We start from the raw sequence: 57,671 nt of genomic DNA on the forward strand, positions 1-57,671 counted from the left end.
GCGGCTAAGAACATCGAAGAGCAGGTCAACCTGACGGTCAGCCAGGGCGCGAAAGTGGCATTCGGTGGCAAGCGTAACGGAGCATTCTTCGAACCCACCGTGTTGACTGGCGTCACACCAGAAATGGATATCGCCCGCGACATGGAAGTGTTCGGTCCGGTCTGGCCGGTGATTGGCTTCGACAGTATTGAGGAAGCCATCGCCATTGGTAACAACACCTGTTATGGCCTGGGCGGCGGTGTGATTACCCGTGACATGAAAAAAGCCTTCAAAGTCGCCAATGAGCTGAAGACCGGGCATGTCGCTATTAATGCTTCAGGTGGTTTCCGCGCGGCTGAACTGCCATTCGGTGGCGGTAAAAAAGCGTCCGGTAACAGCCGTGAGAGCCTGTCTGCAGTGATGTCTGAAGTGACTCAGACTAAGTCAATCATCCTGCGCTATATCCTCGACTGATAAAGCAGTTGCACCTCCCGAATGGCCACCTTATGTGGCCATTTTTTTTGACGAAATGCCTGTCTCCTACCCTACATAATAAGGACAGCATCATGCTTCACACCCCTACACTCTCCATCCCTGAAGTGATACAGGAAGCTAAACGCCGCCTTGATCACCAAGAGGCGCCTGGAAGCACCAAAGCGGGCTGGTTGATGATTACCGCGTTACTGATCGAATCCTGGGACATCTATTCGATGGCCTACATCATGTTTGCCTTAAAAGACGTTTATCATCCCAGCAGTTGGCTATTGGGGTTCACCGCGGCGGGCACGCAGATCGGCGCAGTTATCGGTGCACTCCTGGGTGGCTGGCTCACTGACCGTCTTGGCCGTCGCACCATATTTTTATCCTCTATGATCCTGTTTGCTATTTTTGCTGTCTTGCAGGGATTCGCGCCGGATATGTACTGGCTAGCCATCATTCGCTGTCTCGCGGGGATTCCAGTTGGTGCCGATGTCGCGAATGGATTTACTTATCTGATGGAGGTCATGCCGAAAGCCAAACGCGAAGTGATGGCCAATCGCTGGCAGTTCATGTTTGCACTCGGCATCATTGCCGCCATTTTATTTGTTACCGGACTGATTGCCCTCGGCGTACATAACGATCTCATCTGGCGCATTGTTCTGGCCGCGCCGGCGCTCCCCGCCCTCATCTTGCTGTTCTTGCGCCGCGAATTACCGGAGACACCCGCCTGGTTTGTGGAGCGTGGCCGTTTCAGGGAGGCGCGAGCCACCGCACGGGCGTACTACGGCGATAAACAGGGAGCGTTGCTGGATGATGTCTTGCCTGAAGAGGATGTGGTGATCGAGCAACCAAAAGTGAGCGAGGCGCTACGCGATATCTTCAGCCGCCGCCGGGCCCGGCGTGCCACCGTGTTCGGATGGTTCTCCTGCGCGGTGCAGTCGTTTGAGAACTGGTCATTCTCTTTTTATCTTCCTCTGATTTTGGCTACTCTGGGGCTGACCGGACAAATTGAGAATAACCTGGCGCTGTTGGGGATCAGTTGTGTTGCTGCGGTGTCGGCCTTCACCGGACCCTTGCTGTTGCCCACCTTAGGACATCGAGGCCTCAGTCAATACGGATTTATTCTTGTGACAATTGGCATTCTGATTGCCGCCTGGGGCGTTCACATCATGAGCTATGAGATGATCGCCTGCGGTGCAGCACTGATGCTGTGGGGGCATTACTGGGATGCCGAAAGCGGCATGACCATCGTTTCGCTTGTCGCCAAACCACAATATCGCGGAGTGGCTTCTGGCATCGGTTACACCATCGTTAAAGTCACGGCCTCCATCACCACCATCATCTTTCCGCCGCTATTTGAGACCTTGGGCGTCCCGATCGCCTCTGCACTGGTTGCTATCGCGCCCTTCTGCGCCTTCCTGGCAGCTACCTTCATTTTGCCTGAAGTTTATGGGCATGCGGTGGGAGATGAGGAGTATTAGACATTAGGAAGCCGCAGTGAATACTGCGGCTCTTCGTGCACTCAGCGCCCGTTGACATCCGCGGTGATGACGTTAGGACGTTCAGTTTCACCATCCTGATCGATGTCACTGAACTGCGTATTGGTACAGCGAGAAAGTGTCTTGACTGAAATTGCCGTTATCACCAGCGCACACAATCCCATCAGGATATAGGTATGACCAAATCCAATATGATCGTAGAGATAGCCTGCAGGGGTAGCCAGTACCAGTGATACTAAATAGATGGTCCCCTGATAGCCCAACAGGTACATCATTGAGTTGACCCTGCTATCAAAATGCTCAGCGTTGTACTTGAACACCGAAACCAACAACAGTGCCATCTCAAGACCATACAAAGGTTTAAGCGCGGCTATAATGGCAATATTGCCCACCGTCCCCGTAATAATGAGTCGTGCCGCCACCACCAATCCTGCCAAAAGCATGCCGTTCTTGGCACCAATCTTATTGATGAGAAAGGGGACACAGAACATCATCAGAAACTCCAGTGCCCCCTGTGCCGTGACAACGTAGCCAAACATCTCATTGCCGCGACGATGGTCGGCAAAGAAGCTGACAAAAAAGCGTGCATACTGCTGTTCAGCAACATAAATCATGCCGGTCACGCCAGACACATAGAGGCAAAACAACCAGAATTTTGGGTTATGCCGCAGCATGCCTGTAATTTGACGCACCGAAAGTGCCACGGGATTTGTCACCTGGTTAAGCTGTTCGTTGTTGTAGCGTGACTTCAGGAAACACAGTATGCAGAACATCACGGCGGAACTGACGCTCCCCACAATAAAGATCATGTTGGGGTCGAGGTTAAACAGGAACCCTGACAGCGCGGCCGATGATGCCCACCCCAACGAACCCCACATGCGAATCTGGCCGAACTCCAGATGGTTGATACGGCTGAAGCGGTCTGCATAGGATTCACAGGCGGCGACGCCGTCATACCATGCAAGGCTGGTGAACAAGCCGCCCAAAATGATGCCCGCCATCAGGAAGTGTTGAAGCAAAGGTTTATAGACAAAAATAAAGAACGGCGCCATGCAGACTGAGGCAAGCACAATGAAATAAAGCAGATTTTTGCGCATCCCCAGTCGGTCTAAAATAAAGCCATAAACCGGTTTTAATAATACGGTAAAAAGTCCATTGGCTGTATAAACCAGTCCTATCATGGTGCTATCCAGCCCAGCTTCCTGCGCCAGCCAGATAGAAAGTAATATCATTGATGCTGACCACGAAAAGAAAAATAAAAAGACAATAGCGCTGATCTGTAAATAATGTTTTCGATGAGAGTTGACTATCGCGTTCATCATAACCTCTTTAGCCAGGCGTGCGAACGCCTGGCTGTGCAGATAATTATTGCTGACAGACAATAGTTTAGAACCTCAGCCATTATTCAATGGCTATCTAAAATAATGCATGAAGGGAGTTGGAAATTATCTCAGTCGATAATTTCCCGGGGTGAGTGAATAACCACCATCAACGACAATTGCCTGCCCCGTGGTGTAGCTCGATGCATCAGAGGCCAGATACACTGCAGCACCCGCCAGTTCATCCGGCGTACCGACACGGTTTTGTACTGATGGTGCCACCATATAGCCGTGAGCTTTTTCCGGGAAGGCTGCCAGATAAGGGTCCAGCATTTCGGAGTAGATAAAGCCAGGAGAGATGGCATTGACCCGGATATTGAAGCGTGCCCACTCATAGGCGAGGCACTTCATCAGCATATTCACACCCGCTTTACTGGTGTTGTAGCAGGCCTGAGGGTCGCCGTTAACCACATGTGCAGAGAGCGAACTGGTAATGATGATGTTGCCTTTGTTCTGCGGGATCATCACCTTAGCCGCTGCCTGACAGGCAAAGAACACCCCTTTGAGGTTAACATCCATTAAACGGTCCCACTGTTCCTCCGTCATATCTTCAGCATTGACGTCAATACCGATACCGGCATTGGGCACCATGATATCCAGTTTGCCCCAGCGGTTGACCGTTTCACTCACCGCAGCGTCTAGCGCGCTCCGATTAGTCACATCCGCGAGGATAGCAAACGCGTCTACACCATACTGTTTCAGCTCTGTGGCCAGCGCCTGCCCTTCCTGAAGCGTGGTACGCGAGGCAATAGTCACGTTTGCACCGGCTTGCGCCAATCCGATTGCCAGTGCCTTGCCGATGCCTCGCGAACCACCGGTAACAAAGGCGCTTTTTCCCTTAAGACTCATTCTGTCCAATACGGCGCCTTCGGGACCGCCGCCTGCCCATGCTGGTGCTGCCATATAAACCTCCTCATAGTGATTTAACAATTTGCTAACTCGACTTAGCAATTAAATGCAATTGGCGTTATTTTTTCAAACTGCTTGTGAGGGAAATGTGACCAATACCCAGGTTTAATTTATGGTTAAACTGAATTCAAATAGCATTTTCGAACAATGTTGCAAATAAAAAAGCCACCAGAAAGGTGGCTTTTCTGGTCATAAAAATTTAATGATGAGGTGAATATTGCGTACTGACTGGCAATTTCACACGCTGTCCCTTTGCACGCTTAAATATAATAAACAGCAGTGCGGAAATTAACGGACCTAATGCAATGCAAATCAGCGCAGAATTAAAACTGTGCGTGGAATCTTTTAATAATCCCATCACATAGGGACTAAGGAAACCGCTTAGATTACCTACAGAATTAACGGCAGCAATCGCCACAGCTGCGTAGGCTCCACTGAAAAATCCTGAGCTGTAAGCCCAAAATGGCAGTGCAAACGCATAAATGCCGATAGCCGCAATACTGATAAAGGCCAGCATGACAACCGGATTGGATGTGGTGGTCGCCAGAGTTAATCCAGCGAATACCATCAGTGCTGCAATAATGCAGTGCACATGGCGATTGTGGCTGTAGCGGTCAGACAGGCGACCGATGAACGGCAACAGACAAGCCACCACTGCATAGGGTACAGCAGCAATCACCCCGCTGAATTTGTGTGAAGGATCAAAACCACTGACAATAAGAGGCAGGAACATGACCAGGCCCACCCCGCAAAGTTCATACAGAAATAGATGGCACTGAGATAAACCACACGCCTGTCTTTAAACATCACGGCCAGTCCATTACGCTTCTCTGCAGTGACCGTCCGTCGCGCTTCCTCACTGAGCGTCGTGCTGATGAACGCCTTCTCTTCTGGTGTCAACCACGTGGCATTGGCGGGCTTGTCAGCCATACGGAAAAAGATATAGGCACCGACCAGCACAGCTGGCGCCGCTTCAACAATGAACAGCCACTGCCAGCCTTTGAGCCCAGACACACCATCAAGCAACAGTAGCGGCGCAGAAATCACCGAGCCGAACACTATCGCCAGGGGGATCGCCAGATAAAAGATGCCAAGAACTTTGGCCCGATGGCGCGTCGGCAGCCAGGTGGAAAGGTAGTAGATAATGCCGGGGAAGAAGCCCGCTTCAGCCACACCGAGCAGAAAACGAATGAGAAAGAAGCTTTTCTCCCCTTGGATCAACGCAGAACAGGCGGAAATGATGCCCCAGGTAATCATGATGCGAGCGATCCAGACACGTGCGCCGAATTTATGTAACGCAGCGTTGCTGGGGATCTCAAACAGAAAATAGCCTATAAAAAATACGCCTGCACCCAGACCGTAAATAGCCGTTGAAAGACCCAAGTCTGCGTTCATTTCAGCGGCAGCAAAACCAATGTTCACCCTGTCGATAAAAGCGATAAAATAAGCCACCATCAATACAGGGACAATCTTGAAAATTATTTTTCTGACCGTTTTATCTTCCAGACTATTTTCTGCAGCACTCATGACGAGTTCCTCATTATGTTATCTTGTCAACCCTTCATACTCATTTTTTAATTCAACAGCTATCTCATCTAATTTAGGAATGAAAGCACTTTCAATCTTACCAAAGGGAGCACGGCATTCTGGCGTGCTGATAACACCCATCTTATAAAGGATGTGTTTAATCCCCTTGAATACGCCAGCCGCGACCAGCACATCGATAATGCTGTTGCAGGCATGCTGCACAGCCAGCGCTTCCTGCATCTTGCCTGCGCTAAACAGCTGATTCAGCTTGTGATAACGCTTCCCCATGATGTTGAACGTGCTACCAATGCTGCCATCCACACCCACAGATAATGCCGGCAGCAAAATTTCATCAAAGCCGTTAAGAATCGTTTTTTCAGGATGTAGACGTCGGATTTGTTCCGTCTGGTAAGTATTGTTGGAGGTTTGTTTAATACCCGCAACACCGTCAAGGCTTAATAACTTATCCAGATCGTCCGTGGTGAAATTAACACCACTCATTGCCGGGATATTATAAAGCACTACCGGTGTACCATCAGATGCATCAATCACAGATTTATAAAAATCAGTTATTTCTTGTTTGGTGTAGGGATAATATATAGGTGGAATCGCAGAGATGCCGTTATATCCCAGGGCCGCACAATGGCGTGCCAGTTTGAGCGTTTCGCGAGTATCCACGGCACCCACATGCGCAATCAGTTTTGACGTTGCCCGATTCTCTTCTGCAATGACGCTGAAAATCTCTTTTCTCTCATCCGTAGACTGCAGGAGTGACTCACCGGTTGAACCGCCTACGTAGAAGCCACCAATCTGATTATCACGAACAAATTTAGACAGTGAAATCAGGTCGTCAGCACTGACGTTACCCTGTTTGTCATAAGGGGTCGCCAGTGCCACATACAGTCCGTTCAGGTTACTCATCATGTTCTCCTTATGAGAAGAGGTACGAAATTAAGACGAGGCAGTTTCCTGCCTCTCAATGGGATTTCAGAGTGCGTGCCACGCGTCTCCGGCAACAGATACCCGGATATTCTGAGTGATGGCCTGGGCGATAAAGGCTCTCAGTACTGCCTGCAGCTGTTCCTCTGGGATATAAGCAATAGACAGGTGGTTACTTTGATGTCCCGCCATCAGATCGTCACGCGTCACACCATCCAGAACGGCATTCATCAACGGCCACTCAAAACTGGTGGCGTGCCGACGGCGGATAAATTCTGCGTCCGGCAGTTCAACAGCGGTTCCCGTCCCGATATGCATGTAAACATCGGTACCCACATAATGCGCGCGCGCCCAGATAAACCGCCCTGCTTTGCCTTGTCCGGCAATTGTTGAGCCACCATAAGGGAAGAACATTGGCGTCTGGCGATGCCCTTCAGCTCCCGCAATACCCCCTTTAAGATGGGCAAAAGGTACCGCGCCTGAGATCTCCATATCCCAGTAGTAAGTCCCCTGATAATCACTGCCCCAGCGAATATCATGTAACGTGGTTTCAGAAGGTAGGCCGAGCGACTCCAGCAACTGCCACATCATAACCTGAGGGATGGCGCTGCCCATGTCGACTTCATTAATACAAGGAATTGACTTGCCTTCATGAATGATATCACCGTGCTCATCAGGGATCGGGAAGCGCTCGGCGTTACCAATCGCGCCTTCCGCAAAATCTGACGCCGCACAGCACTCCTTCAGCCCCTGCTGATACTGCACGCCAACCCCCGTCAGGCCAAAACGCTTCATAAAGCGCGCCATGGCAATCATCATTGCGCACTGCTCAAGTACCTGTTCTCTAACCAGTTCCTGGCTGCCATCGGTGCCATAGTTGAATTTCATGCCACGATCTTCATACCAGCGCAGGCAGGCTTCACGCAGTTCAGCCGGGACTTTGGCCATTTCCACCAGCAGTGCACTTTGAGACAGCGATTCCACCGGGATCCCTACATCAATCATCGATTTTTGCGGGAATACACCGTTAATCATGCCCATGCAATAACTGTCAAACAGGCCGACGATGGCTTTGTTTTTCAGGATATATTCCCCTACCTGACGGCCCGCCTGCCCCTCCGGGGTTGCCATGACTGGATGCGAGGCTTTGACGTCATGCAGGTAATCAATGCGCTGGTGGACATAACCGTCACGCAGCCAGGTACTCAAATCAGTGTGGAATTTCTCATCGTCAAACGTTTCAGACCAGATGCGTGAGTAATTCACCCCTAAGCTGGTGAGCGTACCTGCCATGCACAACATGCCGACCAGGCCAGGGTAAGTCCCTTCGAAATTCGCCAGCAACAGCACGGGACCTTTATGATGCACAAGCGATGAGGCCACATGGTGCGAGTATTGCCAGGCGGTGATCAGGACAATGACGGGTGCTTCAGGATCAATGGAGGCAAACACATCAGCACCTTCACGTTGGCTACTGATAAACCCATGACCTCGTTCTGCGTTCACCTGGTGCGCACGCTTCACCCGATAACCCGACTTCTCCAGTACCGACTGAAGCTTGGTCTCAAATTTCTGGCCAGTTGGCCAGCAGGTCAGGTTAGCCGACTCACGCAGGTCTGCGTTCGCCACCAGTAAAATCTCTTTGTCAGCCACAGCGAGCTGTGGTTTTTGCGCGGGTAAATTGACGGTAAGCATCCTGTTCTCCTCAGTTCTGCACAAATGCGCTCATGGTTTTCTGTGCCATCTTTTGCTGGTCATACATGTCCAGATAGACAGCATATTTCGCGGCGTGGAAGTCGCTGTGTGTCGCCTCAGGCTTAATGATTTCGCCTCTTCTCACCAGGTCCTGGCATGCGCTGGCAAAATCATCAAAGAGGCCGGCGGCCACTGCGCCAGAAATAGCGGCACCCAGCGTTACCGGGTCGTCATCTTGAATAAGACGCACAGGGCGCCCTGTGGCATTGGCGTACTCCCGTAGCCATAACGGATTGCGGGTTGCCCCACCACAGAGAAAGATGTCATCAATCACATGACCGGCTTGGGTCATGGCATCAATGATGTGGCGTGTGCCATAGGCGATAGACTGCAGCGTGGCAAGATAAAGGCGCGCAAGGGCCGTTTTTCCCCGCTCGAGAGTCAAACCAAACACCGCCCCACGGGCATTGTGATCAGCTCTGGGCGAACGGTTGCCGTGATGATCGCCTAAAACGTGAAGCGCGCGGGTTGGGTAAGTTTCCTGACGTTCCAGTTCCAGCACCCAACGATTCAGAAGCTGATAAGGACTAATGCGCGCGTCTTCAGCCTGCTGAACCAGATCGGGGTAATAACCATGTTGTGAAAGCGTCCAGTCGACCAATGCACCTGCCGCACTTTGCCCGCCTTCACCCAGCCAGAGTTGAGGCAGCATCGCACTCCAGTAAGGCCCCCAGACGCCTTCAACAAAGATTTCTTGCGGATGAGTGATCATGTGACAATTGGAGGTACCGCTAATAATCGCCAGCGCGGCCTTGGGGCTCGCCCCCAGCATAGCGACTCCACCCGCATGCGCATCAATCAGTCCGCTGGCGACCGCGACTCCGGTATGCAAACCACAGTCACGTGCAGCGGTCTCACTCAGGAAGCCAATTCGCTCCCCAATCTGCGCAATATGTGATGGGACCTTTTCACACAAATCAGAGAGCCCAACGGCATTCAGTAACTTGTCGCTGAAGCGTTTTTCGTGAGCAAGGTAATTCCATTTACAGGTGAGCGTGCAGACACTTGCCGCGTCGACATCCGTGGCTTTCCACACCAGAAAATCTGCCAGGTCAAATAAGCGCCATGCCTGCTGATACTGTGCGGGAAGGTGCTTTTTCAGCCAGAGAACCTTCGGCAGTTCCATTTCAATGCTGACTTCTCCGCCGACATAACGCAGCGCTTCATCATCGGTTGCATTGATTTCCTGTGCTTCGGTTCCTGCCCGGTGATCCATCCACATGATGATGTCACGAGCCGGTTCTGCCGTTTCTGAAACGGAAACACCCTGCCCATCACGACCAATGGCCACGAGGGAACAGGTGGCATCAAACCCAAGCGACATGACCTGCTCGGCGTCGATACCCGCCGTCGCAATGGCTTCACGAATAGCCTCGCAAGCATGTCGCCAGATTTCGGCCGAAGACTGTTCAACATGGTCACCTTTGCCATGAAACTGCGAAATTGGGCGGGTAGCAAAGCCGAGTCTTTCACCGCTGAGGTTATAAAGACCTGCTCTGACGCTCGCCGAACCGACATCGACTCCTATGAAACACTTCCCGCCCATCGTCACCATCCTTTTGCTAACTCGAATTAGCATTTTTCACGTTTTCCTTTCGCCTCACAAACGACTTATTAAAAAATTGTGATCCCGATCGGGTGAGTTCATTCCGAATCCGTCATAAACAAGCAATTGTGCTTTCACCAATCTGTTTGTGCCGAGTGGCGATCCCCGTCACATTTCTGCGTTGTACAAATGTTCTGCTTTAGAGCTTTACTTTATAGTGCTATTTCGAGTTAGCAAAACAAGGTGAGACAATGAAAGGTTTAGTGCGCGATGGCTATCCACTCGGTGCGTTCAAGCTTGAGGAGGTCACGCCTCCTGTCATTGAAGGTCCCGGGGATGTTCTTCTTGAAGTTAAATCAGCGGGGTTATGCGGTTCTGATTTAAAGAACTGGAATGTCGAAAATGATGCAAAAACCCGCGTTTCGGTTTTTGGTCATGAGTTTGCTGGTGAAGTCGTGGCAGTTGGAAAGGACGTCACGGACTGGAAAATTGGCGATCGCGTGGTTTCAGATAACACCGGCTATGCCTGCGGGAAATGTCACGCCTGTATGGTAGGCAACTTTCTGGTATGCCCTGAACGTCGTGCACTGGGATGGGGTATGGACGGCGGTTTTGGCAAGTTTGTCCGTGTCCCAGGCCAGATTTTGGTGTTACATAAACATGCTCTGATGAAAATCCCCGACAATGTCAGCTATGAAGAAGCCTCCATACTCGATCCGTTGTGTAATGCCTATATGGCACTGGTGCAACGTTCACAATTGCGTCCAGGTGAAGATGTCCTGATTTACGGCATGGGACCGCTCTCACTCAACTGTATTCAGATTGCGCGCGTTATAGGCGCGGTGAACATCATCGTGGTGGGTAATGCAGGCGATGAAGCCATACGTAAGCCTGTCGCCAAAATGCTGGGGGCAACCCATTTTATTGATACCGATAAAGAAGATGTCGTGCAGCGATGCGAGGAGATTTCTGGCAAGTACGGCATTCCGGTGGTGGTAGACGGACGCGGTTCTCCGAAAATCATAGAAGAATCAATCCGCATTCTGCGCACCAACGGTCAGTTTATTCGTATTGGTCTGAACCTGAAGCCGGTGGAATTCTCCATCAACGATATCTCTGAAAAAGCCATTTCTCTCATCGGCCATATGGCTACGACGCCGTATCATGCTGAACGTGTTAAACCTGCTAAAACACCGAAAACTGGATGTTGAGTGTCTGATCACGCATCGCCTACCGCTTTCCCGTTGGAAAGAGGGTTTTGAATTGATGAGTGCAAGAAAGGCCATCAAGGTTGTCTTTCATTACGATCTGGATTAAATCTAACGCCCTGGCGGGGAGACTGCAGCATCAGTCTCCTGCACCGACATCACGTATAAGGGCGCGGAAACTTGTTAAGGCCGACAGAGCTATAATAATTCTGCGTAGCACACGCTTTAAGGAGCCTAACGGACTTGCATATGGCTAAAACAATTGAAGAAATTGCTACCGACTTGAGCATTTCGATTACCACCGTTCGCCTGGTTTTGAACGGAAACGCTGACAAATATCGAATTAGTCAGAAAACGCAGCAACGCATTAATGATTACACCGCGCTTCACGGATACGTGCTCAATCACGCTGCGCGCAGTCTCAAGCTGAATAAAACCGAATTATTGGGGCTCATCATTCCTCGCCTCTCCAACCCCTACTTCTCCCATCTTGCTGAGCGTATGGAGTTGAAATGCCTGGAAGCCGGTTATCAGTTGACGATCTGTTGTACTTACAGTGATGCCAAACGCGAGATGAAACTGGTTGAATCGCTTTTGTCCAGAAACGTCGATGGGCTGTTCATTGCGCCTGCATCATTAAAAGCGCAGGAGCACCACCTTAAGCTCGCGACCCGTCCCATCGTCATTGTCGACAGGGACTTTGGTAGTAATGATGTTTCGGTCGTGATCAGTGATAACGCCGCCGCTGCCGAGAAACTCGCAACTGCCATGATCAAACAGGATGCTGTGCCACACCTGTTCCTTGCCGGGGATGATAAGCAGCCTTCAATCAAAGAGCGTATTCGGGGTTACCGCAACGCCATGTCCGCTGCGGGAATCAAAATCGGCAAAGAGGCCATTCTGGATGAAGCGCACAACAGCATTGAGGATGGCCGGAAGATGATGAAGCGCTATCTGGATAAACATGGCGCGTTACCCCAATCTTTTATCACCTCTTCCCTGCCCTTACTGGAGGGTGCGCTGAATGTGATCAGCGAAACCTATGGTCATATTCCTCCAGAACTGAACATCGGCACATTCGATAGCCATCCGATGTTGAAGTTTTTGCCTAATCGGATTTGGGTTGCGCGTCAGAATGAAGAGATCATTGTTCAGCACGCGTTTGATGCCATGATGGAAGCGATAAAAGGTAATAAGGAGGTTTGCCATCATGTTGTGCCGATGGAGCTAACACAGCATTTAAATGTGAAAGAAAAACCTTTGGCATCATAAATTATGTAAAACTATTTCTGTATGGGTTGTTGGTTATTATTAATAATCAACAGCCTCTCGGGATCACGCTCTTTTAATATTAGAAAATTCAAAAACTAAGGAAATAATCACAGTGAATAATTTAACGAAAAAAGTTCGTTGGGGAATCCTTGCGCCTGGAAGAATTGCACAGAAGTTTGCACATGACCTTAAACTGTCAGACGAAAGTGAAATAATATCCGTTGTGTCTCGTGATAAACAGCGCGCCGAAGATTTTGCTGAAAAACATAATATTCCAGAAGTATTTTCAAACTATGATGACTTTTATTACCGAAGTACCTGTGATGTTGTATACATTGCCTCGCCTCATGTTTTTCACAAAGAACAGGTAATAGCCTGCCTGAATGCAGGAAAGTCGGTAATTTGTGAAAAACCTGTCGGTATTTCATCGGCAGAAGCCAAAGAGATGATCGACCTGGCAGTAAGCAAAAAGCTGTTCTTTATGGAGGCGATGTGGACGAGATTTTTCCCTGTTATAGAGCGCGTTATAGATGCAGTTACTAATGGAAAAATTGGGCAAGTCAGTATGATTAAAGCTGATTTTTGTTTCCGGGCACCACTGGATTTTGAAGACAGGTTATATAATCCCAAATTAGGGGGTGGCAGTCTGTTGGATGCAGGCATTTATCCTATTACATTCGCACAATTTTTCTATCATTCAGAACCAACCATAATTAACACTGAGAGAGTAACGACGCCTACTGGTGTGGATGGCACCGGTGTGTATGTACTGCGTTACCCTGGTGACAAACTGGCTATTCTTTCATCATCAATACTGACTAAAACGCCCTACAATGCCATGATTTGTGGTGAAGAGGGTTACATTGTGATTGAAGACTTTTTATGCCCACCAAAAGCGACATTCCATTACAGTGACGGTACGGTAGAAACATTCGAGAATGAAACTATTGGCAAGGGCTATTTCTATGAAATTAAAGAAGTGGAAAGATGTTTGTCACTTGGCTTGATTGAAAGTCCTAAAAGGACTCACGCTTCGACTATTGAAGTACTTGCAACAATGGATAAGATACAAAACACTTGGGGTTAACCCTCGCACTACAGATTTTAAATTGAGCCAACAACACGATGCTTTATAAAAAATCAGCCATCTCGATGGATGGCTGTTTAATAAACTTGGCTTAATCTCTAATCGTTCAATTAAAATATTATTTAGCGATAACCACCAACTTCTGATTAGCGAATTCCTTCATCCCTAAGTCTGCCAGTTCATGACCATAACCTGATCGTTTGACGCCACCAAAAGGCAACTCTGGTGCAGTTCCGCTTTGTGCGTTGATAAAGACCATGCCAGTTTCAATAGCAGATGCCATTTTACGGGCCCGATCCATGTTACTGGTCCATACCGAACCGCCTAGGCCATAAAGTGAATCATTTGCTAGGGTGATGGCAGCCTGATCATCACTGACCACGTAAATTTGAGCAACGGGTCCAAACAATTCCTCATGATAAGCAGGATTGTCAGCAGTGATATTCGTCAGAATAGTGGGCTGGTAATAACACCCCTCTCCACTAATGGCTTCACCTCCAAGCAGCACTTTTGCCCCTTTTTCTATTGCTTCATTGACTTGGGTGACCAATCTATCGCGCGCTGCGGTCGAACACAAAGGCCCCAGGGTCGTCTGCTCATCAAAGGGATCACCAATACGAGCTGCCTGGAATGTTGCCTTAAGTTTCTCTACAAATGTCGCAGCAATTTTTTCATGCAAAATAAATCGCTTAGCTGCAATGCAGACTTGGCCACAATTGTTCAATCGCGCTTCAGCACCATTTTTTACAGCGCTGTCGATATCAGCATCTTCGAGCACCACAAAAACATCATTGCCACCCAGCTCAAGCGTAGACTTCTTAAGGTGTTTACCTGCTTGCTCAGCAACAGCGCTGCCAGCACGTCCAGAACCAGTTAATGCCACGCCTTGTACTCGATTATCAGCAATCAGACCAGCTACCTGATCGTTTTCGATAAACAGGTTGGTCCAGGCACCTTTGGGTGCGCCTGCCTCATTCACCAGCTTTTCAAAAGCATCGGCGCAGTGCGGGACATTAGGCGCATGCTTGGCCAGAACCGGATTACCTAATGCAAGATTGGGTGCTAACGCCCGGATTAACTGGTAATACGGGTAGTTCCAGGGTTCGACAGCAACGATAATTCCCACCGGATGAAACTCTTGCCACGCTTCACCCAGCTCGCTCGGATAGGGTTTAGGCTGCAAGATCTCCTGTGCATGTTCTGCATAGTAGCGTGCGACCTGAGAACATAATCTAACTTCACCACGGCTTTGATTGATTGGCTTACCCATCTCCCTGCTGGCGATCGCAGCAAGTTCATCGACACGGGCATCAATTAGGTCAGCAAGACGTTTCAATACCTGCAAACGTGGTTGAATATCTCCCTGGCTCCAAGAAGAGTGAAACAACCGATCAGCCACTTCCAGTGCATTTTTGACAGCCGAGTCGTCATGCATGGGCCAGCTTTTCAGCAACTGGTTAGTCGCAGGATTGATACTTTGATAGGAAGACATTGGTACTCCTTCATTAACGTAGGTCGAGGAAGAAAGATGTAATGTCCGGCTTTCGAGCGCATCCCAATAAGTCTCTTGTTAGCTTTTTGCATTCATTTAGTCAAAGCGTCGGCATTCAGCTAATTTAATGAGAGTTATTTGTGACCTTGGGTACGTCAATGACCAGACAATATTTAAATGGGGCGTGAGTGTTTTATACCACTCTGAATTTATGAGGGGAACCTCTGGCGGTGACGTTGAGCAATGAACAAAAGTAGTGTTCAAACCTGGTGACGATAAAAAACTACATATATCTTAGCCAAAGAGAAGTCCTTATAAAGGTATTGTATCTTATATGAGCAAAAGGCCGGAGTTATCCGGCCTTTTAAATCAGAAGCTGATCCTTTCTACTTTTCCCACGACAAAAATATAAGAAAGTGCACCTACCAGAGCAACAGCTGAAACGAAGATCAGTGCTGGCGCAAAATTACCCCCACTGACGAGATAGCCGATCACAATTGGAATGACGATAGATGAAAGGTTGCCAATAAAGTTGAACGTCCCGCCCGTTACGCCAATTGCTTTAACTGGAGCTATAGCAGAGATGAGCGTCCAGGTTATGGAAGAGAATCCGTTTCCAAAGAACGCCAGTGTCATGAAGCAAACGATTAAGGTTGTATCATCGGTGAAATTCGCACCAATGATCGATGTGGATAACAGCAGACCCAAAATAATAGGCAACTTGCGCGCAAGTGTGATGCTATGACCGCGTTTGATCAGCCAGTCAGAGAAGGTTCCTCCTAGCAATACCCCCACAAATGCGGCCAGGAATGGGATTGAGGTAAGGAAACCTACCTTGATAAAGTCGAGGTGGCGATATTGCACCAGATAGGTCGGGAACCAGGTCAGGAAGAACCAGAGCATTGAGGTTGACGCGAACTGGCCAATATAAACACCCCAAAGTTTGCGACGAGAAAAGGCCATTTTCACCTGTGACCAATCCATCTTTTGCTTGGCATCGGTCTTATCACTCACGGTCGCGGAAATGACACCGCCCCCCTCCCGGATATAATCAATTTCAGCCTGATTTACTTTTGCATGTTCGTTCGGCTGACGGTAGAGCGTATACCATACGATGCCCCAGACAATCCCCACCATGCCCATCAGGATGAACATGCCTTGCCACCCGATCCATGTCTGAATCGCCACTAATACCGGCGTCAAAAAAGCCACACCGACAAACTGTCCAGAAGTATAGCAAGCGATTGCTTTACCCTTCTCATGCTCAGGGAACCAGGCCGTTACAACCTTATTGTTCGTAGGGAAGGCTGGGACTTCGAAAACACCGATAGCCAGTCGCAACCCAAACAGTGCCGCAAAGCCCTGGGCGAAGCCCATTAATACTGTCATGGATGACCAACCAACAAGCATCAGGGTATACAACACGCGCGGAATAAGTTTATCAACAATAAACCCGCCCGGTATTTGCAGCAACGCGTAGGTCCAGCCAAATGCCGAGTAGATGTAACCCATTTCAATGGTGGACAGCCCAAAGTCGGCTGCGATGTGAGGCCCTGCAATGGAAAGATTACTTCTGTCCATGTAGTTAATAACAACTGCTATAAATACCATAAACAGAATGAAAAACCTGACTTTCGTTGGTTTTTGATTACTCATACAAACCTCTGTCTTTTTATATAAGGCACATTTTTATGTACAGAGTTCCAGGGCGAATAATGTTATTCACCCTGTCACTTCTGTTTATTAATTTTTTGAGGATTTTTTATTTAAGTAGCTGGCTAATAGTTTTTCCTGACTTGAGCTCTCTGTAATGATTTTCTACCTGAGTGATAAGTTCTGCGTCACTGTCAACGCCACTGAGTTTGGTTAATACTTCACTCGGAGAAGAATAGGTATCGAGAAGCTTTTCGTTTTTCTCACCCCACAGAATCGCTGCGGCGATCACAATGGCAATGGTATCCGTATCACCATGAATGTCTTTGATCATATTCGCTGGCGCGATCATGCGATCATCTGAACGCAATTTTCGACTGACTTCACGTGCGTTCTTACTGACATAATCTTCGATGGTATGATCACTGAATTTTTTCAGCGCATTGTTTGAAAAGTTGGTTTGCGACTCCGCATCTACGCCCAATACTTGGCAAAGTGCTTTGTTTAATTCCGGCACCACGCGTTGAATTAATGCGCGTACTTCAGCATCATTAGCTGAAGTGGCATAGTCCTCGATGCCTTTGTAAGCACCAACATAAGTCACGATAGCGCTGATAAAGTTATAAGTGTAAATCTTCCGTTTCAGCAGGCTGCTCATATCGGACTCTGGATCAAGACCTTCAACCGCCAAAGCGCCACCTAATGCTGCCGCATTGTATGGAGCACGATTGTAATTCTCAGTACCGATATCAAGGCGGGTTTTCTTTAATACATTCGTCGTACAGAAAATGGCTAATTCTGCGACTTTAAAGTCGCTGGTTCCGCCTGCCTTAGCCGCCAGTGCTTCACTGAAGATCTGTCCCGGGGATACCCCGTTTTCGCACACCAGAATAGTCATCGCGTCCAGACCAGTTGCGCTTCGACGGCGCAAAGCAGGTGCGATTTCCGCAGCCACTGTCGGTAAATTCTGCTGTCCGACAGAAATCAGTAGGATGTCAGCTTTCTCAATCGCCGCATCAGCTTCAGCGGAACGTGCAAGATGTGCATCGAAACCCTGAATATGCAGTGGTTTTACTGATTCATCAAAGCAGTGCACGGTAAAGAAATTGTCTTCCTGAAGATATTTAACCGTTTTCTCATTCTTATCAATAAACGTCAGGTGATAACCACTTTTGAAAAAGAAACGAGATACAAAACCACGGCCAGACTGGCCGGCACCGATAACAACAGCTGAAAGTCTATTAGTCATGACGAATAATTCCTGAATTTATAAGAAGAGTAATTTTTTCCCTGATGCTGGCAGCTAAAACACCGTCGGTCGGAATGTGACAGACAGTTTTAAGAATGTGGTCGATACCTGACGTCTCGCGCAATTCTTGTAGTTTGAGTGCGAGTTCATCTTCTGGATTATCAAAATAAAGGGCGGCAGCAATGGAAGTTGCGATGCCGTCAAGTGGTAAGTTGTACTCACCCACTAACCTTGCCGCGCCAATCAGGCGATCGTCTGGCCCCAGCTTACGAAGTGGGTCTGCAGCATGTCGACGTACATCATCAATAATCGCGTAATCCTGATACTTACGCTTCGCCTGTTCCGAGAAAGCCGTTTGCTCTTCAAGACTGCAGTTGTGACGACGGGCTAATGCGGTATTCGTCTCTGCATAAACACTTTCCAGCACAGACACGATAAAAGGATCATTGGCAGCTTCTGCCAGTGAGTAAAGCTGCTTCAGATAACCGAGATAGGCGATGGTGGCATTACCGGTGTTATAGGTAAAAATCTTGCGTTCAAGGAAGCCAGCAAAATTGTCCTGAAACACGATGCCAGGGATAGCGGGGCGTGTTCCGCAGAGGTTGTCTGCGTCAACAGGCAGCTCCCAGAAATCCTGTACTGGCACTACAAGCGGGTCGAGCTGCAGCATTTCTGGGGTTGGGTCCACCGCTGAACGCATTACTACAGCCTGTGCAACCCCAGTTCGTGCCTTAAACAGTACCGCGTGTTCTGCACTGAGACTTTTACTGATGCTTTCAGACAGGACACGTGCAGGATCTTTCCAGTTCTCACACGTAATGATGTTTAGCGCATCCAGTCGGGTATTACGCTGATAACATTCTGTCAATGCCGCGGCGATAGTCGCCCCCAGCGACACCAGATTTTTGCCCCCCACCGACGTGAAGATCACATCCGCATCTTCAAGTTCGCCGGCAATACCCTGGATATCATGCAAACTGAGGCAGCGGTAACCTTCCACCAGGGTGTTTTTCTCCTCTGCGCCCATGACATGAACGGTAAAGCGGCCACGCGCGCGCAACTGCTCCAGCAATGGCACATTGAGGTCGACATAGACAATCTCCCAGCCAGCCAGATAAAGAAGTTGTGAAATAAAACCGCGGGAAATTTTCCCAGCCCCGAAAATAATGGCCTTCATTACTCTGCGTCCTCGAATTGATTGATATTGGTATCGAAAACTTCTCTCAGCGCGTTATAAAGGCTGAGGTAAGTTTCAAATTTGCGGTTGTACATGGCATGCCTTGCCGGATCTGGAATAAAGACCTTTGAGGTGCGTATCATATTTTCTGAAGCCGTCGCTAAGGAGTCATACCAACCCAAGGAGTAAGCGGCGAGAATGGCTACGCCGAGGCAACCCGCTTCAGTCGTGTTAAGCTTGCAGAAAGGCACGCCGAGAATATCCGCTTTGATCTGATTCCAGATATCCAGCGCACTGGCGCCCCCGGAGACCACAAACTGTTCGGGCATACTTTCAAGGCGTACCGCGCTGGCTTTCAGAGCAAAACCGACGCCTTCCAGCACTGCACGTGTCATATGGTCTTTGCTGTGATGTGCCCGAAGACCGAAGAAAACCCCCTGCGCATTGGGATTCCACCACGGGTTACGTTCGCCATTGATGTACGGCAGAAATATCAGTTTTTCAGCACCTGCGGGTACGCGGTTTACATGGCGCTCGATATCGACGTAATTTTTACTCACCGCGATATTGTTCATATACCACTGCAACGCCTGGCCCCCAGATGAAGTCACACCGTATGAAAGCATGACGTCATCAATAAAAGGCAGGCAGTTGATACCTTCCGGTGAGGCCTTAAGCGGCTCAGAACTGACAAAGCCAATGTGTTCAGACGTACCGGTTATGTCGAAACCGCAACGTGATCGAGGAATGCCGATTGTTCCGAGAATCGCTGCGTTAAGATCGTTCCAGCCCAGTACCACCGGAATACCCGCAGGAATATTGAGTTTTGCAGCCGCTTCGTTGGTTAATTTACCCGCCGTTGCCCATGGATTGTCATGTGGCGGAATAATGCTTTCAGGTACGCCAGCCCAGTTAAGCAGTACAGAGGAGAGTTTGCGGGTACGCTGGTTCAGGATCCCCTTTAAGCTCGTGAGATCTGAACGCCATACTCCTGTTAGTTGCCAGATGATGTACTCTTTTAACTGAACCAGATGATGCGCACGTGCGAGTAAATCCGGTTTATTATTGGCTATCCATTTAAGTTTTGGCGCGATGAAGGCAGGGCCAATCAACATGTCCATACCCAGTTCTTCACGTAGCTCTTTTTTCGAGAACGTATCGACTAATTCCCGGGCTTCCTGCGATGCACGGCTGTCCATCCACGAGATGATATTGGTCAGCGGCTCGCCATTCTCGGCGACAAGAAAGTGCGCACTGATTTGGGAGCTGATCGCCACCGCTTCGATACAATAAGTCTGCCCTGCTTCACTGGATAAACGTGCCAGCATTTCGCAGATATTTCGCCAGATCTCGCGCGGATCCTGCTCAACATGACCTGCTTCAGGGAAATAGAGTGGATAAGCTGCTTTATCTGAAAACAGCTCATGCCCGAACTTATCAATCAGGACCAGCTTGCTGGATGTGGTACCAATATCCAGTGTCAGTACTACCGAACTCTTCATCGTTTTTGCCTTAATTTGAGCTTTACCCCAAAATGAAACGTTTCATTTTTGTGTGAAAAAAAATCAAATTGCCCTGGTGGACTCACGAACAATCAACCCTGGCGTTAATAAAGTGGTTTCGTAATCGCTGGCATGACGTCCGTTAATACGCTCAAAAATGGTGTTTGCAGCCTGCATACCAATCTGCAGTGGCGACTGAGTTACCATCGTTATACGTGGAGAAATCATGTCCCACATGAAGTTATTTTCATTAATCAGGATGAGTGAGACATCATGCGGAATAGTTATCCCTAGCGACTTAGCTTCATTAATCGCACCCGCACATTGCATGTTGTTCACCGCAAGCAGAGCTGTCGGAGGGACAGACTGTCCCATTAACTGACGAAAAGCCCTTCCACCCTGCTCATGTGTGTAAGTACCATGAGTATGAAAAGCAGGATCATAGGCTATACCTAGCTTTTCCATTTTCAGCAAAGCTTGTTCATAGCGGTAGGAACCATGGTAAGTGCTCTGATCACCATGCAGGATGCCAATGCGCTTGTGGCCAAGCGACTGCAGATGCTGTAAGGCCATCTCTATTGCGAGCGGGAAGTCATCTCCAACATAGTCACAGGGTATGTCTGGCACATATCTGTCCATCATTACCACAGGAATATTACGCTGAATGAGTGAACAGATTTTTTCCCGTGTTTGGCCGGTGCTACAGATGATGATCCCATCGCTACGATTGCGTTCAAACATATCCAGGCTGTCGAGCTCTTTATTCACAGACTCGTTCGTTGAACTGATAGCCAGGTTGTAATGATGGGTCACTGCAACTTCTTCGATACCTTTAGCCAGCGCCATCTGAAATGAGTTCGTGATGTTTGCCAGCAATACTGAGAGTGTGCGTGAATTAGAGGTACGCAGATTCTGGGCGATACTGTTAGGTGAGAATCCCAGATTAGCAATTGCATTCATGACCAATGCTTTACGACGTGGGCTTACAGTAGGATCGCCATTGATGACCTTAGAGGCCGTCCCCAGCGATACACCTGCTAAATTAGCCACATCTTTGATAGTTGCTACCATGCTCATCTCATAATGAAACGTTTCATTTCGACCGTAAGCTACATTTTTAGCTGATGCAATGTCAAAAAACGGTAGCCTATAATGTGATCTATATCTCAGTAAACTTGCTTAATGTGTCGACCTATCGACTGAGGATTAAACCGATTGTGCACTGAGAGTTAAAAGCAACGGGTAATGAGCAGAGAGTAGTGTTGTGTATTGCGAATCATTGGCCTGCTTGAATTGCACCGGCGTAATACCAATAACAGCTTTGAATGCGCGCGAGAATGATTGATGGGAGGAGTAACTATAATCAACTGCGACATCAAGGATGCGCTTTTTGCTACCTATGATAGATTGCGCGGCATGGTAAATCTTTCGATTACGGATAAAAGTAGCAAGCGGCAAGCTGGTTTTGCTTTTGAACAAACGTTGTAAATGTCCGGGGCTGTAACCGGTGAATTTGCATAATTCCTCAATGCTTAGATCTTCTTTGATATCTGTTTCAATTTTAACCAAAAGCGCTGCTACAACCTCTTCACTACAAGATTTTACCTGCATCATGGGAACCTGTGTTGGCTAAAAATATTTCTAAGCGAGCCATTAAGCAGAACCGGTCTTACCGATTTAAAATAGCCATTGGTACGAGGCTTGAACCCCGCACCATTAGATATTATATATAATTAGAATTTTATTACTAATTTTCCAAAATGATTTTTTTCTCTCAGATTGGTATAGGCGAATTCAGCCTGTTCAAAGGGGAAAACATGATCGATGAAAGGTTTGATTTTCACCTTGGTAAGCGCGTTTAAGGTGGATACTGGGCCCACATAGATGCCTTGCAATGTGATGCGCTTTTCTAGGATTGAACCGGTATCGATATTGCCATCAAAACCGGTTAAAACGCCCATCAGTGAAATGCGACCACCGCAGCGAACCGCTTTTAGCGTTGAATTGAGTGTTGCTGGCCCAGCAACATCCACGGCTAAGTCCGCCCCTATACCATCCGTCAAGCGGATGACCTCATCAGCCCATTCAGGATTCGAGCGGTAGTTAATTGTATGGTCAGCACCCAGTTGACGCGCTCGAGCCAGTTTATCATCAGAGCTTGAGGTGATAATCACGCGTGCCCCAGATGCTTTAGCTAATTGCAAAGCAAAAATCGACACGCCTCCGGTGCCCAGCAACAATAATGTTTCACCCGGCTGCAGAGGGCGCCGTTCAAACAATGCAGACCAGGCAGTGACGCCCGCACAGGGCAAAGTAGAAGCTTCTTCAAAGCTCATTTCATCCGGGATGAGGGTGATGCCAGATGCCGCCACCGCAACCTGTTCTGCTAACACCCCGTTTACATCAGGGCCGCCTAAAGAAGTCGCTTTCTTCTCTGCCGAATACTCACCCTCTGTCCAGCCTGGCATGAAACCAATGACCACCCGATCACCGACCTTGTAGTTTTTTACATCGTCTCCTACTGCAGCGATAACACCAGCGCCATCGGATAAAGGAACACTCCCTTTCGCTAATTCAGCCACCAACAGATCGCGGTAATTGAGTGACGCCGCTTTCATTTCGATAATCACCTGGTCTGGCTTGGCAATCAAATCAGGTCGTTCAGTCAGAGCGAGAATCGGATGGGTATGTCCCGTTAGCGTGTAACTTTTCACTTTTTATCTCCTTGAAAAAAATGCAGCATAACAGGACAATTACTGTTTAATAAGTACGCACAAAATTGGTAAGTAGTATCATGAATGATAGTAATGGCATTGACGAAAGCATTAAGCGTGGGCGCCGGAAAGCCCAGCGTACGGGCTGCGCGGTAGAAGTAACGATCTCTGTAATTGGCGGGCTATGGAAGCCCGTTATTCTCTTTCATTTGCTTGAAAGAAAACGCAGGTTCAACGAGCTGTGTAAGCTGACATTATCAGCCACACCTCGCATGATGACGTTACAGTTACGAGAGTTAGAGGCTGACGGCATCATAACCCGAACTGTGTATGCAGAAGTTCCGCCGAGAGTGGAATATGAATTAACGCCCTTGGGGCAATCACTTGAACCTATTTTGCTCACTATGCGGGACTGGGGGCAAACATTTCAGGAATAGTTGATAATCAATAATTAATATTAGTCTATTGATAAAATTGTCATCGCTTCCATAAATTAGCATAGGCAATGCTCTTCTCTCAGAGATTGCCTGATTTTGAAGTAAGAAAAATTAATACTTTAATTGCTCACTTACTTGAAAAGCTTATCTGACGATTAAAGCCTTTGATAATATGATCGCCCGCTACTTCTTTGTAGAGAACCACATTTTCGGTCTCAATGGCATTGATGATCTGGTCATGTTCATCACAGAGCAACTGTAGATCAGGCACGCCTCTCTCCTCATGGAACCGCCCTACTTGTGGTCCATAATTCAGCGTTCCGTACATCTCTATAATAAGATTGTTACGTGTAATCGAAACGATATACTTATGAAATTCTGCATTGAGGTTGATGAAGTAACTGTATTGCTCATATCTCGGCCCATAATGGTGCGTGCGCATCGCAACATTAAGCCGCTTTAATTCCTGAATCTCATGTGGGACGATATTTTCAATCACCATTTCCCCAATCGCAGGTTCCACCAGCAATCGGGCTTGCTGCCACTGAAAAATGTCACGCTCATTGGGTTTCTGCGCAACATGAAACCCTTTGTTATGCTCCAGCACTATCAATTTTTCTGCAGCAAGGCGAAACAGCGCTTCTCTCACCGGTATACTACTGACCCCAAATCGCTTGCTGAGCGGGCTTACCACGAGTCGCTCGCCAGGCGTTAATTGGTTTGAAATGATCTCTTGCTTCAGAAGGTCATAAACTTTGTGGCTGATGCTCTCGTTCTGCAGCATGGTTTCTCTCTAGAACTCAACAAAATATATAATATTCTATCATCTGCCCTAAGATTGTACAGATTGAGTAAACCCGCTGCAGAACAGCTAATGAGAACCGCTAGCCATTATACTTTGCTGGCAAGAGATACTCCTGCAGGCTAAACCAGTTTCCTTCAGGACGTGGGTATTGCTCATCGGGTTGCCGGCAAATCGCATAAACCTCGTCAACTGCAGCAGCAATGCTCTTGGCGCTGTGTAGTACATCGATCTCCAGATCGTAGGCATAACTTTCTCGATGTTCTAACCAACGCACTTCGTTTCGGTCACGGGCAAAGTTTTTACCTAAAACATGGTTTGTACTGGGTTCAATTCCCAAAGCGAAGCATCCCTCGCTGAGGGCTTGCCACTCAAACTGACAAGGGAACTGCGCTTTCAGGGTAGTGACCTTGACTGCCAGCCCCTCTCCAGCATTCAGCCGACGGTTAATAAGCAGGACAGGAATGCGACCATTTTGATCCGCCATCATTTCATGTTCATAAACCTGCTCATTGAAGTTCTTCTTAGGTTCCGACTGAATCGCATAACCCACTCCCTGGCTTTCATATTCCTGTTCGTGTGCGGCCCAAATTACTCTGGCGATTGGCGCAACATATTCCGTTCCTTCATCAAGCAAAGGAAAACCGAAATTCAGATGATAGAGATACATATGCGTAGTGCGATTGAAACCCATGTTAACGACTTCATCATGCAATCTGATCTTGTCAGAACCTAGGTCAACCTCAACAGTGCGATAGAGCCAAAGGTTTTCTGCGAAGACGGCTACCTGTTTAACCAGACCTTTAGCCCACAACGTACATGAACCATCTTCGTTCCAGCGCTCACCATATCCCATCAGGTGTGCTGGACTGTTAGCAACCCGGCCATGCAAGGGCTGAGTCATCTGCTTCCGGGGCGGATAGTGATAGTGGGTAACGTCATCAGTTGCAGGGAAAAGGTTCTGATCTAAACCACAGGTTGCGTTGGTGCCTGAAAAAGAGCGCAGCCAGCCAAAACCATTTTCGCCATCATGTTCGTGTAGTGAAGGATGTCGCGTTCCTGTTGATGAGAGCCAGCCTAGATTTGTTCCTCCCCAAGCGCAGTCACCTAGATCAAATCCGCGATCGATATTGATGGTGAACGTTAAGCCTGAACCTGAACGGAATTCGAGCACGCGCACGCCCTGCTCAGGACCATTTTGCAATGTGACCAGCCTTACGCCTGCGATTTGGGCTAACTGACCGGTTCGTTGCTCAAGTTCCTTACGCGTCCATTCCTTACCAAAGAGAAATACCATACGGACCCCCAAAAATGATTTAAACGCATCAACATCAATCAAGAATACATTCTAATAATCGGTAGTGTTATGTTTTTTATGTGTGTTTAATCACATATCCTGGAACAAAAAGGGGAGTTAAATGCAAAAAAAGCTTCCAAATTGGTTTGTGAATTGAAAATTAAAATGATGTAAACAAATCATAATGAAAAAATTCAGGGATGATTTATGGATGATAATGGTGACAACTGAGTGCGGGGAGTCGCCTTTGGAAAGGGATAAGAAACGAGGTAAATGGAAGAGACCTGGTGAAAACAGCGCCTAACCTATTGGTTAGGCATTGAACTCATCAAATTTCATCACTGTAGATATTTTCTGCCGTGACAATATTGATCCGAACCGGCAGGGTATCTTTCACCGGTTCTTTATCTTCAAACAGGTTACGGACTGTTTTTATGAAGTTACTGGCTTCAACATGATGGTCCTGATGTATGACATAGTCGACTTTGCCTGTCACAAGTTTATTGATGACACTCTCTGTCATGTCGTGGCAAATCACCACAGGGCGTTTCGCAGGATTAATTTGATCCATAGCATCAATGATTTCTGCAGCGCCACTCCCGATGACATAAACCCCTGAGACATCCTTACTGTCCTTGAGATGCTGCAGAGCCAGCGCAGTGGTGTGGCTACGGTCTTCATTCATGGCATAGCTTTCTGCGATGCGCACAGGAATTCCTGACTCTCGAAGAATACCTCGGAAGCCGATCTCACGCTGCAAATGCCCTTGATATTGGGTACTCCCTGTAAATACCAACACAACCCCACTTGAGTCGGGCCGATTTTTTGCCATGAGCAGGCCAGCCGTACGCCCGGCAGCACTGTCGTTAATGCCAATATGCGCCCACGGCGTGATTCCACTGATGACACTCAGCAAGGTGATGACTTTCTTCCCGTCCTTCTGCAAACGGTTAAGCATCACGCTGACCTGAGGATCGTCTATACCGACCAAGCCAATAACATCCGCACCTGATTTCTGCACCTCCAGCAGCACTTCTACAAGCGAACTACTATTGAGATTTTTATAGCGATACGTGTTTAATGTCAGGCACGTCTCGGTCAGACTTTTAGCCTGAATCGCCATCCCAAGATTGTTGATCAATTCATTATCGGTATCAGGAATGATAAGAACTGTCTTGAGTATCTGCCCAGAAGATGCCTCAGGCGCCCTGATTGCGACATTTTTGTATGAAAGTTCTCGCGCTGCCAGAAGTATACGACGTCGAGTTTCATCCTTAACACCGTCACGCCCATTGATTACACGGTCTACGGTTGCGGTTGAATAGCCGGTAACCTCTGCGATTTGCTTGATAGTTTTTCTGTTAGACATCAACGCTTCCTATGGTCTTTTGCCGCGAAAAGGAGTGACATTCCGGGCTACCCATTTAGGCTAAATCAATTTTGGTTATAGCATCGGTCGTTAATTCTCATCGCTTTTAAGCAGACATGCAATTCTTTGCTTTCCACATGCTTACAAACTCATCTGTTTCCTCTGACAAGGTAAGAAGCAGATGGGCTGCAACGCTTCATGTCAGGGTACCGTAGCTTGTTTAAGACCGTAATAAACCGAAGGACGTATAGGGTCGAGTGAGCGGGTAAAGTCAGCATAGAGGTTTTAGGATACGCGCAAATGCTGTGGGCTCTGACCTGAACAATGCAGAATGTTGAGAATGCTGAATAATATTAAGGGTATCAATCGATACCCGACTTCTAAATCTTTAAAAAGGAAGTAAGCAATTTAAAATAGCACCTGAACATCAGCTGCTTTTGCCATGTCATTTATCGCTTCAGGTAAAGGCTTATCTGTGATGATGACATCTATCTTTTCCATTGGAAGAATTTGATTGAAATACACTTCGTCAAATTTACTGCTGTCGACTAACAAAATAGTTTTCCGGGCATGCTTCTGGTAACACTGTTTTACTGCAGCCTCTTCCCTTGTGCAGTCTGTCGCGCCCTGTTCTGCGCTAAGCCCACGACATGAAATGAAAGCAATATCAGCATAATAACGTGAAATATAATCGCAGGTATCCTGACCGCTAGCGCTTGATCGTTTAGGGAATACCTGTCCACATACGCAATTAATGGAAGCATCTGATTCGTCTGAAAGCAAATTAGCAGCTTTAATACCATTAGTTAACACCGTTAATCCTGTGAAGTTTTTAAACTTCCTTGATAGATATAATCCAGTGCTACTGGAATCAAGAAATATATTCAACCTATCATGCAAGAATGTTTCTGCAATATCTGAGATGTACTTTTTCTTATCACTATTGTGCTTTACTCTTGCATCAAAAGGAAATTCAACATGCGTTGGAAAAATGAATGAAGCGCCACCACGAGTACGATGAATCAGGCCTTCTTTTTCTAACTGAGCAAAATCTCTGCGCAGAGTAGGCTCACTGACAAAAATAGCTTTAGACATCTCTTCGACGGTGGCGAATTTCTGAATTTCAAGTAACTTGATAATTTGATTACGGCGTTGATCAGGAAACATAATAAACCCTCAACATCAATTATTGTTAACTTTCGACAAATTATAGGGACGTCAAATTTAAGGGTCAATATGCTGAACAGTGATCTCGCGCGAGCGTTTTGCCATTTGAAAAACGATTTTTTTGTGACATGAATCACAAAAAAATGCATTTGAACCATAGATTTATCAACTTTAATGATCTTTACTCACAATTACCTCACGCCCGTAAGAAATAATCGACTCTAAAAAAATCCTTTGCGGCAGCATTTAATTTTTATTTACGTGACATCAATCACGTTATATAAATCAAAAAAGAACGCCTGACAAACACGTATCAAGGCTAAAAACCTGACACCAATTCATGTAACACCTATACCCCAATTGATATATTCCCTCCTGAAATATTCAACGTCCTATTGACCACTTACTTTGTACATTGCTCAACCTGACCGCCAATTATATTCATACGCCATCCCCAATGCTATGTTCAATGCATGTCGAATAATTTACGACAATATACCCCCTAATATAAGTTGGAGATTGAAAGATCATGGTAAATGAAAATAAAACTCGAATTATTACGCCTGGTAAATATGATGCGCTGCGCAAGGTCACCAGTGAACAGGGATTCTTCGAAGTAGCTGCAATGGATCATCTGATTGAATTTGAAGCATTATATGGTACCGAGCCAGCTTCATTTGGTCGGATTGTTGACGCTAAGGCCGAGTTGGCTGCTGCCTTGGGTCCGCATGCCTCTGCTTTGCTGCTTGATCCTCAATACGGATTGCAGTCGATTGTCATGGGTGCTGTACCCAGGAATACGGGCGTGGTAGCTGCCCTTGAGCGTGAGGGCTATGCTTCACTCAATGCACCTAGAAGCACGGTGATGCGCGACGGCTGGAGTCCTCTAAAAGCAAGGCTTGCAGGAGCAGGAACGGGCAAAGTCTGCTGGTTTTATCGTCCAGACCTTGATGAATCAATCGGGGCATCGCAACGTGAATTGATCCAGCGTTTACAGGCAGAATGTGATCAAGCTGAATTGCCTCTGGTGGTTGAGCCAATCTGGTTCCCAGTACCTGGCGAAGACACCAAAAGCCCTGAATGGCGCGCCAAACGTGTCCAGGGGATCGTTTCATCGGCCCGTGAAGCGGATGAAATTGGTGTAGACCTTCTGAAGCTTGAGTTCCCTGGCTACGTAACCACAGATAAAGAGATTGAGGCATCCATTGTTGCGTTGAAAGAGCTGGGTGATTCTCTCAGTGTACCGTGGGTTATTCTTTCAGCAGGTGTTAACTACGAACAATTTGCTTTGCAGGTTGAACTGGCAAGTAAGGCAGGAGCTTCTGGGTTCATGGCTGGTCGCTCAGTGTGGGGCGAAGCAATGTCATTAGATCCAAAAGCACGCGCAGAAGGTATTCAAACGGCAATAAAACGTCTTAATACTTTATCTGCCATTACCCGCGCGCATGGTACACCATTCTTCCCTGCTCTGAATCTGGATGAAACGGTGAAAGAACTTCCAGCAAATTGGTACCAGAAAAAATAATTATTAAAATAATGCTCAATGCCTAAAAACGTTTAATATTGCATTGACATATTAAAAACACGTTGGATGTAATCGGACAAGGATGTCTACCATCATAAACGGCCATGCTAGCTGAAAATGATGTCACCAAAATAATAAACAAGTATTATGCTGATGATTAGTCTGAATTAACTCTTATATTAAATATAAATCCGAACCACCGCTAATTAAATTAAGCGGCCCCTACCCTACGCGATAAAATGATTGGAGATTCTCCACCATGAATAGTAAAAAAAGAATTCTCGTGGCTGGCCATACTTGTGTTGATCTTCTCCCACATATGGATTCCACACCAGGTTTTAACCCAGGGCAAACTTTCAAATTGGGGCCTGTCACCCAACGCCCTGGTGGTGTCGTACCAAACACCGGTTCCGCTTTAAGCCGGCTTGGTGTTCTGACCGATGTTCAGGCCTCTCTGGGCAATGACCTTTTTGGAGAGTTCTGCCGCACTTGGTTAGCAGAAAATATAACGGGAGAACTTCACCTTACGCCTTCGGCTTCTGGAACTTCCTACACGATTGTTGTTGAACCACCGGGAGCGGATCGGACCTTTTGGCACTATGAAGGCTCGAACGTTGATTTCCAGCCAGACTTCAATGTGAAAGGAATGGCTGGCCTCCATGTCGGATACCCATCCTTGGTGCCTTCTTTCCAGATGGATAACGGTAAGGCTTTGGCTAAGGCATTTAAAGATGCACGTAAAAAAGGAGTAACGACATCGCTAGATTTGGCCGTTGTTCTACCGGAATCCTCCGCAGCAGCCATTGACTGGCGTGCATGGCTGGGGACGGTGCTGCCTCACGTCGACATTTTTACGCCAAGCTGGGATGACGTCAGCAGTGCGCTAGGGTATTCACCTGAACCTGATGAAGCGTTAATTTGGAGTGTTGCCGAAGAGCTGCTTTCCATGGGCCCTGCGGTTGTACTTCTCTCAGCGGGTGGCCTTGGGTTTATGATCGCCACAGCAAATGGTGAAAGGCTGCGAGGAGCGGGAAAACTTGCTGCTCAGCTTCCGTCATCATGGAATAACGCTCGCCATTGGACGACGGCAGAACATTTCGACTCCATCATTACGGCAACAGGAGCGGGCGATCATCTCACCGCAGCGCTGCTAGATGCAATCAGCCGCGAACTCGAAATTGACGATTCTGCAATTCATATGCGTAGCGTGGTGGGCAATCATCTGCAAGGTCGCCCTCTGATTGCAGTTAAAGCTAACGGATTTGATAAAATTCCCGGAGCCGGAGTCGCTCATCATGTCTGAAGACCATAAATACTCATCAGCAGAAGCAGAAGCAGTGGCGCAAACTCATCTTCCTGATGCCCCAAAAACCCGAATAGTCGGCAGCATGATTGATGGGATTTCCAAAATATTCCTACCTGTTGTTAATGTCTTAAGTGCTGCCGGGATACTGAATGGGATGATCGCAGCGGCAACTTCAGCGGGAATACTTTCGCCAGATTCTCAAAGTTATATTGTATTAAATGCAATGGCGAAGGCTCTTTTCTATTTTCTGCCGGTATTTTTAGCTTACACCACGGCTGAATTAGTTAATGCCGATCGCTTTACAGCGGTGCTACTGGCGGGAGTGTTGGTCTTTCCTGAACTGACACAAGCCATACATAGCGGAACACACCTCACATTTTTTGGCCTACCTGTAGGAGATGTCTATTACCCAAGCACGGTGATCCCCATCATTTTGGGGGTGATTTTGCTAGGGTATGTGGGAAAAGCAGGTACCCGAATATTGCCTGCCGTCATTCAGGGCCCGTTTAACCCACTGCTGTCGATTCTTATCGTAGGAGGAGCAGTATTAGTTATTCTTGGTCCCGTTGGCGCCAATATTGGTAACGGTCTAGCGGCGGCGTACAGCTGGCTCTACGCACTGAGCCCTGTAGCTGCCGGCTTTTTGGTAGGTGGTTGTATCCAGATTATGGTTCTGTTTGGATTCCATTGGGCATTAATTCCTATCGCTGTTAACAATATTGCGACCCAAGGTCACGATACTCTTTTGACCTTTTTTGCCTCTTCAATATTCGCACAGGCAGGGGCTGCACTAGCAGTTTGTATCAAAACACGTAATCCCGCTTTTCGTGGAGTTGCAGCTTCAGCATCACTTAGCGCATTTTGCGGCGTGACGGAACCCGCGATGTTTGGTGTGACATTACCTCTGAAGAAACCGTTAATAGCAGTATGTATTTCCGGTGCAGTAGGCGGAGCCGTCATTGGCTACTCAGGCGCGTCAGCCATGAGTTTCGCAATCCCTAATGTGGTCACCCTTCCCGTCTTTTTCGGGTCTGGTTTTGGTTTGTTCGCTGCGGGATGCATTATCAGTACAGTACTTTCTTTCACATTGAGCCTTTGTATGAAATACAAAGCAGACTTTGTGGAAAGTACTTCGACTAACGTGTCCCCATTGAAGAATTAAGATGTTGGATGAGTAATTCGGAGAGGGGAAAAGAAGCGCGTAATTATTACGCGCTTCTTTTTTAATTACTTCTCGGGTAATGCATACGCCATGATGTAATCACCTGATGGCGTTTCCATGAAGTGATGTCCACCCGCAACAATAACCAGATATTCCCGGCCATTTTGCGTGTAAACAATCGGGTTAGCCTGACCACCCGCTGGTAATGGCACACTCCACACAGTTTTACCGGTAGTAATATCGATAGCACGAATCAGATCGTCTGTCGCAGCAGCCACGAACACCAGCCCCCCGGCAGTAACGACTGAGCCACCATTATTCGGCGTACCGATATCGATAGGCAAACCGGTAGGCATATTAAATGGACCATTTTTACGCGCAGTACCTAATGGACGATCCCAGATAGTGTGCCCGTCACGCATATCAATAGCTCTGATGCCACCGTATGGCGGTTCTTTACATAACATCCCGGTGAATGGTAAGCGCCAGCCCGCATTCACATTGACTCCATAAGGAACACCTACCTGCGGTGCACCTGAACCTTCTGCGTGGCCGGCCTCTGTAGGATTAAATGGAATCTGGTCACGCGTTTTCCAGCCTAATTCATCCACTTTTTTGCGCGGTACCAGCTGTGCGTAGTTAGCCATATCATTGTAATTGGCAATGATAATGCCTCGCACCGGATCGATCGCTACGCTGCCCCAGTCTGACCCTCCATTGTATCCCGGATATTCGATGTAAGGCTGGTCAGCAGTAGGCGGAGTGTATTGACCCTTATAGCTTGCCTGCTGGAACTGAATACGGCAGACCATTTGATCAATCGGTGTCAGACCCCACATATCTTGCGGTGTCAGATCCGGCTTGCTCAGGTGGTGGAATGTTGAGTAAGGCTGAGTTGGTGAACGTGAGTCAGGCTCTACTCCTCCACCAGGAACCGGGCGTTCTTCTACGTCAAACAGAGGTTTACCGTTACGACGATCCAGAACGTAAATCTCACCCTGTTTGGTTGGAATGATAATAGCTGGAGTTTTCTCGCCATTCTTGGCCGGGTAATCCACAAGTGAAGGCTGAGAACCCTGATCATAATCCCATACGTCTTTATGGGCAGTCTGGAAATTCCAAACTGGCAGACCGGTTTCAACATTCAAGGCTGTCAATGAGACTGAATATTTATTAACTGCATCGCTTCGCTGACTGCTGTAGTAGTCACCCGAGGCATTCGCTACAGGTAAGTAGATCAGCCCTAACTTGTCATCACCAGTGAAGTTGGTCCAGACATCTGGAGAACCTCGTTTATAAGCATCTGGCCCAGTCCGTGGCTTGCTGATATTAGGTTCTGCAGCGTCCCAAGCCCACTTCAACTTACCTGTGCGGACATCATAAGCCTTGATAACACCTGGTGGGCCATAAGCACGCTCGCCATCAAGCACCTGGTGAGAAACAACCAGTGTGTCACGAACCACGACTGGAGCAGTATTGATGGACACATAGCCATGGTAGATTTCACCCATGTCCTCTGTGAGATCCACTGTCCCCTGATTACCGAAGCTTTTACAAACTTCACCCGTCTTGGCATTCAGTTCAATAACACGAGCATCCAGCGTTCCCATAATAATACGGTGCTGGCAATCATCAGAGTTATCAGCAATTGCAGAAACACTAGGCTGCTCGCCCTTGTTCATATCTGCGGTGGTGACATGGCTGTTAGTCTGCGCATCATACCAAGTTAAACCCCTACAGGCTGAAGTGTAAGGGATAGCCCTGTCTGTTACTTTTGGGTCAAAGCGCCATTTCTCTTTGCCCGTTGCTGCATCGATTGCAATGACCAAATTATGCGCAGTACAAGTATAAAGGGTATCGCCAATTTTCAGTGGCGTATTTTCTACTCCCCAACTTCTTTTTGGAAAATCTCCGCTGCGGTACTGCCATGCAACAGTGAGGTTTTTCACATTTTCAGGAGTAATTTGTTTTGATGCAGAAAAACGCTGGGAAGCAAGTGATCCACCGTACGTATACCAGTCCCCGACGTCAGGATTAGATGCTTTCCCATCTCCTGTATTTGCTGTGAATGCATCATTCACAGGCGCAGGAAGATTTGTTGTTGCAGTATAGTTCCAAGGTGTGAAAGGAATGATCCCTGCCACAATAAAAGCGACTATACACACAACACCGAAGCAGGTTGAAAATTTACGAGAGATACCAGGCTTCAGTGATGGCAACTGAAAAGCAAAAGCAATTCCTAACAACAGCATCACATCAAAACGCGGCACCCATCTCCAATAATCAAGCCCTGATTCCTGGATACACCATAACAATGAGCCGATAAACACTGCACCAAACCAGTAAACTGCACTGGTACGCTTAGCAAAAACTAGTGAGCCGGCAATGATACAACCCACTCCTGCGAGTAGGTAGTACCAGTTCCCACCCAGCGCGGCAAGCCAAACACCGCCGATACCCATAGCCAGCCCAAAGATAATAAGGACGGCAGCAAACGCTTTATTCCAGATGCTGAGCTTCTGGATTCTATTCACCCTGTTCAAAATTTATTCCTTAGCCATTAAATGATAATGCCGCCTGACTTTAACATTTAATGATTGAATAGAACATTTAAAACACATCAAAATGATCCATTAACATCATTATAAAATACAGGGTTAAGTAATTGAAGCTTCTTTGCGTCTGGAGCTTAGGCTTTTAGTGGGCTAAAACGTACATGACGTATCCATCTGCCCATAGATACAGGTGCACACTGAAGTGTCGCAGCATCGTCCTACTGGGAGCTAACTATCAGCCACTATGTTTTACAGTAACTGTGTCAATTTCCTGCCATTTCCCTAAGCAGCTTACGGAAAGTACAGATCGGTGTATCACTGCCCAAACCACAACCGTCTTCTGATTCAGTCTGAAGGGGCTTTGTCGAGGTGTGTAATTTCTTACCTGAAACGAAGGAGGGTTTACTCATAGAGTAGCCCGATATTTATTGAGCTCCTTATGAGTAAGCCTTCGACGAGTAATGCCCCAGCAGTGTGAGGCATTCATCTTTTAGCTGTTAGCTGTTAGCTGTTAGCTGTTAGCTGTTAGCTGTTAGCTGTAGCTGAAGTGTTGGCGCGTGATGAAAGCTCAAGGCTAATCTCTTCAAGCGTTCTGTTTCGCGTTTCCGGCAAATACTTATAAGCCAGCATGAAGTAGAGTCCACAGAAAAATGCATAGGTAAAGAATGGGAATCCGCCATTGAAGAGCGCCACCAGAGTATGGCTGTCATTCATCATCGGGAACGTTTGCGCCACAAGGAAATTGGATACCCATACAATCAGCACCGCCGCGGACACAAGTTTGTCGCGAAGGTGATTAGGGGCCAGCTCAGGCAGCATAATCCAAAAGATTGGACCAACGAACGCACTGAAAAATACAATGTAAGCAAGGATGAGAACAAGCATCCATAATGATGTCAGGTGGAGATAAATTAGCACACCCAACATGAAGATGGTCAATCCGCAACCGAGCGTACCTATCAACAGTAATTTTCTTCTGCCTGCTTTTTCAACGTAATATAACGCAATAAATGTTGATGAAAAAAGCATTACGCCAATCGTTATCTGTTGCCAGTAAGCACTTTCTCCACTGGCCAGTCCAATACCTTCAAGCAAAACGTTGCCATAATACAATACCGCATTTATTCCTGTAGAATTGACTAATACAGCCGTGCCAAAGACTATAAATGTCAGCAGTCTGTTTTTTTGACTGAATAACTTAGCGCTCCCACCCCGACTTTCACTTTTATCAAACGACTTCACAATGCTTGAGACCACGTTCAGCGTTTCGTTACTGCTGCCATGAACCAGTGAAATGACTTTTTTGGCCTCTTCTATTCTGTTGTTGCGAATAAGCCAGTGTGGTGTTTCTGGAATACTGAACAGAGCAAAGAAGAAGAATCCCGCTGGAAGCGCCATTGAAGCAAACATCCAGCGCCATGAGGTTTCCAGCGCCCAAACAGCATCAGCACTTGAAAATGCAATAATGGTATTGACGATGTAAACTACCATGATGCCACCTGCAATCATCAGCTGATACATCCCTGTCATCCTGCCTCTGACGGAGTGCGCGGAAATTTCACTGATGTATACTGGTACGGTTAAAGAAGCGAGCCCAACGCCCAACCCACCAATGATGCGAAATACCCAAAACATCGTGAAGTTAGCTGGAAGCGCTGTTCCGATAGCTGAGATAAAAATTAACAGAGCGGCAACCATCAAAGCTTTCTTTCTGCCCAGAGCATTGATGATTTTCCCTCCGAACATTGCTCCAAACATACAACCGACTAAAGCACTTGATACGGCCCAGCGACCTCCGTTGGATTCAAAGAAAAGTATTGAGTGAGATGCTTTAACGCCCCGGATATGACGGCAGTTCATAACCAAAAAGAAGCCCTCCAAGCGAAGCTATGGATGCTAATCGCAAATTAACTTTACTCATATTTATTCTCACTATTATATAGCAGCATCAGGAGTTGATGCTGCCTGGGCAGGAAAGAGGGAATTAACTATTTGCTATCTTATTGCGACCAATTACGGGGTATTGCTCCAAATCACATATAGATCCATTGACTGGATTCGACTCTTCAGAGAGCCAGAAAGCAATATGTGTTGCAATTTCTTCTGGAGTGAGAATATGCCCTCTTGGCGCAAATACTGGAGAAATATCCTTCATCCAGTCATCCGGCCGCCCTAATTTTTTCTGCAAGTCTATTTCACTCTGAGTCAAAGTCCATCCAACATTTAGTTGGTTAATTCTGAGTCCTTTTCCTGCGTGTGCATCTGCCAGGTTGCGCGTCATTGTTTGCAATGCACCCTTCGAGATAGAATACGCCAGTAGGTCAGGCTGCCCGCAATAGGCATTGATTGAACCTACATTGACTACTGTAATCTTCTGTTCAGAAAAATCGCGATTGCTCATCAGCGCTTTGATAAGGAATAATGGCGCTCTTACATTGACCGCCATCATCAGATCGAATTCATTTTCAATAATGCACTCAAGGTCATTACGAGGAAAATAAGCGGCATTGTTCACCAAACCATCGACATGACCAAACTGCTCACGTGCAAAATTTACGATTTCTTGTGGTGACCGAATATCAGCCAGGTCAGCCGTTAACCACTTAGCGTTCTGCTCTCCCAACTCTGCAGAAGCCTTTGCCAGCAGTTCCGCATTTGACTCGGTCGCGGTTAAAACGACTTTCCCACCACGCTGCACGATTTGCTTAGCGCTGGCAAACCCGATTCCTGAGTATGAGCCCGTAACAATATAAACCTTATCAATCAATGACATATTCTTCCCACCTTTAATCAAACTATTAACAAATGCCACCAAATGATTTATTCACATCATTTAATCAGGCCGATTTATGATTGAATTGATCGCTGAATATCGAATCTTAAACAATCGGAAAGTCTATTTTTTGTGACCAATTTCGCATTAATTAGTGCATTTGAGAGTGGTGGAAAGATAATTAGCAGGATAAGTAATGATTTAATCAAATCATCGGCGCGCTGCCTTGGCTTTATTATTAAGACGTAAGACATCCCAGATAAATTTTATCTGTTAGGTGAGGACAGCAAGCCCGGATCGGCTATATTGCGCCGCCCTAACGGAAGCGCAATAATTTGCTATTAACGTTTCTTTATGCAGTCAGTTTTGAGTCTTATTATGACACTCCTCTTACACTACCCTTGAGAACGTGGAAATAGCTTCAGGAAACTTATCCCGGCAAATGGTTGCGATGGTTTTCTTTAATGGAACTGAAGATATGCTCTGCGCTGTCTCCGCCGATCAATCCCGCCCGAATAATGGCAGCTGAAGTATCCTGGAATGGTATGTAGCCATCATATTTCGGACGTACATAAGCGGATGAAACGGTCTCAAAGGTATTGGCAAAGAAGTTGTTAGTTCGAAGATTGGCCTGTTCGCTTTTCCATGCAGTTATATTGGAGGGCTGACCACCGCTGTTTACGACAAGGGATGACTGCACGCCATCTGAAGCATAACGCATCAGATGCTCAATTAACTCAGGAGTTGGGTTACAGCGTGCTGAAATTGCCAAACCTGTCCCGCCTAATACCGAACCTCGCAATGCAGAATCACCACAATGTGGAATATTGCTGAAGGTTACAGCTCTTCCCTGTTGTGGCGTTGCATAATTGATGTAGCCAAAAATCGCAGGGCAGAGATCAAACATGCCATTTTGCATAGCATCTAGCAGTCCGATTGGATTGAGATTGATCAGGTCATGCTGCTGATGGGTGAAAATCTCGCGCATGATTTCTAAGGCGGACACCGCTGTTTTACAATCAAGCACCAAATCGTTGCCGACAAACAAACGCCCATCCAATGACTGGCTGATGGAGTAAAAAGTCAGAAGCGCATGTGGCCCACCTAAGGACATGGCGATCTTGCCACTGAACTCCTGGCTTAACTTTACGACATCATTCCAACTTTCAGGCTGAGGCACATCACCCGTCGTTGCTCTGGCACAAACTTGTGATGCAGCATCAACAGGGATCGCCCAATGCTTACCTTCATAGCGGTAGCTTTCGTATGAAGCACCCATGCTGGTTTGCTTGAGAAAAAACATCTGCTCTTCATTGAGAAAATCCTCTAACGGCAACAGACATTGTTTTTCAGCTGCTTCTCCGATTCCCGGGTTGTCAACGATGAGCAAGTCATATTCCCGCGCGAGTTCATCGATTGGATGGGACTCGAAGCCTTCTAACTTCTGTATCGACCAATCCACATCAACACCCTTGTCTTCAGTTGCCCATGCCTGAAGCGGTAAATACCCTCGAGGGTGACCCCATGTTAACCCTTTGAAATTATTCATATTTAAACCTTTGAATTCAATGTGATAATTCGTTTTACGGCGCTCATCATAACGACTTCGATGGGCGTAAATTTCGATCCTCATCACATTTTTTTCAATATTATATATAATATCGAAATTTATTAGCCTAGATTATGTTCATCAATCGTCGCCGCTGTATCAGCGGAGTTATGCAAGTAATGAGGTCGTTATGTCTATTCTGAAAGGGTATCGAGTACTGGATTGTTCCATCGCTATGGCGGGCCCATTTGCTGCACTTCGTATGGGAGATATGGGTGCTGACGTGATTAAGGTTGAACCTACGACGGGTGAGTGGCAGCGCCATACATCAGCGGGAGCAGCGTACGGCAATGTTATTAATACCTCATTCCTGTCCCTAAACCGAAACAAACGTAGCCTCGCGGTGAATCTCAAGGATGAAGAAGGTAAAGCGCTACTCTACAAGCTGGTTGAAACTGCTGATGTGTTCATTCAGAACTACCGTCCGGGCGTAGCAGCTCGTTTAGGCGTGGACTATGAAACCCTTAAGCAGATCAAGCCCGACCTGATTTATGTCTCGATGTCTGGTTTCGGTGAAACCGGCCCCTATGCAAAACGTCCTGGTCAGGACCTGTTGTTGCAATCGCTCAGTGGCGCAATGCTAAGTAATGGCGTTGAGGGTACGGCTCCACAACCCGCAGGTCAGTATTTAGTCGACGCGATCACTGCTTATACCGCCTTTGAAGGTGCGTTGGCAGCGTTACTGCATCGTGAGCGTACGGGAGAAGGGCAGCTGGTTCAGATCAACATGTTGGATGCGATCATTGCAAACCAGATGCAGGAACTGACAGTATTTACTCAAGGCCTGAAGCCTCAACGTCGTAGTGAAGAAGCACATGGTCACTGCTATATCCGTGCGCCTTACGGCGTATTTAAAACGGCCGACAGCTTTATCACTTTAGTGACCCCTCACCTGCCAACGCTGGGTAAGATCTTCAACGTACCGGAGTTTGAAACCATGGAGGATGAAGTCGATGGTCATACGCTACCGCAACGTGATTTCATTTTCCGTGTAACGCGCGAGAAATTACTTGAGCGTACCACTCAGGAATGGCGAGACATCTTCGATGCAGAAGGTCTGTGGAGCAGTGTGGTGTATGGATATGAAGATGTCGTTAAAGATCCTCAGGTGATCCATAACGAAACCTTCGTAGAATATGACCATCCGAGTGAAGGGAAAGTGAAAACACCAGGCTTTGCAATCAAATTCAGCAAGACGCCTTGTTCAATCCAGCGCCCTACCCCCTTTGTTGGTCAACATACTGACGAGCTCCTCAGCGAGCTGGGTTACAACGCGCAACAGATTGCGGCACTGAAAGAGACCGGAACTGTAGTGCGCACCAATGGAGAAAAACTCAATGGCTGAACTCGGATTTGAAATTGATGCCAATGTGCAATTTGTTCTGGAAGGTAATACGGCAATTATTGCGCTAAACCGCCCGGAAAAATTGAATGCTGTCACGCCAGCTATGTCGGTCAGCATCACTAAACTGGCAGCATTCTGTAATGAATCACCTGAAGTGCGTGCCGTTATTCTTACCGCTAATGGTCCAAAAGCCTTTTGCTGTGGGAGCGATATCAAAGAACTGGATACCTATCAGTCTCCATGGGCACATCGCATGAAACACGATCATTGCGATGCCATCGCGGAAATCACCAAACCCACCATTTGCGCTATTAATGGCTATGCATTGGGAGGGGGTCTCGAATTGGCTCTGTGCTGTGATATCCGTGTCAGTACCCGCAATGCTCTGTTTGGCGCACCCGAAATTAAGTTGGGATGGGTTGGCGGTGGCGGCATGGCCGTTTATCTGAATAAGACAATAGGTGCATCACGTGCTTCCCGCATGCTCTATACCGGTGATCCAGTTGACTCCTCTACGGGCCATGCCTGGGGTATCGTGGATGAACTCTTTGATACTGCAGATGACATGATGGACTCGGTCAAAACACTCGCGGCCACTATCGCATCCCGTCCCCCGATTGCCGCTCAGACTGCGAAACTGAACATGCGTGCCGCAGTAAACATGCCGTTGGATCAAGCTGTACGCTATGAACGCGATCTGAGGACCATCTGTTTCTACACCGATGACGCACGCGAAGGTAAAGCAGCTTTTAAAGAAAAGCGTCCAGCTAATTTCCGCGGCGAATAAGACATTTCTACACAGAGTCCGGCCCTCCCGGGCTCTGAAAACATCACATCTTTACCAACGCCTTAATCATCTCTGGTGATGAGGACCTACCACGACCATAAAAAGGGGGAAAACCCTATGAGTGATATATCAAAAAGTAAGTCTCGCTCCATGAAGGGAGTTGCAGCAGCATCGCTAGTGGGTTCAGCGCTGGAATGGTTTGACTACTTCCTCTACGGCACCGCAGCTGCGCTGGTATTTAACGAAATCATGTTCCCTAAAGGTCATGAGTTTGTTTCAACATTACTGGCTTTCTCAACACTGGCTCTTGGCTTTGTTATCCGCCCTTTTGGTGCGATTTATTTTGGTCAACTCGGGGATAAAATTGGAAGGAAGAAAGTTCTCGTTATCACTCTTCTGATAATGGGCGTAGCTACAACACTGATAGGCTTTGTGCCAACCTATGATTCCGTTGGCCTGTGGGCGCCAGCGATGTTGGTGACTTTGCGTCTGGTTCAGGGATTTGGTGCAGGTGCGGAATTTGGCGGAGCGGCAATACTAAGCGCAGAAAGTGCTCCTGCACATCGTCGCGGATTCTACTCCTCTTTCCCTGGGGTCGGCGTTTACATTGGCCTACTTTTGTCCGCGGGCACCTTCGCAATACTCACCCAACTGCCTAAAGACATCTTCCTTGGATGGGCATGGCGCATCCCATTCCTGTTTAGCTCTTTGCTGGTGGTGATTGCACTGATCATCCGTATGAAGATTTCAGAAACTGCTGCTTTTGAAAAATTATCTGAATCTGAAGCCGTCAGTAAAAGCCCGTTGCGTGATCTTATCCGAACAGAACGCCGGAGTTTGTTGGTCGTTGCCGGCTCACAGGTTGCGCAAAGTGGCGTGAGTTATGTCTATCAGACTTTCGTTATCGCGTATGTTGTCGGAACACTGCATATGGCACCGTCTGTTGGACCTGTCGCGGTCGCCATTGCTGCCTCAGTGGCCATGTTTACTACCCCGATGTTTGGAGCGCTTTCTGATCGTTTTGGGCGTAAGTCAATTTACATGTTTGGAGCATTATTCTCTGCCGCATTCGCTTTTCCGTTCTTCTGGCTGGTAAACACCGGAACCTTGCTCGGCGTGGTCGTTGCAATGACGCTCGGTGTAGGAATTGGTGTGGCAGCTATGCTGGGCACTCAAGGTGCATTCTTCTCGGAGGTGTTTCCTTCAAAGGTAAGATTTAGTGGGTTATCTCTTGGCCGCGAAATCAGCGCAGCCGCTGCAGGAGGGATCGCCCCACTCGCGGCAGTGATCTTATCCGGTATAGCGGGTGGTGCGGTATGGCCAGTAGCTTTACTCGCAGTTGGAATGAGCTTAATCACGGCATTTGCGGTAGCCTGCGCACCCGAAACTCGTAATTCAGATCTTACCCATTTTTCTGAAAGTGATATGAATGTCGATACTTTAAAACCAAGCTCGCTACCGGATGTCTATCGGGCAGCCAAAGAGAGTAAGCTCAGTTAAATGACAAATGAGCGATGAAGCATACCTTGGTTGAATATGTGTGGGGGTTATTACTTCAGAGTGTTTTTGATATAGATTGATCCTTTCCTATGCTGTATAAAACGAGCGCGACGCCCGTTTTATACAGCGCACACGCACTTTAAACTAGCTGATTTCTGGCAATTTTCGCTAGCAGGTATAAGGTGACGCGTCACCGATGAGTCCTTTCGTTTCAAGAAAAAATGGAAGCGCAACAGTCATGAAGGTCATAAAGTTAATCACTTTATCGCTCTTCCTTGATCTTAATGTTGCGTGGAAATACATCCCCCCCTCTTTTTCATCCTCAATTAAGCGAATAACGATCCCTTTATCAACGTCTTTTGTCACAAAAAACTCAGGCAATGAAGCTATTCCGGCACTGCTTTTAACCAATTCATAGGCTGAATCAAGATTATCGCAATAGATATACCTGCCATTATTGAGCTCTACATCCGGTTCTGATTGAAGTCCGTAATCACATTTAATTAGCACATGATCAGAAAGTTCTTCAACTGAGTTAGGAATGCCGTAATTAAACACATACTCAGCAGATGCCACATAATTATGCTGGTACTTAAAAACGGTCGTCACTTCTTGCTGAGGATAGTACTGTTGTGAACATTCGATGATAACATCCGTCATTTTTAAAGATGCGTTATTTTTTATTCCAACATTAACGATATCCAGAGACATCCCAGGATAACGAGAAAGAAACTCATTAATAACAGGATAAACAGCATGCTTACCTGAAACAACACCGATAACAAGCTTTCTCTCATTAACTTCATCTCGTTCAAATGAATGAAACTTCCCTTCAAAGACGTCCAGGAGTGGACAAAGTCTGTCGTACAACTCATGGCCATAGTGAGTTAAATTCAAATCACCAGAATAAATTCGATACAGGTCTTTCTCCAGACGATTTTCTAATCTTTTCAAACAGCGCCTGAGTTTATCGATAGTTATCCCTTCAGAGCGAGCAACTGCAACCAACTTCCTTTTTCTTGCCACTCTGATGAAAAGCACCAGGTCATAGATGTACTCGGTGGACAGATAATTCATTTGAAGGAACACTTTGAAAAATGATGTTAAATAAGAAGTTAAGGTTATTTTCTACAAACAACCTCATCCACATTATGAATGCGCCATAAAATTCGCGAAATGTGAAATCCTGACACTTCACAAATTTCTATATTCCCACACTGAGAAAACTAGAGTATAAGACTATTGTGCCATATGAATTAATTAGATGATTTTATTGGGAATTCTCTACTGGAACATAGTAGTTAACTTCTACGTATCCACTGGTGTCACCAAACGTGCTTCTCCCGTTGATAATGAATTCTTGAATATCCTCACCATCTGATCGGATGAAATTCTCCCTTGGCAAATAAATGTTATATATATTCCTAATAAAACCTTCCAATTTAGAGTAATGCCCTTTGTATTCAAAAACTGCATAAGCCTGACCAGAATTCATTGATATTTTTTTAATATCACGCGGTAGTAGCTCACAATAATCGAGATCGTGAACGGATAAGAAATATCGATAACCAACTTGCGATCCTTTGGTGTTTCTTACGACCGGACCTGTCAGGCAATATATTTTCTCAGGTTTCCTTTCGAATAAAGAGAGAAACTCATCCCATATAATCTTTCGTTGTTTTACTGGATGCTTATCCATTTGGTCTATTGCAATTGAATAAGAATATTCAATTCCATACATCTCTTTTACAGGTGAGTCGACCAACTTGAAATTGACATAGTCTGTGTCGATATCATTCTGAAGAGAAGGGTATATGTTTTTTAGATTTAACCCACTACTCTTTCTCAGATTCCTCGGGGTGACATTATAATATTTGACGAATTCATTCGTCAGTGTTTGCTGAGAGTCATATTTGAACCAAGAAGCGATATCAGCCAAAGGCATTTCAGTATACTTCACGGTTAACACAGCAAGAGAAAGTCGACGTTTTCTACAATAGGTCGCTAAATTTACGCCTGTCACTTCAGAAAACGCACGCTGAAGATACCATTTAGAATACCCAGCCTTCTGCGCGATTTCATCAATTCTAAGAGGGTAATGTTTGTTGTCTTCAATCCAATCAATAAGATGACTGATGTTATTTTTTATAATCATACGATTTCCACAGGTATTGTTAGCAAGTCCCTATGTGCGAGGCTTGACCGGTACCTGATTCAACACGGTCATACTTACCCTGCACCCCAGAGAACAAAAATCGTACAGAATTGGTTTATTAATCACTCTTACTGCTTCAAATAAACCCCTACTGCACAAAAGCCTTATCTTTTAAGTTTAAGTAAATGTTAATGATAACAATTCTTATTGGTAATTGCATTTAACTTATTGCAAGGAAACAGCATGTTTGAGGTTTATCAGTACCGTCCAAACCCAAAGGTATTATCCGTCGCCATTGCCATGGTGCTTTGGGGAAGTCACATCAACAGTGCCGTATCAGCCACATTTGATACAGATAAAGTCACTGAAGAAAAGAAACAAACTGAAGTGATTGATGATGGTGGGACGATGGTCGTAACGAAGGCAGAAGATGCACTGCGACAGCAAGCAGGAGCATCTGTTATTACTCAGGAAGATATTAAAAAACAACCGCCAGTCAATGATTTGTCTGACATCATTCGTAAAATGCCCGGCGTTAATCTGACGGGAAATGGCGCATCGGGTGCAAGGGGAAATAATCGTCAAATTGATATCAGGGGCATGGGACCAGAAAATACGCTCATTCTGATTGATGGCGTGCCCGTGTCATCCCGTTCATCAGTTCGTTATGCATGGGCAGGAGAAAGGGACTCGCGTGGTGATACTAACTGGGTACCGCCAGAGATGGTTGACCACATCGATGTGCTGCGCGGCCCATCTGCAGCACATTATGGTTCAGGCGCCATGGGTGGTGTTGTCAACATTGTCACTAAACAGCCGACAAAGGACTGGCATGGTTCTCTGTCTCTGTTTACTAACCAACCCGAAGACAATAAGGAAGGAGCTACTAAGCGCATGAATTTCGGGCTAAGTGGCCCGTTAATTGACGATGTGCTCTCCATGCGTATTTATGGCAACCTGAATAAAACCGATGGCGATGACGCTTCCATCAACACTGATCAAAATGGCAGTTATGCTGCTGGCCGGGAAGGTGTTCGCAATCGCGACATAAACACTGAGTTCACTTGGAAAATATCACCGACACAGTTTGTTAATTTCGATTATGGATTTAGCCGCCAAGGCAATATCTACGCCGGTGATACGCAATACAGCAATGGCAGATCGACTCTGCCTAAGTCTCTTGTTGGGCAAGAGACTAACCGCATGTATCGCCAGAATTACAGTATTTCACACGATGGCATATGGGATTGGGGTCAATCTAAACTCATCCTGAGCTACGAGGATACTAAAAACTCTCGTATGAATGAGGGTCTGACGGGTGGAGTGGATGGAACCATCACTGACACCAACTTCTCAGACAGCCATTACAAAACATACCGCGCCAAGCAGGAATTCACTGTCCCGTTTGATCTTCTGGTGGATAACACCTTAACCGCCGGATTTGAGTGGAATCGTGATGAACTCAATGATCCTGCAGCAACTTCGACCAATGTCGATGTTGACAGCGTTGGGGGCATATCCGGCAACTCAGCACTCAGAAGCAGCAAAAATAGCCAGGAACTTAGTGCTATCTATCTCGAAGATACGATTGATGCGTTTGATGGCACCACGCTCATTCCGGGCATCCGTTTTGATTACAGTTCAAAATTCGGTGCCAACTGGAGCCCAAGCTTTAACCTTTCTCAGGATCTGGGAGATTATGTCAAGCTTAAAGCCGGTATTGCACGCGTCTTTAAAGCACCAAACCTTTATCAGTCAAGCGAAGGATATTTACTCTCCAGTAGCGGGAATGGCTGCGCCTTAAGCAGCACGGGTGGATGCTATTTGATGGGTAATGGTGATCTCGACCCAGAGGTCAGCGTTAATAAAGATGTTGGAATTCAGTGGAACTACGAAGGTTATGGTGCAGGTCTGACTTATTTCCGCAATGATTATGAGAATAAGATCATTTCGGGTACCGATCCTGTTCAATCAATATTTGTTAACAGCACCTACTACTCTGAGAATTATGATGTATATCGCTGGGAGAATGGTGGCAAAGCTGTCACTCAAGGCCTGGAAGCCAATCTGACGCTGCCTATCGTTCAAGATACTCTGACGTGGCGTACCAACGCGACCTACATGTTTACGTCAAAACAGAAGTCAACTGGCAACCCGCTCTCGCTCATTCCTAAGTATACGGTCAATAACATGCTGGATTGGCAAGTCAATGACTCACTTTCGACTAACGTGAACTGGACAATGTATGGACGTCAGCATCCTCGCACCAATGCGGAACGTCGCCGCGACAGCGTATCGAACACTGAGGTTCCGGCATACTCTATTTTCGGATGGAATGTTAATTATGAGATGACGAAGAACCTGAGCCTGACGGCTGGGATTAGTAATCTCTTTGACAAAAGAATCTACCGCTCAAACGATGGCGCATTCACTTACAACGAATCCGGCCGTGCTTACTACGCAGGTATGACCGCATCGTTTTAAACAAAAAAAAGCTTGGCGCGAGCCAAGCTTTTCATTGTTAATCGCTAAGCTCAGAAGTGAGCAGCGTTTAAAAAAATTAAGAGGGTTCTTTAGCCGATGTCCCCTTAAGCCAGGTCATCTTATGGCTCTGATCTGTGACAAAAATAGCGACAGCAAGCGCACCAAGCAGTGCTACCCCGCCTGAAATGTAGAAAGCAATCTGGAAGGTATTCGTTATCTTCACCAAAACACCAGTGAGCGTTGGCGCAATAATACCTGCCGTATTGGCCACAAGATGCATAAAACCACCAACGCCTCCGAGTCTTGCCGGCTCCACCGTCTCAGAGATAATGCCCCAGTAAGTACTTAATGTCAGGTTAGTGAAAAATGCGGCCCCTGACATTAAAGCAATCGCGGTTGCGACACTGTAAGCCTGCCCTGCAAGGGCAACACAGCAGGCCGAAATAGCCAGACTGACAAAAATCACTGTCTTATGTGCCAATATTCCTCTGCGCATTTTGCGGAACAGCGCATCACAAACAATGCCACCTAACATGATTCCCGCAGCACCAAAGACCCAGGGGATGATATTTGCCCAGCTCATATCCGCGAGGCTCATATGCCTTTCCATGGTCAGATAGCTGGGGAACCAGGACAGAAAGAAATAGAGAACATAGGCATAGGCGAAGAATGCAAACGAAGTAGCAAGTACGGTCGGACGTCGCAGATATTGACCAAGCGATAAAACTGCCACATCTTTCTCGATGCCGTGATGATGGCTGCGTTTGGGATTCTCTGACTCTTCAACCAGCAAAGGATGCTGATTCGGTGAGTCCGCCGCACTCCAGCGCCAAATTATCAGCCACAGGATCCCCAGTATCCCTATCGCTACAAAGGGAACCCGCCAGCCCCAGGTCAATGCTATAAGGCCGACTAACGGTCCAGCTATGGCCCCCCCAACCTGTTGCCCAGCATTTGCCATACCGATAGCAGACGTTCTTTTTTCAGCAGGGAACCATTGATAGATAATTTTATTAGTGCAGGTAGCATAGGGCCCTTCTCCCATACCGAACACCACCCTGACAACAAGCAGAGACAATATTCCCGCAACGCCTGCGGTTAACATACAGAAGACCGACCACACCAACATGGCCACCAGCAACACTTTTTTTGGGCCATATTTATCGGACATATGCCCACCGACAAAACAGAACAAAGAATAACCTACAAAGAAGCTGCTGAAGACGATCCCTAATTCGGCAGGATCCAGATTCAGATCTTTGGTTAATAAAGGCGCTGCTACAGATAATGCAGCTCGATCGAGATAACTGATGACGCCGGCCATAAACAACATGAAAACCATTGTCCAACGCAAACGTTTCAGCATTACGCTATCCTCGGGCTTATCGCCACTGTAGGTCGCTGCTTCCTCAGCGTATTTGATATCCCTCGGCTTGAGAGATGTGTAGGGTAAAAAGCATGTCATTGGCCAGTCTTTGCTGGCCATTTTTGGTTTAAGGCAGGAACAAAGAGCGGTCCATGAGCGGCAGAGGCTGATGAATTGCCACCGGTTTAACCGCCATGAGATCGAGAATATCTCGCTGCATATCGGCCCCTGGCGCGATCTCTGTCAGCACCAGTCCCTCTGGAGTGACTTCAAACACCGCCCGCTCTGTTACGATAATTGCAGTCTGGCCTTTTAAAACCCCGTCCCTGACGCGGTAAGTGATACTCTGTGCCTGTTTCACAAATTTACTGACCTTTCCTTCCTGCTCGATCCGCATCTTGCCATCCTGATACGAGATATTCAGGCCGCCGGTCGTAAAGCTGCCGGTAAATACCAGTCGCTGAGCATTCGCGGCAATATCGGTAAATCCACCCGCGCCTGGATTAGCTTTGCCGAACTTACTTACGTTCACCGTTCCTTCACCGTCGAATTCAGCGAAAGCCAGCGCCGCAAAGCGGCACAGTCCACCATCAATGGCGTCAAACTGCATGAGGCCATCAATGAGTGCATCAGGATGGCGGTTGGCTGAAAACTGCCAACCGTTCATAACGATGCCGCCATATGAACCATGCTCGGTGGTGAACCAGTATTTGTCGTAAGTATTTTCCGGCGTCAGGAGACCTTGTTCGGCCATAACGAGGGGAATGTCAGCCGCAGCACCGAACCCGAAGATGGAAAGCTCCTGCTGGCGGACCTCCAGTGCAGCCCGGCGCGCTATCACCTTATCAAAGCCAAAAGGAATATCCGGCAAGCCGCTAAAAGATGAAGTGGGCTGCAGATAAGCACGATCATCTTGCACTTCACTCCCCATATGCATCTCGTTGTCCACCACAATCTGGTCTACGAAAATGCCGGGGAATCGAATTTGTGTTGCTGCACGCTCACCACGCTTAACAAGATATTTCACTTGGGCAATCACTTTGCCACCACTGGCTTTAGCAGCCATAGCCAGCGCCATGCCGGATGAGAGCAGGGGTTCTTCTTCAAAGGACAAATTACCAAATTCGTCAGCACTGGTTGCTCGTATGATCGCCACATCAATATTCCACGTGGGGTAATAGAGTAACTCCTCACCATCCAGGGTGATCTTACGAATCAGGTCATCTTCACAGGCGGCCGTAAATTTACCACCACCACATTCCGGATCGGCATAGGTTCCCAGCCCCACACGCGTGATGTATCCCGGCGACTTTCTTGCCACTTCGCGGAGCCATTGCATCGATGCGCCGATAGGCCAAGAGTAGGCTTCAACCTTGTTTTCGTGAATCAATCCCATCAACGCTGGTCGCTTGCCGGTGGCGGGATCAACCGGGTTAATGTAAGAGCCCGAGACGATACGTTTCATCAACCCTTCGCGCGCAACATGATCCATTCCTTTGATCCCCACGGCATCACCCGTTCCGCAGGGAAAATAAAAGGTGAGGTCGCGCGGACTACCGGTGGATTCGAAACGTGCACCCAGAGCCTTTAGGGTTTTGTCCGGCACAATCCAACCAATCACCCCTGATGCCGCGACCGTCTGACCATTCGTAATGGAGCTTACTGCCTGCTCTGCCGTCACCACTTTACTCATTTCTTTTCTCCAAATTTCGCCAGTATCGTTTTTGCTCTCTCGCCTTGGCAGTCAGAGGCAAAGTAATCAGAAGCAACCCGATCGAGGTATTCCGCGTCAGCGTTTAAAAATGGGTCGTAGAAGCGCTTGCAGGAAGTAACGGACTCTGCCGGAAGTGCAACGAATTTATGGGCGAGGGTCAGGGCCGTATCTTCAGCGTGGCCGGGATCACACATCACATCAGCAAGACCTATAGAAACCGCCTGTTCTCCATTTAGTGCTTCCAGCCCCCAGCACAGTGAACGTGCACGATGGGGGCCGGTTCGAGCGATCAGTGCTTTGAGCCCCCATGGCGGCAACCAGCCATTAGAAACCTCTGGCATGTGCCATCGGGTTGAGACGCTGGTCACAACCACATCGCAGGCTGCAGCCAGGGCGAATCCTCCACCTAATGCGTATCCCTCTACTGCAGCAATAATAGGTTTATCCATTGCGGCGAAATAACGAACAACCGCCGCTGTGGCTGCCTCATGCCTGCACATCTCTTCAGGGCTTAAGCCTCCTAACTCCTTTAAATCGCTTCCTGCGCAAAATGCTGGCGCTGCGGCAGTAAGAACAATGACCCTGACCTCACTATCGATATCAGCAGCTTGTAACGCAGCAAGTAACAACGCCATCGACTCACTCCCGAGCGCGTTGCGCCGCTCAGGACGATTCATGGTCAGGCGGCAGATGCCATCCCGGGTTTCGACGATTAACATTTTCTTCCTCCGTAATTAATCAAGATGTGCGCCATCGCACCGCAGCATGGTGCGGATTTCATCAGGGGAAACATCTCCGGGTGAAAGGCGATTATTGATAGCAATAGCGGCGGCGTGCCCTATTGCATGGCCATAAGCAAAGCACTGGGCGGTAACGCGAGCAGATGCGACGGCTTCATGTTCAGCTGAGAGACAACGTCCTGCAGTCAGCAGGCCAGTGCCATGTTTAGGGATGAAGCAGTCATAGGGAATGTCATAGTAGTCATCCATCAGCCATTGCACTCGCGGCCTGTCGCCGCTGTGAAGCTCAATAGGCCAGGCAGACCGTGCAATTGAATTACGGTTTTTCGTACCAGCAACAACGTGCGAATTATTTAGACGCCCCACCCCATCTAACTGGCGGGTCTGGCGGATACCGACCTGAGGGGCGGTATCACTGATCCAGGCGTTTTCACAACCAGCAAGATGATCGCGAAAGAACCGCGCATACTCAGTCGCCTGTGTTCGGCCATTGATCTCCGCTTCACTGAAGTCACGATAGAAAAGTGAATTCAGCTCCCGGCCATCGCTTCCATTGATGCGTGTACAGTTACACAGCAGTTCGCCCGGCTGCGTAGTGGGAAAAAGCCAGATTTTGCTACGAGGAAGGTTGTAATCGCCTGAACGGTTCTTCTCGACGATTAAAGCAGAAACCGATTCATCCATAATGGTGTCGGCACCGTGTTGACGGAGGAATCTGTCCATGTCCACGCCTTGTAAGTGGAAAATCATGGTGGGGTTCTGGACGTTACCGTTATCGCCTATGATGTCCGGCAAACCGGCCATTGCGACCACATCAGCGTCACCACTGGCATCAATCGTGACTTGAGCGTTGATACGCAGTGGCCCCTGTTTAGTCCATGCAATAACCCCTTCTGTTTTTTCACCTCCTTCAATCAGCACCCCCATCGCCACAGAGTGGTAAATTACGGTTACGCCAGCCTGTACCAAGAGGTGATCGGCCATCATTCGCCACTTCAGTGGATCATGGACTCGTGTCCAGGTCTCTCCGTAGCGAATGGGATCGCTGAGTCCCCCTCGTTCGCTAAGCCCCTGACAAAACTCCTCAGTAAAACCGAAAACGATTTGCTCAGGTCCCGCAGAAGCATGCTGAGTCGCCAGGTAAAGACCGCAGACGGTGCCCGAAAGTCCGGCCACTGCACCACCTCCGCAAAAGCCATAACGTTCAAGCAGTACCACGTTTTTGCCTTGCCGCGCCGCGGTCACGGCACTCGCTAACCCAGCTGCTCCCCCGCCCACAACAAGCACATCACAGCTAATTGTTTCGTAGCCTCGGCTATCATGTAGATTGATATTCATATTGTCGACCTCTGATATGTCAGATGACGACATGTATAATAGGTATACTAACTAGCGTCAAGAGAGCGAAACAGGAAATGTCGATGAGTTCAAAAATTAGGGATCTTGCAGCGGATCCTTTTACGGACCCAGACCAGCGACTGGCTGATGTTGCATTTGAGAAGCTGGAGGAGATGATCGTCATGCGTATTTTGCCTCCGAATACCATGGTATCGGAGCAGCAACTGGCAGCTGAGTTGAATATGGGCCGGACGCCAATACGTGAGGCATTACAGCGTTTACGCCAGATCGGGTTTGTCGAGATGCAGCCCAGAAGAGGCACAATGGTGTGTGGGACAGACATTCACCAGCAACTGGAACTCCTTGAAGTGCGCCGTCCGCTTGAAGAGCTGGTGGTCAGTTGTGCCGCAGAGCGGGCAACGCCCGAAGAGAGAGAGCTGCTGCAAGATTTGAGCAAAGGCATAGTCAGAGCTGCCGCGGCTGGCGATACCACTGATTACTTGAGATATAACCGCCTTATTCATGAAAGTGAGGTTAGGGCTGCGCATAACAGCATGCTAAGCCAGATAATGGCCGCCAATCACGCCCAATCCCGCCGCTTTTGGTATCAGCATATTCAGCAAAATCGGGCATTTGAAGAGGGTGCGAAATGTCACAGTACTGTGCTGGAGCAGATAATTGCAGGAGATGCTGAACGTGCCCGCCTGGCTGTGAAATTGCTGATGGAGTTTCTGGAAGGACTCACCCTCTCAACACTCAATAAATACTCATCTGGCACAGGTAAAGGTTCGTAGAGGTTTATTAATGTAAAGGTATTTACGAAGAATCATGTTGACATACAAGCTATTAAGCCAGAACCATGATTTTTTGATCGGTGTCGCATTACCTGTTGATGCGGCATTTCAGTACTGCTTTAGATAGTTAATATTCGCCCTTAGTGTTTGCGCCTGCCTCATTCAATATGAGCTGGCGCTTTATTTCTGCTTTTTCAGTTCCGAGTGTGCAACCGAAGGCATAATTCATGGAGTTTTCCCTCGTTAAAACGAACACAGTTTATATATCGCTAGCAGCTGATTATTGACATTTCCGATAGTGAAGTGCCCGTGTATCTGATTATCAAGGTTGATAGTATCGGAATGTTCTTTCGACACGGCAATAGCGTGATCAATGGTGCGCTAGTCAATATGCAGACTCGCAAAAACACTGAAATTACTAATAACAGTGAAATTGTCAACAAAGAAATTACAATACTGACAATCAGAAAAAATTAAAAGAAGGGAGATAAATAAAACATCTCCCTTATCTCAGATAATTTGAGAAAGCGCTCAGAAATTAACCCCAGCCTGATCCATACAACACAACAACTCATATATCTTTTAAATCTATTAACACCTTTATAAAGTTAAAATCTCTGCTGTAGAGCTTAGGGAGCATATTTGGAGCATCTTTCAGGCCTATTCGGTGCGTTATCAAAAGGGATGGCTTTAACGTGCCCTTCTGCATGTAATCGAGTGAGGTTTTCCACTCACGACCAGGAAAAGGAGCAGACAACGAATTCCAAGACCCTCGAATTGTGAGTTCATTACGGATAATTTTCTCGAAACTCGTTCTGTCAAATACCACATCACCATAAGGTATGCCCAGGAGCAGAACCGCTCCCCCTTTACGGGCAAAATTCATTGAACTGACTATTCCTGCAGCATTGCCAGAAGACTCAATAACCAGGTCTACACCTCTTCCCTGGGTATCCTCGGCAAAACGCTCGGTAAACCCTTCTGCCGTCACATCATATCCTGCATCCGCTCCGGCACTGCATGCTATATCCAGCTTTGTTTGTTCGGTATCAAGGGCATAGACTTTCCCTGCTCCATATATACGGGCCCACTGCACAGCTAACTGCCCAATGGTTCCGCATCCCACTACCGCCACCGAACTCCCGGCTTTGATATTGACCTGATCGAGTCCGTGCACTACAACCGCCGAGGGTTCCACGAAGCTCGCGTCTTCATAATCAAGGTCATCCGGTATTATGACAACATTAGCCGCAGGTACACTTACATACTCTGCAAAGGCTCCTTTATGATGGCCACCCAGCACCTGCAGACTGCTGCATTTTGAATACTGTGACTTACCACAGTATTCACATTCAAAGCAGGGAAAGCATGGGCATGCCACAACGCGATCACCCATTTTTATGCTAGTTACACCTATTCCTACAGCGGCTACGACACCAGAAAACTCATGCCCCCATGTCAATCCAGGGTTATACGATCCAATTTTGCCAAAGCGGGAAATGTCAGAGCCACAGATTCCAGCTGTATTTACGTGAATGATAACCTCATCATCCCGCTCAATTTTCAGCATGGGGACTTCTTCGAATCTGACGTCCTGCTTACCATATAAATTCAGTGCTTTCATACCCGATCCCAGATGCAGGTGGAACGATCATGTACTGAATAATGGCCCGCCCTAGGGCAGGCTATTCTTTAAACGGTCCCAGACTGAGACAACTGTGCAGACAGTTCAGACCATACCTGTTGAGATGTGCGTTCCCAAGTAAGCGGTGTCACCGAAATAAAGCCGGCCGCAACGGCGGACACTTCGCTATTTTCAGGTAGATCTGTTACTCCGTGTTCTACACGCAACCAGAAGTAATCCTCGCCATGAGGGTCAGCCGTAGGCGTGACTGTTACACCCTTCACCTTACCTATGCCCTGTCGGGTGACTCGCATCCCGTTAACCTGGCCCTGAGGAAGGTTAGGGAAGTTTACATTAAGACAGCATCCTGCTGGCAATCCGGCGTCGAACAGGGTTTGCAGAACTGGCAGACACTGTTCTGCCGCAGTATGCCATTCAGGCTGATCTTCGGGACGCTTATCCTGACTTAATGCGATCGATGGAATACCGAGTAGTACCCCTGTGATAGCTGCACCTACAGTGCCTGACAACACTGTTTCAAATCCAATATTAGAACCACTGTTAATGCCAGACAGTAATACGTCCGGTGGAGAATCTTTCATCAAATACCTGACCGCTACCGCCACACAGTCTGCCGGGGTGCCATGTACTGCAAATTTTCTAGCTCCACGGGCTTCAACGCGCACCGGTTCACGCAGGCTGATTGAGTTAGAAACACCACTTTTATCAGTCGCTGGCGCAACAACCCAGATTTCATCTGCGAAATGTTCCGCTACTTTTTCAAGGATTTGGATGCCTGGTGCATCTATCCCATCATCGTTAGCCAGCAGAATTCTACGAAATCGCTTTTGTGACATAATGATTCTCCATTTTCCGGACGTAGGGCGTCCTGAAGTCTAACCTCATTTAATGAACTTTAGTCGGATGTAATAATTATTCTTTCTCGCCAAACCCGCTGGCAAATAATCCTTTTATTTCGCTCATTGCATCCAGTTCATCTGAACCGTCAACGATAATTTCGATATTTGAATTACCTTTAACGCCAGCACCTAATACACTCATTAAGCCTTTAAGAATTACCGTCTTCTCACCATTAACGAGTGTTACTGACGACTCATACTTTTTGATCGCTTTGATGAGCGTAGCAGCTGGACGCGCGTGGAGTCCCGTGCTGTTAACAACACGTATATTTTCTCTGATCATTTTTTAATCCCGATTTTGCAGGTAAATATCTTACTTATATCAGGACGCGCGATTCATCATCTGAATTTTGCTGAATACATCAGCTTCTACCGCAGCCTTAGCGCTAGTCATTACGCGAGCCAGGTTCGCTTCATTATTGTTTTCAGTCCAGGCTTTACCTACTGAAGTAATAAATGCTTTTCGCAGGTCACTTGCAATGTTCACTTTAACAACATTGTATTTAACGAAGCTGCGGATAATATTTTCATCAATACCTGAGCCACCATGGATAACCAACGGTACCGGGCAAATTGAAGCGATTTCCTGCAGCAAAGGAATATCAATGCGAGGAATATCTTCCAGGCCGTGAACGTTACCTACTGATACTGCCAGCATGCTGCAGCCGGTTTCCTGAACGAAGCGCAAAACCTGCTTAGGATCTGTTTTGCAGTCAGCTTCGCTGACATGGTCGTCCTCTTTGCCCAGAATAGCCCCCAATTCGGCTTCAACCGGAACACCAAACGACTTACAGAAATCAACAGCCGCTTTAGTAAAAGCGATGTTTTCTTCAAACGGCAATTCTGCTCCGTCAATCATCACGGAAGTAAAGCCAGCACGAACCGCCTGTTTAACATCATCCAGTTCTTTACCATGATCGAGGTGCAGGCTAACAGGAACATCCATAGTTGCAGCGCGCTTTCTGACGATCTCATAAATATAATCGTAACCAGAAAGCTTGGCATTCGTTGGTGCAATCTGAATAAAGTTTGGTAAACCAGAACGTTCAATTGCGTCTAAAATTGAAATTGTAGTTTCCAGGTTAGTGGTATTGAACGCGCCTGCCAGAACGCGTTTTTCCTGAATGCTGCTCAGAAGAATATTACCGTTTACTAATGGCATGACATTTACCTCTCTCTTCGTTGAAGAACTGTACCTAAATAATATTTGTCAGATTTCAGCCATACATTGCCGAATTCCAACGGAATGTTGTTTTCGAAGTACACGATTTGCTCCAGATGCAGCACCGGTGCATCTTCATGAACTTCTAAATAATGGCCACGCTCAGCACCAATTATTTTTGCTGCATAACGGCTTTCAGAAGATGCAATTTTCTTACCTGAAAGCCGTTCTACCGTTGGGAAAAGATTATTGTTGTTGAAGTCGATATTCTCAATGCCAGGGCAGTGAGCAATATTGATACGGTTTTCGATCAACATGACTTTTTCACCTTCCACGCTACGAACACGTTTCAGGTATAAAATCGGTGCGCCCA

The 57,671-nt window shown here is 47.3% G+C and carries 48 protein-coding genes (2 of these 48 only partly in view); 14 read left to right on the plus strand and 34 right to left on the minus strand.

Annotated features, from left to right (window positions below):
* Together HA51_RS04805 and HA51_RS04810 are read left to right on the plus strand one after the other, a co-directional pair.
* Positions 1 to 453: the 3' end of an aldehyde dehydrogenase family protein gene (locus tag HA51_RS04805; protein ID WP_084932518.1), read on the plus strand. 990 nt of this gene lie to the left of the window's left edge; the window shows 453 of its 1,443 coding nt (coding positions 991–1,443); its start codon lies beyond the left edge, outside the window; the stop codon is at positions 451 to 453.
* A gap of 92 nt (positions 454 to 545) precedes the next feature.
* Positions 546 to 1,940, plus strand: a complete 1,395-nt coding sequence (locus HA51_RS04810) for an MFS transporter (RefSeq protein WP_084932521.1) — start codon at positions 546 to 548, stop codon at positions 1,938 to 1,940.
* Positions 1,941 to 1,981: 41 nt separating this feature from the next.
* Here HA51_RS04810 and HA51_RS04815 read toward each other — a convergent pair whose 3' ends face one another.
* From HA51_RS04815 to HA51_RS04840, 7 genes are all read right to left on the minus strand, one after another.
* Positions 1,982 to 3,277: an oligosaccharide MFS transporter gene (locus tag HA51_RS04815; RefSeq protein ID WP_084932711.1), complete on the minus strand. Its 1,296-nt coding sequence runs from the start codon at positions 3,275 to 3,277 to the stop codon at positions 1,982 to 1,984.
* 126 nt (positions 3,278 to 3,403) lie between these two features.
* Positions 3,404 to 4,240 (minus strand): SDR family NAD(P)-dependent oxidoreductase, encoded by an 837-nt coding sequence (locus HA51_RS04820; protein WP_084932524.1) that lies wholly within the window; start codon positions 4,238 to 4,240, stop codon positions 3,404 to 3,406.
* Positions 4,241 to 4,445: 205 nt separating this feature from the next.
* Positions 4,446 to 4,979: an MFS transporter gene (locus HA51_RS27300; RefSeq protein ID WP_211282907.1), complete on the minus strand. Its 534-nt coding sequence runs from the start codon at positions 4,977 to 4,979 to the stop codon at positions 4,446 to 4,448.
* Positions 4,922 to 5,773, minus strand: a complete 852-nt coding sequence (locus tag HA51_RS27305; RefSeq protein ID WP_211282908.1) for an MFS transporter — start codon at positions 5,771 to 5,773, stop codon at positions 4,922 to 4,924. Before HA51_RS27305 ends, HA51_RS27300 begins: the two co-directional genes overlap by 58 nt.
* 18 nt (positions 5,774 to 5,791) lie before the next feature.
* Positions 5,792 to 6,697, minus strand: coding sequence for an N-acetylneuraminate lyase (locus HA51_RS04830; RefSeq protein WP_084932527.1), 906 nt, complete (start codon positions 6,695 to 6,697; stop codon positions 5,792 to 5,794).
* 63 nt (positions 6,698 to 6,760) lie between these two features.
* Positions 6,761 to 8,407 (minus strand): signal transduction protein, encoded by a 1,647-nt coding sequence (locus HA51_RS04835; RefSeq protein WP_084932530.1) that lies wholly within the window; start codon positions 8,405 to 8,407, stop codon positions 6,761 to 6,763.
* A gap of 10 nt (positions 8,408 to 8,417) precedes the next feature.
* A complete protein-coding gene (locus tag HA51_RS04840) occupies positions 8,418 to 10,013 on the minus strand; it encodes an FGGY-family carbohydrate kinase (protein ID WP_084932532.1) in 1,596 nt (531 codons plus the stop codon).
* Between the two features lie 251 nt (positions 10,014 to 10,264).
* On the opposite strand from HA51_RS04840, the gene HA51_RS04845 reads away from it, so the two are divergent.
* The 3 genes from HA51_RS04845 to HA51_RS04855 all read left to right on the plus strand — a co-directional run bounded on the left by HA51_RS04845 (position 10,265) and on the right by HA51_RS04855 (position 13,580).
* Positions 10,265 to 11,224: an alcohol dehydrogenase catalytic domain-containing protein gene (locus HA51_RS04845; protein ID WP_211282909.1), complete on the plus strand. Its 960-nt coding sequence runs from the start codon at positions 10,265 to 10,267 to the stop codon at positions 11,222 to 11,224.
* Between the two features lie 246 nt (positions 11,225 to 11,470).
* Positions 11,471 to 12,493, plus strand: a complete 1,023-nt coding sequence (locus tag HA51_RS04850; RefSeq protein WP_084932535.1) for a LacI family DNA-binding transcriptional regulator — start codon at positions 11,471 to 11,473, stop codon at positions 12,491 to 12,493.
* 112 nt (positions 12,494 to 12,605) lie between these two features.
* Entirely contained in the window at positions 12,606 to 13,580 is a 975-nt protein-coding gene (locus HA51_RS04855; protein ID WP_158087360.1) for a Gfo/Idh/MocA family protein, read from the plus strand.
* Between the two features lie 118 nt (positions 13,581 to 13,698).
* Here HA51_RS04855 and HA51_RS04860 read toward each other — a convergent pair whose 3' ends face one another.
* The 8 genes from HA51_RS04860 to HA51_RS04895 form a co-directional block, all read right to left on the minus strand.
* Positions 13,699 to 15,072, minus strand: coding sequence for an NAD-dependent succinate-semialdehyde dehydrogenase (locus tag HA51_RS04860; RefSeq protein WP_084932540.1), 1,374 nt, complete (start codon positions 15,070 to 15,072; stop codon positions 13,699 to 13,701).
* A 369-nt stretch (positions 15,073 to 15,441) separates the two neighbouring features.
* A complete protein-coding gene (locus HA51_RS04865) occupies positions 15,442 to 16,728 on the minus strand; it encodes an MFS transporter (protein WP_084932543.1) in 1,287 nt (428 codons plus the stop codon).
* A 106-nt stretch (positions 16,729 to 16,834) separates the two neighbouring features.
* Entirely contained in the window at positions 16,835 to 17,974 is a 1,140-nt protein-coding gene (locus HA51_RS04870; RefSeq protein WP_084932545.1) for a mannitol dehydrogenase family protein, read from the minus strand.
* On the minus strand, positions 17,967 to 19,151 hold the full coding sequence (locus HA51_RS04875) for a mannitol dehydrogenase family protein (protein ID WP_084932547.1): 1,185 nt from the start codon (positions 19,149 to 19,151) through the stop codon (positions 17,967 to 17,969). Before HA51_RS04875 ends, HA51_RS04870 begins: the two co-directional genes overlap by 8 nt.
* The gene (locus tag HA51_RS04880) at positions 19,151 to 20,653 is read right to left on the minus strand and encodes a xylulokinase (RefSeq protein ID WP_084932550.1); all 1,503 of its coding nucleotides are present in this window, start codon (positions 20,651 to 20,653) and stop codon (positions 19,151 to 19,153) included. Before HA51_RS04880 ends, HA51_RS04875 begins: the two co-directional genes overlap by 1 nt.
* Before the next feature lie 63 nt (positions 20,654 to 20,716).
* Entirely contained in the window at positions 20,717 to 21,724 is a 1,008-nt protein-coding gene (locus HA51_RS04885; protein ID WP_158087361.1) for a LacI family DNA-binding transcriptional regulator, read from the minus strand.
* Positions 21,725 to 21,859: 135 nt separating this feature from the next.
* On the minus strand, positions 21,860 to 22,267 hold the full coding sequence (locus tag HA51_RS04890) for a helix-turn-helix domain-containing protein (RefSeq protein WP_084932555.1): 408 nt from the start codon (positions 22,265 to 22,267) through the stop codon (positions 21,860 to 21,862).
* Between the two features lie 119 nt (positions 22,268 to 22,386).
* Complete coding sequence (locus HA51_RS04895) at positions 22,387 to 23,367, minus strand: zinc-dependent alcohol dehydrogenase family protein (protein WP_084932557.1); 981 nt, start codon at positions 23,365 to 23,367, stop codon at positions 22,387 to 22,389.
* A gap of 80 nt (positions 23,368 to 23,447) precedes the next feature.
* Between HA51_RS04895 and HA51_RS04900 the strand changes: the two genes are divergently transcribed.
* Positions 23,448 to 23,804 carry a winged helix-turn-helix transcriptional regulator gene (locus tag HA51_RS04900; protein WP_084932715.1) on the plus strand — a complete coding sequence of 119 codons (357 nt, stop codon included), beginning with the start codon at positions 23,448 to 23,450 and terminating at the stop codon, positions 23,802 to 23,804.
* A 127-nt stretch (positions 23,805 to 23,931) separates the two neighbouring features.
* Here the strand turns inward: HA51_RS04900 and HA51_RS04905 are convergent, their stop codons facing one another.
* From HA51_RS04905 to HA51_RS04920, 4 genes are all read right to left on the minus strand, one after another.
* Complete coding sequence (locus tag HA51_RS04905) at positions 23,932 to 24,588, minus strand: GntR family transcriptional regulator (RefSeq protein ID WP_084932560.1); 657 nt, start codon at positions 24,586 to 24,588, stop codon at positions 23,932 to 23,934.
* Between the two features lie 100 nt (positions 24,589 to 24,688).
* Positions 24,689 to 25,945 (minus strand): aldose 1-epimerase family protein, encoded by a 1,257-nt coding sequence (locus HA51_RS04910; protein WP_211282910.1) that lies wholly within the window; start codon positions 25,943 to 25,945, stop codon positions 24,689 to 24,691.
* Positions 25,946 to 26,231: 286 nt separating this feature from the next.
* On the minus strand, positions 26,232 to 27,272 hold the full coding sequence (locus HA51_RS04915) for a LacI family DNA-binding transcriptional regulator (protein WP_084932562.1): 1,041 nt from the start codon (positions 27,270 to 27,272) through the stop codon (positions 26,232 to 26,234).
* Positions 27,273 to 27,680: 408 nt separating this feature from the next.
* Positions 27,681 to 28,439 carry a DeoR/GlpR family DNA-binding transcription regulator gene (locus HA51_RS04920; RefSeq protein WP_084932565.1) on the minus strand — a complete coding sequence of 253 codons (759 nt, stop codon included), beginning with the start codon at positions 28,437 to 28,439 and terminating at the stop codon, positions 27,681 to 27,683.
* A 529-nt stretch (positions 28,440 to 28,968) separates the two neighbouring features.
* On the opposite strand from HA51_RS04920, the gene HA51_RS04925 reads away from it, so the two are divergent.
* From HA51_RS04925 to HA51_RS04935, 3 genes are all read left to right on the plus strand, one after another.
* Positions 28,969 to 29,964, plus strand: coding sequence for a tagatose 1,6-diphosphate aldolase (locus HA51_RS04925; protein WP_084932568.1), 996 nt, complete (start codon positions 28,969 to 28,971; stop codon positions 29,962 to 29,964).
* A 259-nt stretch (positions 29,965 to 30,223) separates the two neighbouring features.
* Positions 30,224 to 31,267 (plus strand): carbohydrate kinase family protein, encoded by a 1,044-nt coding sequence (locus HA51_RS04930; protein WP_084932570.1) that lies wholly within the window; start codon positions 30,224 to 30,226, stop codon positions 31,265 to 31,267.
* Positions 31,260 to 32,432 carry a PTS transporter subunit EIIC gene (locus HA51_RS04935; RefSeq protein WP_084932574.1) on the plus strand — a complete coding sequence of 391 codons (1,173 nt, stop codon included), beginning with the start codon at positions 31,260 to 31,262 and terminating at the stop codon, positions 32,430 to 32,432. The genes HA51_RS04930 and HA51_RS04935 overlap by 8 nt, the downstream gene beginning before the upstream one ends.
* Before the next feature lie 65 nt (positions 32,433 to 32,497).
* On the opposite strand, the gene HA51_RS04940 is transcribed toward HA51_RS04935, so the two are convergent.
* The 4 genes from HA51_RS04940 to HA51_RS04955 form a co-directional block, all read right to left on the minus strand.
* The gene (locus HA51_RS04940; protein WP_245840170.1) at positions 32,498 to 34,966 is read right to left on the minus strand and encodes a membrane-bound PQQ-dependent dehydrogenase, glucose/quinate/shikimate family; all 2,469 of its coding nucleotides are present in this window, start codon (positions 34,964 to 34,966) and stop codon (positions 32,498 to 32,500) included.
* A gap of 546 nt (positions 34,967 to 35,512) precedes the next feature.
* Complete coding sequence (locus HA51_RS04945) at positions 35,513 to 36,847, minus strand: sugar porter family MFS transporter (RefSeq protein WP_084932576.1); 1,335 nt, start codon at positions 36,845 to 36,847, stop codon at positions 35,513 to 35,515.
* A gap of 124 nt (positions 36,848 to 36,971) precedes the next feature.
* Positions 36,972 to 37,760, minus strand: a complete 789-nt coding sequence (locus HA51_RS04950) for an SDR family oxidoreductase (protein WP_084932579.1) — start codon at positions 37,758 to 37,760, stop codon at positions 36,972 to 36,974.
* Between the two features lie 430 nt (positions 37,761 to 38,190).
* Positions 38,191 to 39,393 (minus strand): type 2 periplasmic-binding domain-containing protein, encoded by a 1,203-nt coding sequence (locus HA51_RS04955; protein WP_084932581.1) that lies wholly within the window; start codon positions 39,391 to 39,393, stop codon positions 38,191 to 38,193.
* 106 nt (positions 39,394 to 39,499) lie between these two features.
* Between HA51_RS04955 and HA51_RS04960 the strand changes: the two genes are divergently transcribed.
* From HA51_RS04960 to HA51_RS04970, 3 genes are all read left to right on the plus strand, one after another.
* Positions 39,500 to 40,714 carry a CaiB/BaiF CoA transferase family protein gene (locus HA51_RS04960; protein WP_084932584.1) on the plus strand — a complete coding sequence of 405 codons (1,215 nt, stop codon included), beginning with the start codon at positions 39,500 to 39,502 and terminating at the stop codon, positions 40,712 to 40,714.
* A complete protein-coding gene (locus HA51_RS04965; protein WP_084932587.1) occupies positions 40,707 to 41,501 on the plus strand; it encodes an enoyl-CoA hydratase/isomerase family protein in 795 nt (264 codons plus the stop codon). The genes HA51_RS04960 and HA51_RS04965 overlap by 8 nt, the downstream gene beginning before the upstream one ends.
* Positions 41,502 to 41,618: 117 nt before the next feature.
* Positions 41,619 to 43,001, plus strand: coding sequence for an MFS transporter (locus HA51_RS04970; protein WP_158087362.1), 1,383 nt, complete (start codon positions 41,619 to 41,621; stop codon positions 42,999 to 43,001).
* A gap of 168 nt (positions 43,002 to 43,169) precedes the next feature.
* Here the strand turns inward: HA51_RS04970 and HA51_RS04975 are convergent, their stop codons facing one another.
* Entirely contained in the window at positions 43,170 to 44,078 is a 909-nt protein-coding gene (locus HA51_RS04975; RefSeq protein WP_084932592.1) for a LysR family transcriptional regulator, read from the minus strand.
* A 193-nt stretch (positions 44,079 to 44,271) separates the two neighbouring features.
* Positions 44,272 to 45,156 carry a helix-turn-helix domain-containing protein gene (locus HA51_RS04980; RefSeq protein ID WP_084932595.1) on the minus strand — a complete coding sequence of 295 codons (885 nt, stop codon included), beginning with the start codon at positions 45,154 to 45,156 and terminating at the stop codon, positions 44,272 to 44,274.
* 243 nt (positions 45,157 to 45,399) lie between these two features.
* On the opposite strand from HA51_RS04980, the gene HA51_RS04985 reads away from it, so the two are divergent.
* Complete coding sequence (locus HA51_RS04985) at positions 45,400 to 47,640, plus strand: FepA family TonB-dependent siderophore receptor (RefSeq protein ID WP_084932597.1); 2,241 nt, start codon at positions 45,400 to 45,402, stop codon at positions 47,638 to 47,640.
* Positions 47,641 to 47,716: 76 nt separating this feature from the next.
* Here the strand turns inward: HA51_RS04985 and HA51_RS04990 are convergent, their stop codons facing one another.
* The 4 genes from HA51_RS04990 to HA51_RS05005 form a co-directional block, all read right to left on the minus strand.
* Complete coding sequence (locus HA51_RS04990; RefSeq protein ID WP_084932724.1) at positions 47,717 to 49,006, minus strand: MFS transporter; 1,290 nt, start codon at positions 49,004 to 49,006, stop codon at positions 47,717 to 47,719.
* Between the two features lie 127 nt (positions 49,007 to 49,133).
* Positions 49,134 to 50,699 (minus strand): acyl CoA:acetate/3-ketoacid CoA transferase, encoded by a 1,566-nt coding sequence (locus HA51_RS04995; RefSeq protein WP_084932600.1) that lies wholly within the window; start codon positions 50,697 to 50,699, stop codon positions 49,134 to 49,136.
* Complete coding sequence (locus HA51_RS05000) at positions 50,696 to 51,439, minus strand: enoyl-CoA hydratase/isomerase family protein (RefSeq protein ID WP_084932602.1); 744 nt, start codon at positions 51,437 to 51,439, stop codon at positions 50,696 to 50,698. The genes HA51_RS04995 and HA51_RS05000 overlap by 4 nt, the downstream gene beginning before the upstream one ends.
* Before the next feature lie 15 nt (positions 51,440 to 51,454).
* Complete coding sequence (locus tag HA51_RS05005; RefSeq protein ID WP_084932605.1) at positions 51,455 to 52,798, minus strand: FAD-dependent oxidoreductase; 1,344 nt, start codon at positions 52,796 to 52,798, stop codon at positions 51,455 to 51,457.
* A gap of 83 nt (positions 52,799 to 52,881) precedes the next feature.
* Here HA51_RS05005 and HA51_RS05010 point away from each other — a divergent pair, with 83 nt between their 5' ends.
* Entirely contained in the window at positions 52,882 to 53,592 is a 711-nt protein-coding gene (locus HA51_RS05010; protein WP_158087363.1) for a GntR family transcriptional regulator, read from the plus strand.
* A gap of 571 nt (positions 53,593 to 54,163) precedes the next feature.
* On the opposite strand, the gene HA51_RS05015 is transcribed toward HA51_RS05010, so the two are convergent.
* From HA51_RS05015 to HA51_RS05035, 5 genes are all read right to left on the minus strand, one after another.
* Positions 54,164 to 55,216 (minus strand): galactitol-1-phosphate 5-dehydrogenase, encoded by a 1,053-nt coding sequence (locus tag HA51_RS05015; protein WP_084932609.1) that lies wholly within the window; start codon positions 55,214 to 55,216, stop codon positions 54,164 to 54,166.
* 68 nt (positions 55,217 to 55,284) lie between these two features.
* Complete coding sequence (gene surE, locus HA51_RS05020; RefSeq protein ID WP_084932612.1) at positions 55,285 to 56,073, minus strand: 5'/3'-nucleotidase SurE; 789 nt, start codon at positions 56,071 to 56,073, stop codon at positions 55,285 to 55,287.
* A gap of 76 nt (positions 56,074 to 56,149) precedes the next feature.
* A complete protein-coding gene (locus HA51_RS05025; RefSeq protein WP_084932615.1) occupies positions 56,150 to 56,419 on the minus strand; it encodes an HPr family phosphocarrier protein in 270 nt (89 codons plus the stop codon).
* A 39-nt stretch (positions 56,420 to 56,458) separates the two neighbouring features.
* Positions 56,459 to 57,298 carry a class II aldolase gene (locus HA51_RS05030; RefSeq protein ID WP_084932617.1) on the minus strand — a complete coding sequence of 280 codons (840 nt, stop codon included), beginning with the start codon at positions 57,296 to 57,298 and terminating at the stop codon, positions 56,459 to 56,461.
* A 5-nt stretch (positions 57,299 to 57,303) separates the two neighbouring features.
* Positions 57,304 to 57,671, minus strand: the final stretch of a protein-coding gene (locus HA51_RS05035) for a GntR family transcriptional regulator (RefSeq protein ID WP_084932619.1). The gene runs 376 nt beyond the window's last position; the window shows 368 of its 744 coding nt (coding positions 377–744); its start codon lies beyond the right edge, outside the window; the stop codon is at positions 57,304 to 57,306.

The sequence above is a fragment of the Pantoea rwandensis genome (genome assembly GCF_002095475.1).
Lineage (GTDB): Bacteria > Pseudomonadota > Gammaproteobacteria > Enterobacterales > Enterobacteriaceae > Pantoea > Pantoea rwandensis.

Excerpts from the sequence above, each read along its gene's own strand:
- HA51_RS04810 (WP_084932521.1), top strand. The coding sequence starts at position 546 with ATGCTTCACACCCCTACACTCTCCATCCCTGAAGTGATACAGGAAGCT.
- HA51_RS04815 (WP_084932711.1), bottom strand. The coding sequence starts at position 3,277 with ATGAACGCGATAGTCAACTCTCATCGAAAACATTATTTACAGATCAGC.
- HA51_RS04820 (WP_084932524.1), bottom strand. The coding sequence starts at position 4,240 with ATGGCAGCACCAGCATGGGCAGGCGGCGGTCCCGAAGGCGCCGTATTG.
- HA51_RS27300 (WP_211282907.1), bottom strand. The coding sequence starts at position 4,979 with ATGTTCCTGCCTCTTATTGTCAGTGGTTTTGATCCTTCACACAAATTC.
- HA51_RS27305 (WP_211282908.1), bottom strand. The coding sequence starts at position 5,773 with ATGAGTGCTGCAGAAAATAGTCTGGAAGATAAAACGGTCAGAAAAATA.
- HA51_RS04830 (WP_084932527.1), bottom strand. The coding sequence starts at position 6,697 with ATGATGAGTAACCTGAACGGACTGTATGTGGCACTGGCGACCCCTTAT.
- HA51_RS04835 (WP_084932530.1), bottom strand. The coding sequence starts at position 8,407 with ATGCTTACCGTCAATTTACCCGCGCAAAAACCACAGCTCGCTGTGGCT.
- HA51_RS04840 (WP_084932532.1), bottom strand. The coding sequence starts at position 10,013 with ATGGGCGGGAAGTGTTTCATAGGAGTCGATGTCGGTTCGGCGAGCGTC.
- HA51_RS04845 (WP_211282909.1), top strand. The coding sequence starts at position 10,265 with ATGAAAGGTTTAGTGCGCGATGGCTATCCACTCGGTGCGTTCAAGCTT.
- HA51_RS04850 (WP_084932535.1), top strand. The coding sequence starts at position 11,471 with ATGGCTAAAACAATTGAAGAAATTGCTACCGACTTGAGCATTTCGATT.
- HA51_RS04860 (WP_084932540.1), bottom strand. The coding sequence starts at position 15,072 with ATGTCTTCCTATCAAAGTATCAATCCTGCGACTAACCAGTTGCTGAAA.
- HA51_RS04865 (WP_084932543.1), bottom strand. The coding sequence starts at position 16,728 with ATGAGTAATCAAAAACCAACGAAAGTCAGGTTTTTCATTCTGTTTATG.
- HA51_RS04870 (WP_084932545.1), bottom strand. The coding sequence starts at position 17,974 with ATGACTAATAGACTTTCAGCTGTTGTTATCGGTGCCGGCCAGTCTGGC.
- HA51_RS04875 (WP_084932547.1), bottom strand. The coding sequence starts at position 19,151 with ATGAAGGCCATTATTTTCGGGGCTGGGAAAATTTCCCGCGGTTTTATT.
- HA51_RS04880 (WP_084932550.1), bottom strand. The coding sequence starts at position 20,653 with ATGAAGAGTTCGGTAGTACTGACACTGGATATTGGTACCACATCCAGC.
- HA51_RS04885 (WP_158087361.1), bottom strand. The coding sequence starts at position 21,724 with ATGGTAGCAACTATCAAAGATGTGGCTAATTTAGCAGGTGTATCGCTG.
- HA51_RS04890 (WP_084932555.1), bottom strand. The coding sequence starts at position 22,267 with ATGATGCAGGTAAAATCTTGTAGTGAAGAGGTTGTAGCAGCGCTTTTG.
- HA51_RS04900 (WP_084932715.1), top strand. The coding sequence starts at position 23,448 with ATGAATGATAGTAATGGCATTGACGAAAGCATTAAGCGTGGGCGCCGG.
- HA51_RS04905 (WP_084932560.1), bottom strand. The coding sequence starts at position 24,588 with ATGCTGCAGAACGAGAGCATCAGCCACAAAGTTTATGACCTTCTGAAG.
- HA51_RS04915 (WP_084932562.1), bottom strand. The coding sequence starts at position 27,272 with ATGTCTAACAGAAAAACTATCAAGCAAATCGCAGAGGTTACCGGCTAT.
- HA51_RS04920 (WP_084932565.1), bottom strand. The coding sequence starts at position 28,439 with ATGTTTCCTGATCAACGCCGTAATCAAATTATCAAGTTACTTGAAATT.
- HA51_RS04925 (WP_084932568.1), top strand. The coding sequence starts at position 28,969 with ATGGTAAATGAAAATAAAACTCGAATTATTACGCCTGGTAAATATGAT.
- HA51_RS04930 (WP_084932570.1), top strand. The coding sequence starts at position 30,224 with ATGAATAGTAAAAAAAGAATTCTCGTGGCTGGCCATACTTGTGTTGAT.
- HA51_RS04935 (WP_084932574.1), top strand. The coding sequence starts at position 31,260 with ATGTCTGAAGACCATAAATACTCATCAGCAGAAGCAGAAGCAGTGGCG.
- HA51_RS04945 (WP_084932576.1), bottom strand. The coding sequence starts at position 36,847 with ATGAACTGCCGTCATATCCGGGGCGTTAAAGCATCTCACTCAATACTT.
- HA51_RS04950 (WP_084932579.1), bottom strand. The coding sequence starts at position 37,760 with ATGTCATTGATTGATAAGGTTTATATTGTTACGGGCTCATACTCAGGA.
- HA51_RS04955 (WP_084932581.1), bottom strand. The coding sequence starts at position 39,393 with ATGAGGATCGAAATTTACGCCCATCGAAGTCGTTATGATGAGCGCCGT.
- HA51_RS04960 (WP_084932584.1), top strand. The coding sequence starts at position 39,500 with ATGTCTATTCTGAAAGGGTATCGAGTACTGGATTGTTCCATCGCTATG.
- HA51_RS04965 (WP_084932587.1), top strand. The coding sequence starts at position 40,707 with ATGGCTGAACTCGGATTTGAAATTGATGCCAATGTGCAATTTGTTCTG.
- HA51_RS04970 (WP_158087362.1), top strand. The coding sequence starts at position 41,619 with ATGAGTGATATATCAAAAAGTAAGTCTCGCTCCATGAAGGGAGTTGCA.
- HA51_RS04975 (WP_084932592.1), bottom strand. The coding sequence starts at position 44,078 with ATGAATTATCTGTCCACCGAGTACATCTATGACCTGGTGCTTTTCATC.
- HA51_RS04980 (WP_084932595.1), bottom strand. The coding sequence starts at position 45,156 with ATGATTATAAAAAATAACATCAGTCATCTTATTGATTGGATTGAAGAC.
- HA51_RS04985 (WP_084932597.1), top strand. The coding sequence starts at position 45,400 with ATGTTTGAGGTTTATCAGTACCGTCCAAACCCAAAGGTATTATCCGTC.
- HA51_RS04990 (WP_084932724.1), bottom strand. The coding sequence starts at position 49,006 with ATGCTGAAACGTTTGCGTTGGACAATGGTTTTCATGTTGTTTATGGCC.
- HA51_RS04995 (WP_084932600.1), bottom strand. The coding sequence starts at position 50,699 with ATGAGTAAAGTGGTGACGGCAGAGCAGGCAGTAAGCTCCATTACGAAT.
- HA51_RS05000 (WP_084932602.1), bottom strand. The coding sequence starts at position 51,439 with ATGTTAATCGTCGAAACCCGGGATGGCATCTGCCGCCTGACCATGAAT.
- HA51_RS05005 (WP_084932605.1), bottom strand. The coding sequence starts at position 52,798 with ATGAATATCAATCTACATGATAGCCGAGGCTACGAAACAATTAGCTGT.
- HA51_RS05010 (WP_158087363.1), top strand. The coding sequence starts at position 52,882 with ATGAGTTCAAAAATTAGGGATCTTGCAGCGGATCCTTTTACGGACCCA.
- HA51_RS05015 (WP_084932609.1), bottom strand. The coding sequence starts at position 55,216 with ATGAAAGCACTGAATTTATATGGTAAGCAGGACGTCAGATTCGAAGAA.
- surE (WP_084932612.1), bottom strand. The coding sequence starts at position 56,073 with ATGTCACAAAAGCGATTTCGTAGAATTCTGCTGGCTAACGATGATGGG.
- HA51_RS05025 (WP_084932615.1), bottom strand. The coding sequence starts at position 56,419 with ATGATCAGAGAAAATATACGTGTTGTTAACAGCACGGGACTCCACGCG.
- HA51_RS05030 (WP_084932617.1), bottom strand. The coding sequence starts at position 57,298 with ATGCCATTAGTAAACGGTAATATTCTTCTGAGCAGCATTCAGGAAAAA.